Source organism: Kitasatospora sp. NPDC048540 (assembly GCF_040651175.1).
Lineage (GTDB): Bacteria > Actinomycetota > Actinomycetes > Streptomycetales > Streptomycetaceae > Kitasatospora.
On the sequence record NZ_JBEZIR010000021.1, the window covers coordinates 1 to 57671 of the forward strand.

General features: G+C 68.6%; 42 protein-coding genes and 1 pseudogene (1 of these 43 running past the window's edge). 25 read left to right on the forward strand and 18 right to left on the reverse strand.

Annotation, left to right across the window (positions count from 1 at the left end; genetic code table 11):
• From AB0D08_RS11290 to AB0D08_RS11305, 4 genes are all read right to left on the reverse strand, one after another.
• The coding region (locus tag AB0D08_RS11290; RefSeq protein WP_359887839.1) for a VTT domain-containing protein at nucleotides 1-404 on the reverse strand (404 nt) is incomplete at its 3' end.
• A gap of 623 nt (nucleotides 405-1027) precedes the next feature.
• Nucleotides 1028-3763, reverse strand: a complete 2736-nt coding sequence (locus AB0D08_RS11295; RefSeq protein ID WP_359887841.1) for a response regulator — start codon at nucleotides 3761-3763, stop codon at nucleotides 1028-1030.
• Nucleotides 3760-4938, reverse strand: a complete 1179-nt coding sequence (locus AB0D08_RS11300; protein ID WP_033820615.1) for an FIST N-terminal domain-containing protein — start codon at nucleotides 4936-4938, stop codon at nucleotides 3760-3762. Before AB0D08_RS11300 ends, AB0D08_RS11295 begins: the two co-directional genes overlap by 4 nt.
• A gap of 422 nt (nucleotides 4939-5360) precedes the next feature.
• Nucleotides 5361-5693 carry a hypothetical protein gene (locus AB0D08_RS11305; RefSeq protein WP_033820616.1) on the reverse strand — a complete coding sequence of 111 codons (333 nt, stop codon included), beginning with the start codon at nucleotides 5691-5693 and terminating at the stop codon, nucleotides 5361-5363.
• A gap of 683 nt (nucleotides 5694-6376) precedes the next feature.
• On the opposite strand from AB0D08_RS11305, the gene AB0D08_RS11310 reads away from it, so the two are divergent.
• The 9 genes from AB0D08_RS11310 (at nucleotide 6377) to AB0D08_RS11350 (ending at nucleotide 18906) form a co-directional block, all read left to right on the forward strand.
• On the forward strand, nucleotides 6377-6892 hold the full coding sequence (locus tag AB0D08_RS11310) for an SRPBCC family protein (RefSeq protein WP_033820617.1): 516 nt from the start codon (nucleotides 6377-6379) through the stop codon (nucleotides 6890-6892).
• Between the two features lie 186 nt (nucleotides 6893-7078).
• The gene (locus AB0D08_RS11315) at nucleotides 7079-8443 is read left to right on the forward strand and encodes a DUF2079 domain-containing protein (RefSeq protein ID WP_051812488.1); all 1365 of its coding nucleotides are present in this window, start codon (nucleotides 7079-7081) and stop codon (nucleotides 8441-8443) included.
• 147 nt (nucleotides 8444-8590) lie between these two features.
• Nucleotides 8591-11590: a hypothetical protein gene (locus tag AB0D08_RS11320; protein WP_359887846.1), complete on the forward strand. Its 3000-nt coding sequence runs from the start codon at nucleotides 8591-8593 to the stop codon at nucleotides 11588-11590.
• Between the two features lie 313 nt (nucleotides 11591-11903).
• Nucleotides 11904-13100, forward strand: a complete 1197-nt coding sequence (locus AB0D08_RS11325) for a fibronectin type III domain-containing protein (RefSeq protein ID WP_033820619.1) — start codon at nucleotides 11904-11906, stop codon at nucleotides 13098-13100.
• 44 nt (nucleotides 13101-13144) lie between these two features.
• A complete protein-coding gene (locus AB0D08_RS11330) occupies nucleotides 13145-13876 on the forward strand; it encodes a YoaK family protein (protein ID WP_033820620.1) in 732 nt (243 codons plus the stop codon).
• 372 nt (nucleotides 13877-14248) lie between these two features.
• Nucleotides 14249-15298: a DUF3048 domain-containing protein gene (locus tag AB0D08_RS11335; RefSeq protein WP_359887849.1), complete on the forward strand. Its 1050-nt coding sequence runs from the start codon at nucleotides 14249-14251 to the stop codon at nucleotides 15296-15298.
• Nucleotides 15299-15611: 313 nt separating this feature from the next.
• Nucleotides 15612-16922: a N,N-dimethylformamidase beta subunit family domain-containing protein gene (locus AB0D08_RS11340; RefSeq protein WP_359887851.1), complete on the forward strand. Its 1311-nt coding sequence runs from the start codon at nucleotides 15612-15614 to the stop codon at nucleotides 16920-16922.
• A gap of 396 nt (nucleotides 16923-17318) precedes the next feature.
• Nucleotides 17319-18308 carry a peptidoglycan DD-metalloendopeptidase family protein gene (locus tag AB0D08_RS11345; RefSeq protein WP_359887854.1) on the forward strand — a complete coding sequence of 330 codons (990 nt, stop codon included), beginning with the start codon at nucleotides 17319-17321 and terminating at the stop codon, nucleotides 18306-18308.
• 217 nt (nucleotides 18309-18525) lie between these two features.
• Nucleotides 18526-18906 (forward strand): hypothetical protein, encoded by a 381-nt coding sequence (locus AB0D08_RS11350; RefSeq protein WP_149037939.1) that lies wholly within the window; start codon nucleotides 18526-18528, stop codon nucleotides 18904-18906.
• 64 nt (nucleotides 18907-18970) lie between these two features.
• On the opposite strand, the gene AB0D08_RS11355 is transcribed toward AB0D08_RS11350, so the two are convergent.
• The gene (locus tag AB0D08_RS11355) at nucleotides 18971-19612 is read right to left on the reverse strand and encodes a class F sortase (protein WP_359887856.1); all 642 of its coding nucleotides are present in this window, start codon (nucleotides 19610-19612) and stop codon (nucleotides 18971-18973) included.
• A gap of 118 nt (nucleotides 19613-19730) precedes the next feature.
• On the reverse strand, nucleotides 19731-20417 hold the full coding sequence (locus AB0D08_RS11360) for a hypothetical protein (RefSeq protein ID WP_359887937.1): 687 nt from the start codon (nucleotides 20415-20417) through the stop codon (nucleotides 19731-19733).
• A gap of 433 nt (nucleotides 20418-20850) precedes the next feature.
• Here AB0D08_RS11360 and AB0D08_RS11365 point away from each other — a divergent pair, with 433 nt between their 5' ends.
• The 3 genes from AB0D08_RS11365 to AB0D08_RS11375 all read left to right on the forward strand — a co-directional run bounded on the left by AB0D08_RS11365 (nucleotide 20851) and on the right by AB0D08_RS11375 (nucleotide 25809).
• The gene (locus AB0D08_RS11365) at nucleotides 20851-22263 is read left to right on the forward strand and encodes a sugar porter family MFS transporter (protein ID WP_359887858.1); all 1413 of its coding nucleotides are present in this window, start codon (nucleotides 20851-20853) and stop codon (nucleotides 22261-22263) included.
• A 171-nt stretch (nucleotides 22264-22434) separates the two neighbouring features.
• Nucleotides 22435-22824: a hypothetical protein gene (locus tag AB0D08_RS11370; RefSeq protein WP_359887860.1), complete on the forward strand. Its 390-nt coding sequence runs from the start codon at nucleotides 22435-22437 to the stop codon at nucleotides 22822-22824.
• Between the two features lie 186 nt (nucleotides 22825-23010).
• Complete coding sequence (locus AB0D08_RS11375) at nucleotides 23011-25809, forward strand: AAA family ATPase (protein ID WP_359887863.1); 2799 nt, start codon at nucleotides 23011-23013, stop codon at nucleotides 25807-25809.
• 17 nt (nucleotides 25810-25826) lie between these two features.
• Here AB0D08_RS11375 and AB0D08_RS11380 read toward each other — a convergent pair whose 3' ends face one another.
• From AB0D08_RS11380 to AB0D08_RS11405, 6 genes are all read right to left on the reverse strand, one after another.
• Nucleotides 25827-28613, reverse strand: a complete 2787-nt coding sequence (locus tag AB0D08_RS11380; RefSeq protein ID WP_359887866.1) for an AAA family ATPase — start codon at nucleotides 28611-28613, stop codon at nucleotides 25827-25829.
• Nucleotides 28614-28794: 181 nt separating this feature from the next.
• Nucleotides 28795-29106: a phosphopantetheine-binding protein gene (locus AB0D08_RS11385; protein ID WP_033821477.1), complete on the reverse strand. Its 312-nt coding sequence runs from the start codon at nucleotides 29104-29106 to the stop codon at nucleotides 28795-28797.
• 48 nt (nucleotides 29107-29154) lie between these two features.
• Nucleotides 29155-29367 (reverse strand): hypothetical protein, encoded by a 213-nt coding sequence (locus AB0D08_RS11390; RefSeq protein WP_033821476.1) that lies wholly within the window; start codon nucleotides 29365-29367, stop codon nucleotides 29155-29157.
• 114 nt (nucleotides 29368-29481) lie between these two features.
• Nucleotides 29482-30540: a peptidoglycan DD-metalloendopeptidase family protein gene (locus tag AB0D08_RS11395; protein ID WP_359887870.1), complete on the reverse strand. Its 1059-nt coding sequence runs from the start codon at nucleotides 30538-30540 to the stop codon at nucleotides 29482-29484.
• A 717-nt stretch (nucleotides 30541-31257) separates the two neighbouring features.
• Nucleotides 31258-31458, reverse strand: a complete 201-nt coding sequence (locus AB0D08_RS11400) for an EF-hand domain-containing protein (protein WP_033821475.1) — start codon at nucleotides 31456-31458, stop codon at nucleotides 31258-31260.
• A 128-nt stretch (nucleotides 31459-31586) separates the two neighbouring features.
• On the reverse strand, nucleotides 31587-32501 hold the full coding sequence (locus AB0D08_RS11405) for a lysoplasmalogenase family protein (protein ID WP_199520366.1): 915 nt from the start codon (nucleotides 32499-32501) through the stop codon (nucleotides 31587-31589).
• 37 nt (nucleotides 32502-32538) lie between these two features.
• Here AB0D08_RS11405 and AB0D08_RS11410 point away from each other — a divergent pair, with 37 nt between their 5' ends.
• Nucleotides 32539-33168, forward strand: a complete 630-nt coding sequence (locus tag AB0D08_RS11410) for a hypothetical protein (protein WP_033821474.1) — start codon at nucleotides 32539-32541, stop codon at nucleotides 33166-33168.
• A gap of 33 nt (nucleotides 33169-33201) precedes the next feature.
• On the opposite strand, the gene AB0D08_RS11415 is transcribed toward AB0D08_RS11410, so the two are convergent.
• Nucleotides 33202-34416 carry an AMP-binding protein gene (locus tag AB0D08_RS11415; RefSeq protein ID WP_359887874.1) on the reverse strand — a complete coding sequence of 405 codons (1215 nt, stop codon included), beginning with the start codon at nucleotides 34414-34416 and terminating at the stop codon, nucleotides 33202-33204.
• Nucleotides 34417-34983: 567 nt separating this feature from the next.
• Between AB0D08_RS11415 and AB0D08_RS11420 the strand changes: the two genes are divergently transcribed.
• The gene (locus AB0D08_RS11420) at nucleotides 34984-36129 is read left to right on the forward strand and encodes a glycoside hydrolase family 16 protein (RefSeq protein WP_359887877.1); all 1146 of its coding nucleotides are present in this window, start codon (nucleotides 34984-34986) and stop codon (nucleotides 36127-36129) included.
• 164 nt (nucleotides 36130-36293) lie between these two features.
• Here the strand turns inward: AB0D08_RS11420 and AB0D08_RS11425 are convergent, their stop codons facing one another.
• Nucleotides 36294-37541, reverse strand: a complete 1248-nt coding sequence (locus AB0D08_RS11425) for a lytic transglycosylase domain-containing protein (RefSeq protein ID WP_359887880.1) — start codon at nucleotides 37539-37541, stop codon at nucleotides 36294-36296.
• Nucleotides 37542-38111: 570 nt separating this feature from the next.
• Here AB0D08_RS11425 and AB0D08_RS11430 point away from each other — a divergent pair.
• The 3 genes from AB0D08_RS11430 to AB0D08_RS11440 all read left to right on the forward strand — a co-directional run bounded on the left by AB0D08_RS11430 (nucleotide 38112) and on the right by AB0D08_RS11440 (nucleotide 41979).
• The gene (locus AB0D08_RS11430; protein ID WP_233289101.1) at nucleotides 38112-40343 is read left to right on the forward strand and encodes a M4 family metallopeptidase; all 2232 of its coding nucleotides are present in this window, start codon (nucleotides 38112-38114) and stop codon (nucleotides 40341-40343) included.
• Nucleotides 40344-40559: 216 nt separating this feature from the next.
• The gene (locus AB0D08_RS11435; RefSeq protein WP_033821471.1) at nucleotides 40560-40994 is read left to right on the forward strand and encodes a CBS domain-containing protein; all 435 of its coding nucleotides are present in this window, start codon (nucleotides 40560-40562) and stop codon (nucleotides 40992-40994) included.
• A gap of 553 nt (nucleotides 40995-41547) precedes the next feature.
• Nucleotides 41548-41979 (forward strand): hypothetical protein, encoded by a 432-nt coding sequence (locus tag AB0D08_RS11440; protein WP_149038262.1) that lies wholly within the window; start codon nucleotides 41548-41550, stop codon nucleotides 41977-41979.
• Nucleotides 41980-42010: 31 nt separating this feature from the next.
• Here the strand turns inward: AB0D08_RS11440 and AB0D08_RS11445 are convergent, their stop codons facing one another.
• Complete coding sequence (locus AB0D08_RS11445) at nucleotides 42011-42232, reverse strand: hypothetical protein (RefSeq protein WP_033821469.1); 222 nt, start codon at nucleotides 42230-42232, stop codon at nucleotides 42011-42013.
• 374 nt (nucleotides 42233-42606) lie between these two features.
• Here AB0D08_RS11445 and AB0D08_RS11450 point away from each other — a divergent pair, with 374 nt between their 5' ends.
• From AB0D08_RS11450 to AB0D08_RS11460, 3 genes are all read left to right on the forward strand, one after another.
• Nucleotides 42607-43857, forward strand: a complete 1251-nt coding sequence (locus tag AB0D08_RS11450) for a mandelate racemase/muconate lactonizing enzyme family protein (RefSeq protein ID WP_359887884.1) — start codon at nucleotides 42607-42609, stop codon at nucleotides 43855-43857.
• Between the two features lie 279 nt (nucleotides 43858-44136).
• A complete protein-coding gene (locus AB0D08_RS11455; RefSeq protein ID WP_359887887.1) occupies nucleotides 44137-44931 on the forward strand; it encodes a DUF4239 domain-containing protein in 795 nt (264 codons plus the stop codon).
• A gap of 208 nt (nucleotides 44932-45139) precedes the next feature.
• Nucleotides 45140-46516, forward strand: a complete 1377-nt coding sequence (locus AB0D08_RS11460; protein ID WP_063794307.1) for a DUF3533 domain-containing protein — start codon at nucleotides 45140-45142, stop codon at nucleotides 46514-46516.
• A 71-nt stretch (nucleotides 46517-46587) separates the two neighbouring features.
• Here AB0D08_RS11460 and AB0D08_RS11465 read toward each other — a convergent pair whose 3' ends face one another.
• Nucleotides 46588-47433 carry an SDR family oxidoreductase gene (locus AB0D08_RS11465; RefSeq protein WP_359887890.1) on the reverse strand — a complete coding sequence of 282 codons (846 nt, stop codon included), beginning with the start codon at nucleotides 47431-47433 and terminating at the stop codon, nucleotides 46588-46590.
• A 610-nt stretch (nucleotides 47434-48043) separates the two neighbouring features.
• On the opposite strand from AB0D08_RS11465, the pseudogene AB0D08_RS11470 reads away from it, so the two are divergent.
• Nucleotides 48044-48322, forward strand: a pseudogene (locus AB0D08_RS11470) (transposase); the annotation flags it as partial.
• 17 nt (nucleotides 48323-48339) lie between these two features.
• Nucleotides 48340-49212, forward strand: coding sequence for an IS3 family transposase (locus tag AB0D08_RS11475; protein WP_359887893.1), 873 nt, complete (start codon nucleotides 48340-48342; stop codon nucleotides 49210-49212).
• A gap of 367 nt (nucleotides 49213-49579) precedes the next feature.
• Here the strand turns inward: AB0D08_RS11475 and AB0D08_RS11480 are convergent, their stop codons facing one another.
• Nucleotides 49580-50932 carry a hypothetical protein gene (locus AB0D08_RS11480; RefSeq protein WP_359887896.1) on the reverse strand — a complete coding sequence of 451 codons (1353 nt, stop codon included), beginning with the start codon at nucleotides 50930-50932 and terminating at the stop codon, nucleotides 49580-49582.
• A gap of 710 nt (nucleotides 50933-51642) precedes the next feature.
• Nucleotides 51643-53346 (reverse strand): aminotransferase class I/II-fold pyridoxal phosphate-dependent enzyme, encoded by a 1704-nt coding sequence (locus AB0D08_RS11485; RefSeq protein ID WP_051812008.1) that lies wholly within the window; start codon nucleotides 53344-53346, stop codon nucleotides 51643-51645.
• 915 nt (nucleotides 53347-54261) lie between these two features.
• Between AB0D08_RS11485 and AB0D08_RS11490 the strand changes: the two genes are divergently transcribed.
• The 3 genes from AB0D08_RS11490 to AB0D08_RS11500 form a co-directional block, all read left to right on the forward strand.
• Nucleotides 54262-54975, forward strand: coding sequence for a DsbA family oxidoreductase (locus tag AB0D08_RS11490; RefSeq protein ID WP_359887899.1), 714 nt, complete (start codon nucleotides 54262-54264; stop codon nucleotides 54973-54975).
• 448 nt (nucleotides 54976-55423) lie between these two features.
• On the forward strand, nucleotides 55424-55747 hold the full coding sequence (locus AB0D08_RS11495) for a hypothetical protein (protein ID WP_149038021.1): 324 nt from the start codon (nucleotides 55424-55426) through the stop codon (nucleotides 55745-55747).
• A gap of 17 nt (nucleotides 55748-55764) precedes the next feature.
• A protein-coding gene (locus AB0D08_RS11500; protein WP_359887902.1) for a hypothetical protein crosses the window boundary here: on the forward strand, nucleotides 55765-57671 show its 5' portion. The gene runs 22 nt beyond the window's last position; the window shows 1907 of its 1929 coding nt (coding positions 1-1907); the start codon lies at nucleotides 55765-55767; the stop codon falls past the right edge of the window.

A 57671-nucleotide genomic window follows, 5' to 3' on the forward strand; every position in this document is an offset into this window, starting at 1 on the left:
CGCACCAGTGGTACGAACCGGCCGAAGACGATCGCCTTGCGGTAGCCGTAGCGGCGCAGCAGTGACTCGCCGCGGGCCGCCGCCGATCTCAGGCGGGCGCTGCGGGTGCGGGCGAGCGCCGTCCGGCCGCCGTGCCGTCCGATCAGGAAGCCGACCTGGGCCCCGGCCACCGCCCCGACGGCGGCGCAGAGCATCACCTGCCAGAGCGACAGGCGCGGCCCGTGGTCGGCGCCGGCGGCGCAGAGCACCCCGGCGGGCAGCAGCAGGGTGTCGCCGGGCAGGAAGAAGCCCACCACCAGCAGGCCCGACTCGGCGAAGGTCACCACCAGCACGGCCAGCGCGCCGAATGCGGCGAGCAGGGAGGACCCGCTGGTCGGGTCGACGGCCGCCAGTAGCCCGGTCATCGGGGCCCCGGTGCGGCCGCGCGGCGAGGCGGGGACGGGGGGTTCGACCGGGGTCGCGGTGCGTGGTTCGGTTGGCTTTCGGGCGTCGTGCCGTGGGACTGCGGCGGGGGGCTATTCGTCGAGATCTTCGGGAATGTCAGGGGCATCGTCTCTGTGGTGTTCATCCATCGTGATTTCCGGTGTATCGGCTGTTGATGTGGGTGGATGCAGGAGTTGTCGCACAGCCTTCAGGGTCACACTGCCACTGCCCGGGAACACCACACGGCAGCGCAGCACACCGGGCGCTCATCCCTGCCCCTGCCTACGGTCCGGGTTCTGCTGAGGCATGTCCGGCGGCGCGGATGAGACGGTGGTGAACGTTCCGGGAGGCCGGGGTGACCAGCGCGCGCCTCTCCGTGGCGCCGCGATTCGACGTGGCCGTCCCCAGGAACACCGCCATCGCCGCACCGTCGGATCAACGAACCAGCTGGATCCGCAGTGAGATGGAATGTGATGTCCGATCCCGTTGTCTGCCTGGAAGCTTCTGCCCGTTCGGGTCGGGGTTCGGATCTGCGGTGCACGATGACCGGGCAGAGATCGAGTCGGAGACAGACGAGGAGTTCGCCCGCACCGAGGCCTCCGCCTTACGAAGGGCAACTGTCCGATGCGGTGCGGCCGGACAGTGGCCGGCACTCTCGCAGGGCGGAGGCCAGTTGGGCGACACGGATGGGTTTGGTGATGTAGTCGTCCATTCCGGCCTCCATGCAGAGTCTCCGGTCGCCCTCCATGGCGTTGGCGGTCATGGCGATGATCCGGGGACGTGGTGTGCCCGTGTGGGCGGCCACGATTCGCCGTGTCGCCTCCAGGCCGTCGAGGTTGGGCATCTGCACGTCCATGAGGATGACGTCGTACGGCTGTCGGTCGACGGCGGCGATGGCTTCCAGGCCGTCCGCTGCCGTGTCCGCGCGGTAGCCGAGCTTCTCGAGCAGTAGCAGTCCGAGCTTCTGGTTGACCTGGTTGTCCTCCACCAGCAGCACCTTCAGTGGCGGCCCGTCGAGCGGCACGATCTGGGCCTGCGGTCTGACGGGAAGATCCGAGACCGCCGTGCCGTGGATGGCGACCATCAGCGCGTCGAACAGCTGGGAGGCCTTGACCGGTTTGGCCATGACGGTCGCCCCGTGGAGTTCCGGGCTCAGCCGCAGTGTCGTGGAGTAGAGGATCAGCGCAAGGCCCGTGGTGTGAAGCTCGCGGATCTGCGCTTCCTCGCCGGTTCCGTCGGCGTCCGCGGCCGGGGTGTCGATGATCGCCACATCGAATGTCTCGCCCCGGTGCAGCCGTTCCAAGGCTTCACCGGGCGACTCGGCATCGATGATGTCGACGCCCCACGTCGTGAGTAGATGTCTCAGGATTCGTCTGCTCGCGTCATGGTGGCCGATGAGCAGGGCGTGCTTGTCCAGCAGCGGCGGTTGGACGCCGGCGAGCCGCCTCGTGTCGTTCGACGGCTCCGCGGCGCGGAGCGGGACGTGGAAGCTGAAGGTCGTACCTTCGCCGGGGACCCCGCTGCTCTCCACCCGGATGTCGCCACCCATCAGCGTGACCAGGCGTTTGCTGATCGCGAGTCCCAGGCCCGTTCCGCCGTATTTCCGGGTGGTGGAGGAGTCCACCTGGGAGAAGGACCTGAACAGACGGTCCATGCGGGCCGCCGGGATGCCGATGCCGGTGTCGCGCACCGCGAACTGGAGGAGGTGGCTGGCCGGGACGCCCTGGCCGTGGTGCCGCCGCGGGACACGGGTGACGGTCAGTAGGACCTCGCCCGCTTCGGTGAACTTCACCGAGTTCGACAGCAGGTTGAGCAGGACCTGGCGCACCCTCGTCACGTCGCCGACGATCTCCGGGGGGATGTCCTCGTCGATGAGGTAGGCGAGGTCGATCTGCTTCTCGCCGGCCTTCATGGCGACCAGGTCGAGCGCGCTCTCCACGCATTCGCGCAGGTTGAAGGGCGCGAGTTCGAGATCGAGCTTGCCGGATTCGATCTTGGTGTAGTCGAGGATGTCGTTGATGATCGTCAGCAGTGCCTCCGCACTGCCGCGGATGATCTCGGCGAACTCGCGTTGGTCCGTCGTGAGGTCCGTATTGAGGATCAGTCCCGTCATGCCGATGACTCCGTTCATCGGCGTGCGGATCTCGTGACTCATGGACGCCAGGAAGGCGCTCTTCGCCTCGTTGGCCGCCACCGCCTGTTCGCGCGCGGTCCGCAGTTCGCGGGTCCGCTCGGCGACCTCCTGCTCCAGTGTTCTGCTGTAGTCGGCCAGCAGCCGCTCGGCCTGCTTGCGCTCGGTGATGTCGCGGATGACCCCGTGGTAGGTCAGCGGCCCGCCGTCGCTCGCCGGTTCCGCGGTGGACGTCAGCAGGCAGTCCATCGTCACGCCGCCCGTGGTGGTCAGCCTGGCCTCGAAGTCCCTGACCGAGCCGTCCCGGGCCAGCTTCTCCTGGAACCGTCTGCGGTCCTCGGGATCGACGTAGCGCTCTCTGATGTCCGCGCCCGCCAGCTCCTCCCGGGTGTAGCCGAAGAGGTCGAGCATCGCCTGGTTGGCGTCCAGCAGCTCGCCTTCGGGGGTGCTGACGAAGTGCGCGTCGCGCGAGCTCTCGAAGAGCCGTCGGTACTTCCGTTCGTTCGCGCTCACCACCTGGTAGGACTGGACGTTGTTGATCGCGGAGGTCGCCTGGCTGGCCATGTTGGCCAGCCCCACGACGATGTCGGCGTCGGCGGTGATCCGGGTGTAGTACCGCGCGTCCTCACCGGCGTTGCCCACCGCGAGCATCCCGCTCGGGGACCGGGACTCCCCGCCCAGGGGGACGAGGGCGTACTCGCACATGTCGAGCATGCGTCCGAACTCGAGTTGGGGCTCCTCCGTGGAGGATGCCGGGCAGATCACCTGCTCGTCGTGGGACAGCACCGGTTCGAGGACCGGTGTCGCCACGGGGAGCCGCAGTCCGTGGATCTGCTGCTCGCCCGATGCCTCGTAGTAGCCGGCCGCCACCCGCACCACGAGTTCCGTCCCCTCGGACGTGCGGCGGAAGATGACGCACCTGCTGAAACCGAGCTCGTAGAGTGAGAAGTGCGCCACGAGGTCGAGGATGTCGCCGGTGTCGCTCGCGGCGTTGAGCCTCTTGCCCAGTTCGTAGAGCTGGCGGTAGAGACGGATCTGGTCGTCGAGGCGCTCCTGCGAGGTCCTCAGCCGCACCTCCGTGCGCAGCAGGTGTTTCACCTGCGCCCGCAGCTGCCGGTTCTCCTCCTCCAGGTCGGGCCGGGTGCCGAGGGTCTGTCCGGCCGAGGGCGAGGAACGGGATGCCCCGGCTGCCGCAGAGTCCTCGCTCACGAGCAGACCAGAGCGGCGAGGACGCAGGTGAAGTGGTGGAACCGGTTCTGCCCCGCGGTCGGGCAGAGTTCGCCGAAGGTGTAGAACCCGATCTTGGGGACGCTGGGGAGCTGGCTGTGCAGCCGCTTCAGGATCTGCCGGGTCTGACTCTCCGGTAGATAGTGCCGTCCCCGCCCGGCGCATTCGAACTGCATGATCAGATCAGGGGTGGCCGAGCCGAGCTCCGCATTGATGTATGCCGCGATCTGGTCGGCGTTCGAGGTCAGCAGGTCGATGTCCCTGCGCATCAGCCTGACGCGCGTCCCCTCGGGTGCCCGGACCGGGAGGTTGACCGTCCCCGCCTCCTTGTTCTGCGACAGGGCCACGTAGGGGACGTAGCCGTCGACGCCGTCCGCCACGGGGAAGCCGAACGGAAGGCTCACCACGACGGTCTGCCAGTCCGCGAGTTCGTCCGTGCCCACGTACTCCCCGTACACCTCGATCGCGGGCCTGCCGTCGATCTCCTTGACGGTCCGGCCCTCGGTGCTGGTCAACGTGAAGTCCAGGCCGACCGGCACGCACCCGTGGCCCAGTGCGGGCACGACCCGGGCGTCCCCCGACAGCATCGCCCAGCTGGCCGCGTCCTCGACCACCTCGCCGTCCAGGTACTGGAAGCTCCGCTCGTACAGGTTGTTGTCGCCGGCCGTGCCGCCGAGGATCGGGATCCGGTCGATGCCGTCCAGTTGCTCCTTGAGCCCGTCCAGCAGTTCGTCGACGGTCGAGGTCATGCCGTCGGGGAACAGGAAGAGCGCGCGGTCGTCGGGGCGCAGCGGGCCGATCTGGCGGCCCAGGGCGTGCCCGACGTCGCCCGAGCCCGTCTTGAGGCCGGGGGCGAGGCCGTGGCGGAAGGAGATGGAATCGGACTGCGCGAGCATCACCGCGACGCAGAAGTTCGATTCGTCGGGTTGGTCGCCGACGAGGATTCCCTCGGCGGAGCATCCTGCGAGCGGGGCGCGGTCGGCGGCCTCCCAGACCGCCTTGACGATCGCGCTCTGGTCGTATCCGACCGAGGCGAACAGGAAGACGAAGTCCGGTCTGTCGATGGAGCCGTTTCTCAGTGCCTGGCCGACGGCGTCCCGTGCCGCGGCGGCGGCGTCGCGGAGGTGGCTTGCACCGGTCCCGAATGTGGTGGTCACGGTCGGCCTCCCGGCATGGAGGCGACTGCCGTCGGTGGGGTGTTCCGCGGGTTCGGGCCGTGCGTGCCCGCGTCGGCGAGGGCGGTGGCCGGCTGCTGGTCCGCTTCCTGGGTTCGGCGGGCGCGCCGCCGATCGGCATTGCTGATTTTCATTTTCAGATAGCCTAAGCGCAGGGAACGTGGTGATCAATCCAAGAGGAGCCTATGAGGGGCTCGCCGTGGGGGGCAGGTGGGCTCGGCACGGGAAGAGGGAAGAAAGGTCTGCCCTTCAGGTCCGTTGCCTTGCGGCGGTCGGGTGGGCCCCGAGCACACTGGGAGCCGCCTGCAGCCGCCCGCCCACCGGATCCGGAGGATGGTCCTCGGCACCACCTCCCGCCGACAACGACACCGCACCACCGGCCGCGGCGGAGCCGCAGGTCGAGCTCACGCGCGCCGTGGCGCGTCGGCCCCGAGAGGTCTTCCGATCACGTTGCGGAGCTGAACGGCGTGCCCGCGGGCGACGTGCTCCAGTGCGAACAGGTGAACCTCCCCGTCGGTGCCGGCGGACCACAGCCTGGTCCGCAGGTCGAGGACCGCCCACAGCTCCCGGCCCCGGTCGTCGGGTGGCAGCCGGAGCGGGATGAACCGCTCGGCTGGGTCGTCCGGGTCGACGTGGTCCCAGTCGGTGGTGCGGGATTCGCGGCGGGCCCGGTTCTGCGGATCGGCCTCGCTCGGTTCTGCGGCCGCCGACGGGGTGGCGGCGTACTCGGTGGGCATGGCTGTCTCCTGCGGTCTGCGCGTGGACGGATCGTTCGCCGAGGCGGTGCGGGTACATCGTCGACCCACGACCGGGACATCTGAACAGCCATAAAGGAATCTTCAGGGACTCTTCAAGGACCCAGCAGGCAGCCGTGGAGCGCGGGCCCGGTACCCACGACACGGCAGGGGGCTTGACGTCGGCCGTCGCGTCGGCGCCCAGGACATCGTGCCGGTACCGCGCCCCTGCGGGGGCCAGGCGGGCCCGTACCGAGCCGACCGGCGCCCCGGACCCCGGACGGCCGCCCACTCAGAGGGGGGCGCTGTGGGGCGGCCGCCGGGTCGGTGGCCTGCTGCCACCCGCTCCGCCCGCCATCCCCAGCACGGCGGAGCCCGGCCTCCATGACAGCATGTCGACGCCGCACGGGATTTGCCCGCCCGGCACGCCTGTCGTCCGTGGATCCCACCCCGACGGGCCGCGCTCTCGGGCAGTCGGCTCCCCTCCGCCCCCTCACTGGTTCCACTCCCGGCCCTCTCCCCGAAGCCCCACCCGGTGAGGTCGCACCAGGGTCGGCAGGGCTGTCTGAAGGGTTGCCCGGACGTTCTCTGCCCGCCGGTCCCGCCGGCTCTACGGTCGATCCCATGGACTCCGAGCGGCCGCGCCGCTGCCGCTCGGACGATGCGATCGAACGGATCGAGACCGCATGCCCGCCATCACCGCACAAGTCTTCGTCCAGGCACCGTTGCAGAACGTCTTCGCTTTCCTGGCCAACGCCCGGAACCTGCCGCTGTGGAGCAGCGCGGTGATCGAGGTCGACGGGGCCGACGTGGTGCCGGCGTACGGGGCCGTCTACCGCTACCGGTTTCCCGGCCGGCATCACGACAGTCGGCTGCTGTGCAGCGCCGCGAGCCGTCCGTACGAGGTGGCCTTCCGGGGCGGACGGATGTGGACTCCGCTGGGGTGGCAGATTCCCGAGCTCGTTTTCCATCTCTGTGACGAGGCCGACGGCGTGAGGGTGGAGATCGAGGTCGTCTCCCGGCTCGGCGGTGCGATGCTGCTGTTCTGGCCGCACCTTGCGGTGGCCTGGCGCCGTGACCTCCGCAGGGATGCGTGCCGGCTGGCCGCCGTGCTGGCGGGCCAGGACCCGGAGGGTGAGAACGGTGCCGTCGAGGTCGTCACGCATGTCCGCAGGCCGGGAGAGCGGCGCCGGGTCCGCTAGCGGCGGTTGCCGCTCGGCCCGCTTCGCGGCCCGCATGGGCACCCGACATGCGCTCGACCGGACCACCGTGGCAACTGTCGCCCGTACCGCGGGCGGTGCCCCTTGTACACGTCCGAGAAGACCGCGATGCTCTCACGCACCCCAGCTCTCCGACGCCTCCCCCAGCGTCTCGTTCCGGCCGGGGCCGTGCCGCACCTTCTCCTCGGGCTGCTGTTCTTCGTCGTCTACGCCGTGATCGGCGTCATCCGCCACGTGCGCTACGCCTCGATGTCCTGGGACTTGGCGATCTTCGTCCAGGAGGTACGGCAGTACGCGTCACTCCACGCACCGGTCGTCAGTGTCAAGGGCCCCGGTTACAACATCCTGGGCGACCACTTCAGCCCGGTCCTGGCCTTGCTCGCCCCGGCATACCGGGTCTTCCCGACCCCCGTGACGCTTCTGGTGGCCCAGGCGGCGCTGTTCGCGAGCTCGATCCCGATCGTCTCGAGCACGGCGGCCGCTTTCGTGTCCCGTTCGAAGAGCCTTGCGGTGGGTGTCGCGTACGGCCTCTCCTGGGGGCTGCAGCGGGGCGTGGACTTCGACTTCCACGAAATATGCTTCGCGGTGCCGCTGTCGGCCCTCGCGCTGCGCAACATCATCCTGCGGAGGTGGTACCGGGCTGCGGCCTGGGCGGCGGCGCTGGTGCTGGTCAAAGAGGACATGGGGATGACGGTCGTCGCGATCGCCCTCGTACTCATCCTGCTGCGGCAGTATGCGCTCGGGGCGGTCCTGGCCGCTTTCGGCACGGGCATGCTGATCCTGACCGTGAAGGTGGTGATCCCTCATTTCAACCCGAACGGGCACTATGACTACGCGTCGAAGCTCCGGGGTGGTTCGTCGACCGGTGCGCCGCTGGACCTGGTGCACGGCTTCCTCTTCACCGAGATCAAACTCCAGACGCTGGGGTACCTGCTGCTGATCACCGCCTTCCTGGCGTTGCGGTCACCGCTCGTCCTGGTCGCGGTGCCGACGTTGCTGTGGCGCTTCGCCTCGTCCGACAGTGCCTACTGGGGCATGGACTGGCACTACAACGCGGTGCTGATGCCGGTCCTCTTCCTCGCCCTGATCGATGCCGTCCGCCGGTGCGAGGCGTACCCGACACCGGTCTGGCTGCGTGCGTATGCCACCCAGGCCGTCGTCCCGGCGGTCACGGCCATCTCGCTGGTTCTCTGTCCGGCCATGGGGCTTCCGGTCGCCGGGCTGTTCATGCCGTCGACCTACGCCAGGAACGCCGGGCGGCTGACGGCGCTGCGGACCGCGGTCGCAACCGTCCCGGACGGGGCCACGGTCGAGGCCAACGTCCCGCTGCTGGCTCATCTCGCTCCACGCACCACTCCGTTCTGGATCGGTACGGCGGTCGGCGCGCCTCGGTACGTGGCGCTGGACCTGTCGACCGGGTGGTCGGATCCCCCGGAGAGTGCGGCCGGCTACGGCGAGTCGCTCCATCCGGGCGTCCGGTACGCGGTCGTCTTCGACGAGCAGCACGTCCAGGTCGCGAAGCGCGTCGATTGACCCGGCCGGGTGCCCGCTGCGCGGGTGCGGTGTGCCACGGCTCGGATGTCCTGCCCGAAAGGCTTCCCCTTCCGGGCTGGTGGACGGTCTCGGGGAACGACGACTGTTGGTGGGCGGTCTTGAGAACTGTTCACGGGAGAAGTGGTCATGCCGGCTCCAACTTGGGTCACTCCGGGGACCGACCTCGACTTCGTCCGGGACAAGCGGCCACGGGACCTTCGCGACCTCCTGAAGAAGGGGAAGCCCTGGACCACCCTTTTCGTCACGTGGTACGCGTCGTACGTCCAGGGGGACCGAACTGCGCTCCAACGCTGGGCGGACGTGGTCAAGGCCCACCAGGCCGGGGGCGGGCGTACCGGCGGAATCCCTTCTCAGCTCCGGACGGACTTCGACCTCCTGATCTCACTGCAGTTCTTCGGCGCATGTGCGGATGTGCGGGCGTGGCTCGAGGAACAGCGGGATGTGGCGCGGCGGACGGCGCCGCGCGGAGCTTCGTCGAAGCAGATCCGCGAGATCCGGAAGGCGAACGAGGCCAGGTCGATCGCGGAGGCGAAGTCCGCGGACTGGGAGGGCGACGCTTCAGGGGCCGTCTCCGAGGCGACCCTGGCCGCGCTGGAATCGTTGATCGCTGCCAACACCCGCGCGGTGACGCCGAAGGTGGCGGCCCTCCTCGAAAGCTATGAGAAGGGCTACTGGGAGGGCCGCGAGGAGCTGCTGAGCCGGCTCAAGGCCGCCTACACGCCCACGATGAGTGCCCAGTCGCGACTGCGGGACGCCTGCTTCGAGATGCGCCGGGCGCTGAGCCCGGCCGGCCGCGTGCCGGACGAGAAGAAGAGTGAGCGGCGTCAGGAGGTGCTGGCCCAGTGGACCGCCTACACGGAGGCGTACGAGAGGTTCGGGGAGCAGTTGCTCGCATCGAACAAAGCACTCGTACGGTGGGCCGTGAAAGACACGGCCGAGAAGATCGAGAAGAACTTCGCCGCCCGGCATCCGGGCGTGGCCGCCGCACAGTTCTCGATCAACCTGACGGTCACCGCTCTGAGCGCCGTGATCCAGAACCTCGGCCTGGTCGCCGGGGCCGCGACCTTGAACCCTGTGGTCGCCGCTTCGGCCACCGCCCTGGCGACCGGGCTCACCGCCGTTCACGATGGTGTCCAGCGCCTGACGACGTCGAAGATCGCGCGGGCCGACGCCGAGAACCTGGACACCGTGCTGGAGCACGTCGGTATGGAGTACCGCCACCCGGCCGGCGGCGAGGTCCGGGCCAAGGTGGCGGAGGAGGCCGATTACCTCTCCAACGTCGTAGGACAGACGATCGCCCCGGCCCTGGAGTGGGCGGCTGCCAACGCGAACAGCCCGGCCGGCACGGCCGCGCAGCTGGTGCCGGTCGCAGGTCTGTTGTGGCGGGTGGGAGGGCTCGCGGTGATGCTCGACGGGCTCGTGAACCCGAAGGTCCTCGCGAAGACCCGGGACCGGGAGGCCCTGCACAAGCTGGTCACCGATGCGATCAGCAATCTGAAGGGACCGACACTGCCGACGGAGATGCGGGTGCTCCGGGTGGATCCCGCCAGCGGTGTGGCCGATGTGGTTGTGGACGGAACTCCGGGGATCCTGAAGAACGGCCGGTTCCATCCGGAGAGCCGTCTGGAGGCCCTGGCGGAGGCCGTTCGGAGCTGGCGGAAAGCGAGGAGGGGGGATGTCTTCGTCAGTTTCTCCGCCACGGATGGGACGATCACGGACCTGCGGAGACTGACGCTCCTTGTGGGCCACGATCTCGCCACGTTCGAGACGGTACAGGACGGCCTCACGATAATGAGCGAGGATGATCATGCATTCTGGTGTTCTGCCCGCGCCTCCGGGCTGGGTCTCAGCAGAAGCGTCGGCCGTGATCTCTGGAACGTTGAATTCAAGCTCAGCCATGAAGGCCGCGCCAGCAGCAAGAACGTGCGGAAGACCTTCTCCCGCCTGCTCCTCTACTCGCGGGACAGCTCCAAGGCGGAGATCTACACCGAGCACAAGGAGTCTGCCGGGATCCTCCTCGACATCATGAAACGAGATCCCGGGTTCGACTGCCTGCTGGCCTACCAGGAAATCTTCGAACTGCCGGACGGAAGATTCACCGTGGATTCCGGCGGGGTTGTTTCGGCACCGGACGGCGAGCCACTGATAAGCGTGGCAGATCTGGAGGAGAGGGGCAGGGAGGCGCTGGGGTTCAGGCAGTATTTCAACGACCTCCTGGAGCGGATGGAGGAGGGAGAAATAGTCGACATCGACAATCTGAACCTCCCCCCTCGCCTGCCGGAGGCATACGCTAGGAAGCTCGCCCTCTGGCGGAGAGTCTTCGATCACTTTTACGCCGCTCAGGCCTCCGCCAGCAGCGACACAGGCACTTTCGAGGCGATTCAGCACGGGCTCGCCGAGCTCGTATTCTCATCGGAGTGGCAGCATAAGTATTACAAGATATGCGAAATCCATGGACTGTCCGATGGATATCTCCGGATCAACTCGCTTGTCGCCGACGCCCTCTCGGTACTGACCTCCCTGAATCGGAATGAGATCCCCTCCGCGGATCGACTGGCCCGACTCTGCCGGTTCAGTCCGGACGAATGGGACTGGCTGAACGCGGCGAAGAACATTCCGGGCCTTCCGGACTTTCCAGATTTTTCGAAGGTCCGGTCCAGCCTCCTCGGAGCCCGAATCGACCTCCTCGAAGATGCGGTCGAAAAGTTGCAATCCGGCGAGATTGTTAAAATTCCGGATTTTCCGGACGGGATACCGCCCGAGTATGCACAAATAGTCGACTACTGGAAGCAGGTGATCGGAAGGGTCCGGCACGCCGAGGAGGCGCTGGAGTCGGAACGGGGCCGGTGGGCTCTCTACGAGTCCGCACAGGGCAGCCTTGCGGCATACGGCGACGATTTCCTGAAACTGATCATGTCGAAGCAGCAGTTGATGGACGCAATGGCCGAGGTGGCGACCATTTTCGACAATCTCGGATCCGCCGCATCTGCCCGGCAGGACAACAAGGACATTCCGGACTCCCTGGCCGACGAACTGACCCAGCTCACCGCAGAGGATTGGGCGGAGGCGTGCACGGCGGACGACCGGTTCACGGCGGTTCGACGAGTTCTGCTCCCTCCTGGCTGACGCGCCTTTTCCCACGGCCACCACCCGAGAAGCAAGGTTCTCTGCCCGTCGGCCGAGACGAACGTGCAGGGCACCGGTGCGGGGCCGGGTCACGCTGAGAGTCCGGTGTTCGGCCGCTGGGCCGGGCAACTCACTCGGCTCGGAAACGGTGGTTCACATGGACCCGGCAACGTCATCGTCCGGATCGGGCTTCTTCTCCGAGGGCAGCGGGCAGCAGTGCCGCACCGCTCCGGGAAGGCCGCCCGGGAAAGACCAGGGCCGTGGACGGCCGGCTCTCAGGCCGACGGCGATCGCCGGCCTACTCGCACTGCCGGTGGCCCTGCTGTCCGCCGCTGCCGCTCCCGCCGCCCACGCGGCCGATCAACCGGCCCAGGGCGGCGCCCCCGTCTATGTCTCGGACCCCAATGGCAGCCGGATCGTGAAGGTCGGCCCGGACGGGACCGTCACCTCCGTTCCGGTGACCGCGAACTGCCCGGCCGGAACCCCGCCGGAGCGGGCCAAGGTGGATCCCAGCAAGATCGCGGTGGACGCCGCCGGAAACCTCTACGTCGCCAACTACTACGCCTACACCGTCATGAAGATCACCCCGAGCGGGTCCAGCAGCATCATCGCGGGAGACCGGGACTGCGACCCGGCCACGCCGCCCGCCGACTCGCTGCAGTCCCCCAACGGTGTCGCCGTGGACGCCACCGGCACGGTCTACGTCGTCGACACGAACGGCAGCGCGCTCTGGAAGATCGACACCGGCGGAACCGTGAGCAAGATCGCCAGTGTGGCTGCCCAAGCCGGCGCCGTCCTCGACGGACAGGGCAACCTCTACACCATCGCTTCGAACGCGCTGGTGAAGGTCTCACTCGCCAACGGCACGTCACAGGTCATCACTCAGTTCGCCCCGAATCCGAACGATCCCCTCGACCGGCCTGTCGATCTCGCGATGGGCCCGGACGGAAGCTTCTACGCGCCCTTCTACCACGACAATCGCGTGGTCAGGTTCAAGGACGGGCAGCAGAGCACCATCACGACCGGGACCAATCCGATCTCCGTCGCCGTGGACGATGCCGGAAGTCTCTACGTGGGCCGCGAGGGAGGAACCGTGATGAAAGCGCCCGCCGGCTGCACGACCGTCGCCTGCGAGGTGGACATCAACTCCAAGGTCGGCAACCCCGGAGGAATCGCCCTACCACCTTCCCCCCACGCACCCACGGACGTCCGCACCAATCCAGGACCCACCCGGGCCGTCGTCACCTTCACTCCCAGCAACTCCCCCTCCGTCACCGGCTACACCGTGACCGCGACTCCCACCAGGGGAACCGGAACCGCTGTAACGGCTCAGGGGACAGGCTCCCCCATCACCGTCACCGGGCTGAAGCTCGGGACCACCTACGACTTCACCGTCACGGCCACGAACGGCGCAGGTGTCACCAGCCCTCCCGCGAAGGCCACCAAGGTGTCGAACGGGATCTGGGACGCCATCATCGCGCTCCTGAAGAAGTTCGGCCTGCTCCGGTAGCGGCCCGGCACGGGGCCGGCCGGGCAAGAGGACGAGGGTGATCGGTGGCATCGGTCTGGGAAGAGATACGGGAGACGGTGGCCCCCCGGCCCGGCAGCCGGCACGGCCCGCTCCCTCCGCTGCTCCTCGCGCTGACCGTGGTCGGCGGCCTGGTCGACGCGGTGAGCTTCCTGGGTCTCGGACACGTCTTCGTGGCCAACGTGACCGGAAGCGTGGTGGTCGTCGGCTTCGCGGCGGCCGGCGCCAAGGGCTTCTCCGTCAGCTCCTCGCTCGTATCCCTCACCGCCTTCCTCGTGGGCGCGGCTCTGGGCGGGCGGATCGGACGGAGACTGCCGCACCGCGGCCGGGTCCTGCTCGCCGCCCTCTCGGTGCAGACTGCCCTGTTCGGCTCCGCCTCGGCCGTGTCGGCCTGGATCGGCACGGCTCACCATCCGGCCGGGCGGTACACGATCCTTGCGCTTCTCGCCCTCGCCATGGGGTTGCAGAACGCCGCCGTGCGGCTGCTCGCCGTACCGGACCTGACCACGACGGCCATCACCATGACCCTCGTCGGCCTCGCCGCGGACGGCCCGCTGGGCGCAGGAGGCCCGATGCGGGCGGGCCCCCGCCTGCTCTCCGCCACCGCCCTGCTGTCCGGCGCCTTCGCGGGTGGTTTCCTCGTCCTGCGCCACGGTGTCACCACCGGCATGACGGTGATGTCCGTGGTGGCCGCCCTCACGGTCGTCGCGGTGGCGGCCGCCGCCAGGCACCCGGGTGTCTGGGCAGATCGGCCGTGACGCCGAACGGGCCCCGGCTCCGTTGTTCTCCGGTCCCTGCGCACTCCATCTGACGGATCATCACATCCTGCCGCTCCGCGACCGCACCACATCAACGGTCCTTCGGCCGTACACGCGTGGCGAGCGACTCCCCGACCGAACGTGCGCCGCCCCGTCCCGGGCCGTCGGCCCGCCTCCATACCGGGGGCAAGGCGCCAGGGCCGGGAGCGTGCCCAACCGGGCACTCTCCCGGCCCCCGAGGCGAGCGACAGTCCGAAGAGGGGCTGCAACCGCCCCGCAGCCGGCGGAACGCGCAGGAGAGCGCGCGTGCGACGAGAGGGTGCCCCTCGGCGCCGGCGGCCCATGGCGAATGTGGAGGTCCGGTTCCGGATGATGAACGTAGTACGAGCCGCCCAGGAGCGCTGGCGGTCCAGTTCACGACGGGTGAAGGCCGGGGTCATCGCCGCGGCCGTGGCTGTCGCCGGCACCGCGATCGCCGTCCCGCTCGCCCAGGCCGGCGGCTCCAAGGCCGTCCGGCCGGTCGCCGCCTCCGGCCCCAGCCCCAACGCCGGTCCCGCCACGCCGACGGCTCCTCCCGCCACGGACTCGGGGCTCTCACCTCTGACCGGCCTCCCCGGAGGAGGCGGGCACCTGCTTGCAGTGAAGATAGACAACGTGGGGCAGGCGCAGTACCAGCAGGCCGGTCTGAACTCCGCCGACGTCGTCTACGCGATTCAGGTCGAGGGTGGCCTGAGCCGGTACCTCGCGGTCTTCGACAGTGAGCACGCACCGGCGAGCGTGGGGCCGGTGCGCAGCGCCCGGCAGTCGGACATCCCCCTGCTGGCGGCGTACGGCAAGGTGGGGCTGGCCTACAGCGGTGCGATCTCCGGGCTGCGTCCCGATCTGGCGCAGGCGAACCTCCAGAGCATCACGCCGAGCAGCGGCCTGTTCAGCCGGGGCGGATCGTCACCGACCTTCATCCGGCCGGCGAGCGTCTTCTCGGCGTACCCGGACCTGGCGCAGGCCAAGAACGTCGGCTTCACCTTCGGCGATGCTCCCGGCGGGGGCGTCCCTGCGGCCACGGCATCGGCCCGCATGCCGGCCGCGTCGTTCACGTTCACGGCTTCCGGTGCCTCCTGGCTGGTGTCGGTGGACGGCCACCCCGCGAACACGACCGACCAGGGACGCGCCACGACCTCGAACGTGATCGTGCAGCACGTCCCGGTCGTGCCGGGGAAGTACACCGACCACAACGCGGGCAGGCCCGACAACGAGGTGTTCTCGCAGACCACCGGCGAGGGCAGCGCCGACTTCTACCGCGACGGCCAGGTCTGGCACGGCAAGTGGTCCAAGTCCGACGACTCCGCCCCCACGCAGTACACGGTCGGCGGTGCTCCGATGCCGCTCAAGACGGGTCGTACCTGGATCGTGCTGGCTCCCTGAGCCACCGTCGCGGCATCGACACACCGGCGGGCCGGGCGCGGTCCCGGGGCCCGTCCTGGAGATCGTTAGGATGAAGCGCGTGACGGGTGGCGGTTGCTCACGGCGTTGGTTTCTCGGCCTGGGAGTCGGGGCGGCCGTCGCGCTGAGCGATTGCAGTGGGCCCGCGGCGGGGCCCGGCGGGCCGTCCTCGTCGCAGGCCGGGACGCAGACGGGCCCGAGCCCTACCGCGACTGAGAATGCGAAGGCCGGGGCGGCGGATTGGCGGATCACCGGTGCGGGGCCGGAGCGGGCCATCGAGGGCTTCGCGGACCGGGTGAGCGTTCTGCCCGGCGAGACGTTCGGGCTGTACGTCTCGACGACCGCCCCCGGGTTCCGGATCACCGCCTACCGGATGGGCTGGTACGGGGGCTCCAGGGCCCGGGCGGTCTGGCAGTCCCCGTGGTTACCCGGCGCGAAGCAGACTCCTGCCACGGTGGAGGCGGGTACCCGGATGGTCCGGACCGACTGGACCCGCTCCACGCTCGTGGACAGCACCGGCTGGCCGGAGGGCAGCTACCTGCTGCGGCTGGACGCGGACGGCGGGGCCGGTCAGCGGTACGTCCCGATGACCGTCCGCTCCCGGTCCGTCCGTGGCCGGACCGTCGTCGTCAACGCCGTCGCCACCTGGCAGGCGTACAACCTCTGGGGCGGCTACAACCTCTACCAGGGGCCGTCCGGCGGGTTGTCGACCCGGTCCCTTCAGGTCGGCTTCGACCGTCCCTACCGGTACGACGACGGGGCCGGGCTGTTCCTGGTGTACGAGGCCCCCGTGATCGCCCTCGCCGAGCAGCTGGGCATCCCGCTGGCCTACACCACCGGAGTCGACCTGGCCGCCGACCCGGTGCTGCTCGACGGGGCGAGTGCCGTGCTGTCCCTCGGCCATGACGAGTACTGGTCTCCGGAACAGCGGAAACACGCCGCTGCCGCGCGGGATGCGGGGACGAATCTGGCGTTCCTGGGGGCCAACTGTTCCTTTCGTCGTGTCCGTTTCGAATCGTCCGGGCTCGGGCCGGACCGGATCGTGGTGTGCTACAAGGGGTCCTGGCAGCGGGATCCGGGGTACCGGGCGGGCCGTGGGCCCGCGACCACCGATTTCCGTGCGCCGCCCGGCGCCGATCCGGAGAGTTCGCTGCTCGGTGTGCTCTACGACGGTTACCCGGTGGACGCCCCGTACGTCGTGACCAACCCGGGCCACTGGCTGTACGAGGGCACCGGGGTCGGGGCCGGTGACGGTTTCCCGCACCTGGTCGGGGTCGAGTACGACCGGGTGAACACCGCATACCCCACGCCCCGGCCGCTGGAGATCCTGTCGCACTCGCCGGTGGTCTGCGCCGGCCGCAGCAGTTTCGCCGACAGTTCCTACTACTCGACGAGCAGTGGTGCCGGGGTGTTCGCCACCGGGACGATGCGGTGGGTGGAGTCGTTGGACGCCGGCGGGCAGGGCGGCGACCACGGTATGGACGCGAGGACCGGGGCTTTCACCCGCAGGGTGACCGAGAATCTGCTGCGGGCTTTCGCCGCAGGCCCGTGCGGCCGTGGCCGTCCTGCCGCGGACAACGTCGGGGCCGTCTACGGCCGGAGCTGACCCGGGGTCTCCGTGTTCAGGTGCCCTTGTGGGAAACCTCGCCGTGCCCGAGGGTGCCGGGCGGGTTCTCCCCGGGGGACTTGCTGGTGGCCCCAAGGGGATCGACGACCAGGGTCCGATCCCTCCGAATTTCATCAATCTTGCTATTGGTAAACACATTTGACGAACAGTCATCTCTGTTCTCGGTGCGGATGGGGGATGATCCCGCCGGACTAGCATCGGGATTCTGTCCTGGTCGCTGCTACGTCCCGACGTAGCGGCCCCCCACCTAGGAGGATCCCGATGGCACCGCCACTGCACAGCGCATGGCTCAAACTGCAAGGCGCGTGCTTGGCCCGCCGCCATGTCACGAACCTTGTCCTCATCACGGGAGTCGCGGCGGGCACCGTGGCCGTCATGCTGTCTCCCATCGGCCAGCGGACCACCTCCGACCACCCGACGACCGTCTCCGCCGGTCAGGTCGCCTCACAGAGCGCCAGGAGCACCCCCAGCGCGAGCGCCACCTCCCCCGCCGGCATCCCTCCGGCCGCTACCACGGCTCCCCCGGCCGCCCCGGCGCCCTCGTCGACCTCGGCGTCCGCTTCCAAGAAGGCGAAGGCGTCGCCCTCCCCCACGCGTAAGGCGAAGCCGTCCTCCTCGGCCCCCTCGTCCAAGGCGCCGACGTCCTCACCCCCGGTGCAGGAGGCCGCCCCCAGCACGTCTCCCGCGCAGGAGCCCGACCCGACCACGGCCCCGGCGCAGGAGCCCGACCCGACCACGGCCCCGGCGCAGGAGCCCGATCCCACCACGGCCCCCGCCCAGGAGCACGACCCGACGCAGACACCCGAATCGAAGGTCTCCGCAACGGCACCCCCGCCGAAGACCGGTTCCACCCCGGCGACCTCCGCTCGCAGCCGCGTTCAGAGCGCCCCGGCTTCGGACACCGGCTCCGACTCCTCGTCCACCGCTTCGACGGCCACTGCGGACCCGCAGAGCGGCGAGTGGACGGCGCCGGTGCGCGGGGCCAGGGTCAGCAACCCGTTCGGCGTCCCCAACGCGAGCTACGCCGCCGGGTACCACACCGGAACCGACTGGGCCGTCCCCACCGGGACACCGCTGTACGCGATCACCAATGCCACCGTCGTGTCGGCGGCGAACGACGGTGCCTACGGCAACGAGATCGTGCTGAAGCTCCCTGACGGCAAGTACGCCCAGTACGCCCACCTGTCGAAGCTCCTCGTCACCGCGGGACAGAGCGTCACGACGGGCCAGCAGATAGGCCTCTCCGGCAGCACCGGCAACGCCACCGGTCCCCACCTGCACTTCGAGATACGGACGACGAACACCTACGGCGCCGTCATCGACCCCGTCGCCTACCTGGCGTCCCACGGAGTCACCGTCAGCTGACAGTACGGAAGTTGGTGCCGGCCGACCGGGCCCGATCCGTCAGCCGGCCGCCGCCGGGCCACCGAGCGCACAGGTGGACGGCGGCGTTCTCCACCGGCCCGGACACCACTGCGCGCAGCCGCCCCGAGGACGTCCGAGACACGTGCCGTGTCCGCGCGCTGCGGCACCGGCTCGAGTGGCACCATGGTTGTGCCTCACCGGGTGAGGGGAGCGGATGATGGCCGAGGACACCTTCTTCCACAGTGGCGGCATCTACCGGCACTACCGAGACGGCGAGCCCTCCGACAAGGGTGTCTTCGTCGTGTACTGCGTCGGTCACGCTCCGACCGGGTTCGGGGACCCGTCCGAGGCTGCGGGCGTCGCTTTCGGCTGGCGGAGGTCGGTCGGGCTCGACGGCCCGGACCGCCCGCTCGGCTCCTATTCGACCGCCGACTTCACCGGCTGGTACGAGATCCTCGACAGCGACCTCATCCGGCTTCTTCCGGAGAGTCCCATCCCCACGGAGCCGGCCCCGCAGCAGAAGCCTCGGCGGCCTCTCGGGCAGCCGCCGGCCGGCGCTCATCCGATGATGCACCGGAACCGGTGGCGGCGGCGCTGATCACCGGGGTTGCCGCACGTGACCCGGGAGGTGTCGGGCGTCGGGTTCCGGCGGGGCGCGGTGCTCAGGACGTCAGGTCGGCGTAGACCACCAGGCTCTCGGAGTAGCCGCGGTCGGATTGCGTGCCGGCACAGGTGACGAGGCGCAGCGCCGGTCCGGCGGTGTCGCCGTAGACCTCGGAGGTGGGGAACTGTTCTCTGGGGTACAGCTCGATCCGGCGGACGGTGAACGATGCGGACCTGCCGTCCGCCTTGTCGACGATGATCTGGTCCCCGGGTTTCAGCTCGCCCAGCCGGTGGAAGACGCCGTTGCCGTAGGCGCCGACCGTGGTGTGGCCGACGATCACGGCGGGGCCGACGGTGCCCGGGACGGGCGAGCCGTCGTACCAACCGGCGGGGTCGTCGTCCTCCACGGGCGGGACTTGCAAGGTGCCGTTCTGTTCGAGCCCCAGGCTTATGACGGCGGCCTGGACGCCGATGGAGGGGATCGCGATTCGTGTCGGTGCGGAGGGGTTGTCACTGGTCATGGCCGGTGGGTCGGTGTCCGGCGGCGGGCTCGGCGGTGCGGACGGGGTGGTCGTCTGCGGGGTCTCGGACGACGGTGTGGGCGTGGCGGCGGGCGTGGCAGTGGTCGGCGGTCTCGCGGGGTGGACGCGGTCCGCCGTCACCGCCAGGCCGCCGCCGAGCAGGGCCGAGAGGGTCAGCACGGTGGCGACGAGGCCGGCGCCGGGGCGTCGGGGTGTTCCGCCGGCCCGTACCACCGGATTCCGCGGGCCGGATCGGCCGGTCCTCGTCGGCTCGTTCATGGCTGGTCTTCGTCTGCTCTCAGCGGCGGCCGGTGCGTCGGCGACGGATGCCGAGCAGCGCTGCGGCGGCTGTGCCCGTGCCCAGGCCCAGGATGAGGACCAGGAGGCCGTTGTCCCGGGACGGGGGCGTGGGGCTGATCTCCCCGGTGTCCGGGGCGCCTTTGGGGACGACGGGCACCTGGTGGTGCACCGGTGCGGCGGTGGTGGGCTCCGGGGTCGGGAAGGACAGGGATGCCGGGCCGGCCGGGCTCGTGCCGGTGCCGGTGCCGGTGCCGGTGCCGGCGCCGGCGCCTTGGACCTGTACGGTCGCCAGGATCGTCACTGTGCCGCTGTCCGTGGTGCAGGAGACCTCGACCGGGTAGGACTTCGGTTCTGCGGAGTTCTGGATGCGGGCGGTGGCGGTGAAGGCCTGGGGGTCTGCGTCCTCGAACGCCGCGGTGCCGTCCGCGAACGCCCCCGATGTGATCGCGGTGACGGCGGTGGTGTCCTGGGGGCAGGTGCCGTCGATGCTGATCTTCTGGCCGCCGGAGGCGACCGAGGGGTCGAGGAACACCTGTCCGGTGCCGTCCGACGGGCTGTCAAGGATACTGCCGCTCAGGGAGGACGAGCCGGACGGTCGGGCACGGTCGGCCGCGTGGGCGGTGGCCGGAAGGACGAGCTCCGCCCCGAGCAGGAGCACGGCTACGGCGGTCGTCGTCGGCTTCATGTGGTTCTCCTGGCACGTCGGTCGTGTCCGGGCCTCGGGCGTGCGAGGCCGCCACGATGGACGGAACCGGTGCCCGGAGCGTCGCGGATGCGGGGCGGGTCACGCGTGTCCTTCCTGGAGAGGTCCCTGTCCCATTAGATGCACGAGGCCGCCCGGCCGGGCAGAGCCGGGCAGGCTGCCGTGCGGGCACGGCAGCCGATCCGAGGAGCGGGTACCGGTCCCTCCGGTCTGCCCTTCCGGCATCGCGAACGGGCTGTGGCCGGGGCCGTGGGAGGGGCTTCACTGATGGGGCCGGAGAGCGGGTGCGGCCCGGATCCTCCGGTTCGGGTACCACGCGGTTCGGACACCACGTGTGGTCGGCCGGGAGTGGTCCCGAGGAACGGGCCACCTATCCAGCGGTCCGGCGACGGGCCCTTCGTCCCAGGAGCGCCCTTTGTCCAGTTCCCCTTCCCCGCCACAGGCCGACCGGGGCGTTCTGCGCCGGGTCGTGTTCATCTCGGCGGCCGCAGCGATGGGCGGTTTCCTCTTCGGGTACGACAGCGCGGTGATCAACGGTGCCGTGACCGGCATCCAGAAGCACTTCGACGTCGGCAACAGCGAGACGGCCTTCGTGGTGGCGATCGCGCTTCTGGGCTCGGCGGCGGGTGCGGTGGCGGCCGGGCAGCTGGCCGACCGTTTCGGGCGGGTCCGCACCATGGTGCTGGCCGCCACGCTGTTCGCGATCAGCGGGATCGGCTCGATGTTCCCGCCCAGCATCGGTGTTCTCGGTCTGTGGCGGGTGGTCGGCGGCATCGCCATCGGAATCGCCTCGGTGATCGCGCCGACCTACATCGCCGAAGTCGCTCCCACGGTCTACCGCGGACGTCTGGCCTCCCTGCAACAGTTGGCCATCGTGCTGGGCATCACCGTCTCGCAGCTCGTCAACTGGGCGCTCAACCAGGGGGCGGGCGGCGAGTCCACCGATGAGCTCGGCGGCATCCAGGCATGGCAGTGGATGCTCGGGGTGGAGGCGGTCCCCGCCCTGATCTACGGGGCCATGGCGCTCACCATTCCGGAGTCGCCGCGGTTCCTGATCGCCGCTCGGCGGGAGAAGCAGGCCCGCAGGGTCCTGGAGGAGATCGAGGGTCCGTCCGTCGACCTGGACGCCCGGGTCTCGGAGATCCGCGCCGTCCTCGACACCTCGCACAAGCCGCGGCTGAAGGATCTGCTCGGTGGCCGGTTCGGCCTCCTGCCCATCGTCTGGATCGGCATCGGCGCCTCGGTGTTCCAGCAGTTCGTCGGCATCAACGTGATCTTCTACTACTCGTCGTTCCTCTGGCAGTCGGTGGGCATCGACGAGTCCAACTCGCTGCTGATCAGCCTCTCCACCTCCACCATCAACGTCATCGGAACGGTGGTCGCGATCGTCCTGGTCGACCGGATCGGTCGCAAGCCGCTCGCGCTGGCCGGCTCGGCGGGCATGGCCTTCGCCCTCGGTCTGGCCGCCTGGGCGTTCTCCTTCCGGCAGGGCACCGGCGACAGTGCGACCCTCGACAACGCCCATGCCGTCGTCGCCCTGGTCGCGGCCCATCTGTTCGTGCTGTGCTTCGCCTTCTCCTGGGGTGTGGTGGTGTGGGTCCTGCTCGGGGAGATGTTCCCCAACCGGATCCGGGCCCTGGCCCTGTCGGTCGCCGCCTCGGCGCAGTGGATCGCCAACTGGGCGATCACCGTGACCTTCCCGGACCTCTCCGACTGGAACCTCTCCGCCACGTACGTCATCTACGCGGCCTTCGCCCTTCTCTCCATCCCCTTCGTCGCCTTCTGCATCAAGGAGACCAAGGGTCGTGCCCTCGAAGACATGGGGTGAGGGAGGTCGGGCATGGCGCGAGGGGGTGCTGTCGATGCCGAACCCGGACTGCTGGAACCCGGCCGCGGCGAAGTACGCCCTGGGTTACTCCGACCTGTCCGGTGACGCCTGGCAGTTCCTCACGGATGAGGCGGGGGATCCGAGCTGCTGACGGCTGTCGTCGCGGCGGCCATGACGGCCTTCTGGGTGTCGCTGCCGAGGGAGTACAGGGGAGTCATCGTGTCGCCGGGCGGAAATTACGACGATGACAGACTGACGACGAACGGCCTCCTGGGCGGCAGCTATGAAAACATGTCGACGTTCGTCAGGAAGGAGGGGATGGGAGCGGCCGACGATTTCATCAGAACCGTCCGCTCACGACACGGGGACATGCTGCGGGACCTGCTGAAGCAGGAGACGAAGAAGGCCAAGGTACTGGCCGGAGGTGGCATCCCGCGGAGAGAGGCGACTCAGAGGATTCAGCACTTCGAAGGCGCGGCAAATATATTCGCCGAATGTTTCAGGAACTCCAGGAGACTATGGAGGAGATCCACCGAGAGCGCCGTTGGCCGTCTCGGATGACACACCCTGGTGAGGATCTCCCCCGCGAATCGCGGGCCGTCCCGGTCGTGCGGGCGGCCGTTCGGGACCTGTCGGCCCGTGAACTCCCCCGGCCCGGCCCCGCCCTGCCGACACGTTCCGTGACCGGCTCCGACGTGTCGTTCCTCAGTGGTTTCATGTGGCGCGAATGCGGCGTTGAATGGATCCGTGAGCAAGAAGGACCCCGCCATGGGCCCGGATCCCGGTGGGCACGAGAGATTCGTCGGTCGTACCGGTGAACTGGCGACCTTCGGCACTCTGGCCGCAGCCGTCCGAGGTGGACAACCTTGGCTGGTGGTGGTCGAAGGCGAGGCCGGGATCGGGAAGACCTGGCTGATCCGAAGGGCCCTGTCCGACCTCCGGGGCTTCGCCGTGTGGTGGGCGCGCTGCGACCCGCTGGAGCGGGACTGGCCGTACGGTGTCGTGGAACAGTGGCTGCGCGGGATCGAGCCCGACTCGCTGGCGTCCTTCGCCGCGCTGAGCGGTCGGCTCGCCCCCCACACCTCTCCCGTCCAAGCCGGTGGCGAGCTCCTGGAACTGCTTGCCACGGCACAGGGCAGAGGGCCGGTGGCGCTGGTTCTGGACGACGCCCAGTGGGCCGACGAAGTGTCGCTGAGAGTAATCGGCTTCATCGTGCGACGGCTGTGGCGGGACCAGGTGATGGTCGTCCTCGCCGCCCGTACCCCTCCCTTGATCGAGGCAGTCGACACCTCGAGTGAGCATCCGGCCGACCCGCACGAAGCATCGTGGCGCTGCCTGGTCACCGGCGCACAACACACCCGGGCGCTACGGCTGAAGGGGCTCGACAGCCGGGGGGTGGCCCAGCTGCTGGCGGCCTCCGCCGGCCGGAAGGCACCCGTCGGCGCGGCGGAGCGGCTGCTCGAACACACCGGGGGCCACCCGCTGCACCTGCACGCGATCATCGCGGCGGCCACGCCGGAACAGCTGGCCGGCGAGGAGGAGCACCTGCCGGTACCCGACTCACTGGCCGACGCCGTACGGACCGCCCTGGCACAGCTGAAAGAACCGTCGAGGATGCTGGTGGAGGCTCTCGCGGTCCTTGACACCTGCGTCCCGCTGGCGCGGGCGGCCCGCCTCGCCCGGATCGACGACCCTGCGGGAGCCCTGGGCCAGGCGTTGGAATCCGGACTGGTCCACTGGAACCCGGACGATCCCACGACGCCGGTGGGGATCCGTCACTCCCTCCAGCGCGAGGCCGTTTACCAGGCCATGGACCCCTGCCGCAGGCGGACCATGCACAACGCGGCCGCGGCGCTGGTGGACACCGACACGGCATGGGTGCACAGGGTGGCGGCAGCCGACGGGACGGACGCACGGCTGGCGGCCGAGCTCGAATCCGAGGCCGGCCGCCAGCTGGAAGCCGAACAGAGCGACCGGGCCGCCACCCTGCTGCTCTGGGCCGCGGATCTGTCCACCAGCCGTACCGAATACGAGCGCCGGCTCCTCCTGGCGGCCATGCGCCTGCACTCCCTCCCCTACCACTCGGGCACCCGCCGGTTCACTCTTCAGGAAGCGGTGGAGCGGTGCGCTCCGTCCCCGCTGCGCTCCTGCGTCCTCGGCCGTGCAGCCACCGCCCACGGGGACTTCGCCCCAGGTGAACGTCACTATCTCGACGCCATCGCCACGGCCCGCGCCACCGGCGACCGGCGGACCGAATCGCGGGCCCGGATCTGGCTCGCCTCGCTCTACAGCTGGCAGGCCGAACGTCCCTCCGCCAGTCTCGCCCTCGTCGGCGACGTTCTCGACCACCGGCTGCTCGATCCGCCGGCCCGGGCCGAGGCCCGCTTCACGCTGATCTTCGCCACCGGCCTCCACCACGGACCGCGCACGGCGCTCGCGATGTCCAAGGACATCCTCGCCCTGCCCGACGACCCCGCCAGGGTCACCCGGGAGGACCACACGGCCCTCGCCGTGCGTGCCATGCTCCGCCTCGCCGTCGGCGAGCGGGCCGCAGCCCAGCGGGACGCCGAGATGGTGCTCGCCCCCACCCGCGTCGAGACCGGCCTCGCCACCCTCACCGCCCGCTCGACGCTCGCCCTGTGCCACTACCAGGCCGGCCGCTGGCAGCAGAGCGCCGAGGTGGCCGGCCACGCCCTCGCCCAGGCCGACCTGGAAGGGCTGCTCTCCGGCCTCCCGGAGGCACACGCCTGGGCGGCGATGGCCGCCGCCGGGCAGGGCCGGCCGGTGGCCGCCCGCAGTCACCTCGATTCCTGCCGGTACTGGAGCGAGCGGATCTCCCCCGCGATGTACGCGGCCCTGCCCGCCGTCGCGGGTGCCGTCCTGGCCCAGGCCCACGCCGACCATCCTCGGATGATGGACCACCTCGACTCCCTGACCCGTCTCCCCGACACGGGCTGGCACCGCCTGAACCGGCAGTTCGAGCTCCCGCTGTACCTCGAGGCCCTCACTGCCACGGGCCGCCTCGCCGAGGCCGAACACACCTTGGACGAACTCCGCGCCCTCAGCGGCAGCGCCCCCGCCCTGGGCCTGATCGCCGATTGGGGGACCGGGCGCCTCGCCCAGGCCCACGGCCGGCTCGACACCGCCATCGCCGTCTACCGTCGTGCCCTCACCCGGCCGGTCACCATCGACGAACAGCCCTTCTACCGGGCCCGCATCGAAAGCGACCTCGGGCACCTCGTCCTGGAGGAGGGCGACCTGCAGACCGCCGCCCCGCTGCTCTGCAACGCCCACCTGCACTTCACCGCGCTCGGCGCCGCCCCGTACGCCCACCGGGTCACAGCGGCACTTGCCGCCTGCGGACTGCGTCCGGCCCCCGGGCTCACCCGCCCCTCCGGCGCACCTCCGGATGCCGTCTCCGACAGCCCGATGTCCGACGCGCACGGCTTCTACGTCATCGGCCTCGATCTTCTGAGCGCGTGGGCGCTGAGCGTCGACCACGCCCACCTGAGCGGCGTCGACGCCGCTCCGCCTCCGTCGTCCTAGCCCGAATCGGCCGCCGGTCACCGACCGGAAGGCAGTTTGAGGCCGCGCAGTTCCCGGCGGGACTTGAGGCCGAGTTTGGTGTAGACGTGGCCCAGGTGGTACTCGACGGTCTTGGCACTGACGTAGAGCTCCTTGGCGATCTCCTGGTTGGTGAGACCCTGGGCGGCAAGGTGGGTGACCGCGCGTTCACGTTCGGTCAGCCGGGTGAGGACACCGAGCGGGCTGCGCACCGCGTCAGACGTGCCGATGCCGGCCATCTCCTGTTCTGCCCGCTGGGAGAACGGTGCGGCTCCCAACGCGTCGTAGCGGCCGCGAGCGGCCTGCAGATGGTCGGCGGCGGCTTGCGTCCTGCCCCTGGCCACGAGCACCCGGCCGCAGGCATGCTCGACGAAAGCCCGGTGAAGGGGCATGTCGTCCGCCGCCGCCGGAAGGCCGATGCCCTCGCGGTACCAACGCTCCGCCGCCTCGGGGTCCCGGTGGCCCTCGGCCAGCAGCCCCTCCAGCCACCGGATGCCCACCTGCAGACTGGGCACGTCGAGCGCCCGGATCTGCGCCAGGGTGCCGGAAGCCCGGTCCAGCTCGCCGACCCCGATCTGCGCCTGCGCGAACAGCGGCAGCCAGATCAACCGCCACGAGAACATACTGCCGGTCTGCGGACCCTCGTGAACCGGCTGCAGCGCCCGGAACATCCCGTCCAGGTCGTCCCGTGCCTGGGCGACCACCGCCGCGGCCATGGCCGGGTAGATCGAGTCGGAGAACACGGCGCTGCTGCGCGCCGCTTCCCTGGATGCCTCGCAGTGCTCCTCGGCCGCATCCCAACGCCCCTGTCCCGCAGCCACCATGGCGGCGACCGCCTGTCCCGGCGCCCGCCCGGACAACGGCCCGTTGGTGGCCGCCAGGCCGAGCGCACGCTCGGCGCTGACCAGTGCCTCCTCCCACCGGCCCGACCAGTACTGGTGCGAGGCCAGCATGAAGTAGTCCGTCGCCCGCACGTCCACGACCTGCCCGTCCCGCTGGCGTCTGGTCAGCGTCACCAGGTCCTGGGTGGCCCGGTGCAGGTAACCCATCGCTCCGCAGGCGATGCTCCTGGCACGGAGCAGCACGCTGTCCGGCACCGGCACCATCTCCGCGTCCTGCGACAGGCCGGGGTGGCGGGCCTCGAAGCCCTGTAGCGTCGGCCGCGGCCCGTCGATCCACTCCGAGGCGAGTACCCAGAGATATTCGGCGTAGCCGACGAACTGCGGGTCCGGTGGGCCCAGCTCCAGCGCCCTCCGCAGAGCCGGCAGGGCCTCCGCTCCCCTGCTCTGCCACACGAGGACCCCTCCGAGCCACAGCAGGGACAGGGCGGCGGTCTCGGTGTCCCCACCCGCATCGGCCTGAGCCACCGCCTGGGTCAGCAGATCCTTGGCCACGCTGAAGCTTCCCCGCCCGAAGGCGAGTCGGCCCAGCACCCCGCTGCGCGCGGCGGAGGGCGTGCACTGGCTGACCGCTTCTTCCAGGGCGAATCCCCGCGCGTAGTCGCTGACCTGGAGCAGCTGGGTGACGGCCGCCAGGAGGCGTTGTTCCTGGACCGGCCGGCTTTCGGACAGGTCTGCCGCCCAGAGCAGGAAGGTTGCGGCCCGGGCGCCTTGTCCGGCGGCGGCCTGCCGTTCGGCCTCGGTCTGCAGTTCGTCCGCCAGCGCCGCGTCGGAACGGTCGGTGGCCGCGACCCGGTGCGCCCAGGACGCGTTGACGTCGACCAACCGGGCGGCGGAGGCGTGGAGATGACGCCGCCGAGGAGGGGTGATCGTTTCGTAGACGGCGTCGCGCTGCAGATTGTGGCGCAGCTGCAGGAGGGTGGTGGCGGCCTCCGGCCACCATTCGACCAGGCCGGAGGCGAGGGCTGCCCCCAGGGCAGTGGCCGCGTCGGCGATCCCTGCGACTTCGGCGGCCACGGCGAGGGGGACCTGTGTGTCGAGGACGGCGAGGGCCTCGACGAGGCCCCGGGAGCTCTCGTCGAGGCCGGCAAGGATCTGACGCACGGTGGCCGCGAGCGATTCGGGAACCGGCAGGGTGCTCTGCGGGTCGGTCAGGTCGTCCGCCGGTACCTGGGTGAGCAGCGAGCGCACGTACAGGGGGTGGCCGCCGGTGTGGGCGCGCAGCCGCTCCGCCGCCCGGGTGGTCAGGCCCTCGGAGCCGGTGGCGCGGGCCAGCGCGAAGACCTCGGCCCGGTCCAGTCCGCGCAGGGTCACCGTGGTCGCGTGCTCGACTCCCGCGATCAGTCGCTCGGATGCCGTCTTCTCGCCGGCCCGGGCCCGGTCCGGCAGTGTCCCGCGGGAGCCGGTGCGGCTGGTGGCCACGAGCAGGACGCGTTCGCTCCACCACCGCCGTACGAGGAAGCGCAGCGTTCCCATGGACGCCTCGTCGATCCACTGGATGTCGTCGACGACCAGGACGACCGGCCGGCGTTCCTCGAGCGTGCCGAGCAGCCGGAGCAGTTGTGCTCCGACCTCGACCGGAGGGGCTCCTTCCGGGATGCGTGACAGCAGGGGGTAGTCCTGGAGGTCCGCCCGTGGGATTCGGCGCAGGAGCTGCTCCACCGCGCCGAACCGGTAGTCCTGCTCGGCCGGGTCGCAGACGGCCCACCACGGTGAGAAGTCGTCCAGGGCGGCCACGGTCTTGCGCACCAGGGCGGTCTTCCCGATTCCCGCCTCCCCCTGGACGACGACCAGCCAGGGCACGCCGTCGGCGGCCTTGGCGGCGCACCCGGCCACCACCGCGAGCTCCGCGGCACGCCCTACGAACTCGGTGTAGGCCGAATCCACCCTGGTGCCCCGCTCTCGTCTCCGGCTCCGGTACCTGCCTGGACAGCATCTGCATCCAATCCCAGTGGCACCGGCAGATGCCAGCAGAACACGCCCTCCCGCCGGTCGCGGTCTCATCTGCCGGTGTCCCGGTGCAGGGGTGCAGGGGTGCAGGGGGCCGGGGTGGTTCGTCAGGGTGGTGTCACGGATGCGGCGGGGATCCGCCGTTCCCGTGCCTGGGTGGCGCTGCGGGGGCCGTCGGATGCTGCTTGGTCCGGATGATTTCGACCGCGTTGCCCAGCGTTGTGAGCGAGCGGGTCTCATCGTCGGTGAGGGTGATGGCGAACCGGTTCTCGATACCTACGGCGAATTCGACCTGCGAGAGCGAGTCGAGATCCAGGGGAATGGATCTGCCGGCTGCGGTGCCGCTGGCCACCGTGAGGCCCAGGTAGTCCCGGATGATGTCGACGAGAACGGCGATGATGAACTTGTCGGGGCCGGGAGCGTACGACACGTTCCGATTCCTTCGCTGCGAATCGCTGGAGCGTTCCCGACGGATCATTCAGTCGCTGAGGTCGAGGGTGAGGTATCGGACCGGCCGGTCTGCGACCTCTCCGCCGATCTGCAGGTCCTTCGCGAGTATGGTGATCCTCCCGAGTTGAAGGAGGTCGGCGAGGACGTTCCTGTCCAGCTGCATCTGCGCTACGAAGTTCTCACCGTCCTCTTGCAGGTGAATCCCGATCTTCGCCCTCTGTTGGGCACCGTGGACGGGCATGGTTGCGGCTCCTGTCTTGAGCGGGTACGGACCGGTTCACCTCATACTCGCCGCCGGTCCCTGGGGCGGAGGTGCCGGAACGGACAGGCTTTCGCGCACCAGCGGCGGGATGGGTCAGAAATTGTCCGCGCCGTGGGACCGGAGGTAGGCGACGGGGTTGATCACCGCACCGTAGGAGTTCGCGGTGCGGATCTCGAAGTGCAGGTGGGGGCCGGTCGAGTTCCCGGTGTTGCCGGACCTGCCGATCTGCTCGCCGGCCTGCACCGTCTCGCCGGCCGTGACCGAGAGCCTGGACAGGTGGGCGTACTGGGCGAACTTACCGTCCTTCAGCCTGAGGACGATCTGCTGACCGTAGGCCCCGGCGTTGCCGGCGGACACGACGGTCGCGTCCGAGACGGCGAGGACGGCGGTTCCCACCGGCACTCCGAAGTCGGTACCGGTGTGGTAGCCGGCTGCATAGCCCGCGTCGGGCTTTCCGAACGGGTTGGTCACCCTGGCGCCGGGGACGGGGCTGGACCAGCCTTGACGCTTGGCGGAATCCGTCGGGGAGCTCGGCGCGGCGGCCTCGGGTGCGGCCTCGGGTTCGGTCGTGGATCCGGTGGTGGGTTCGGTGGTTCGTCCGGGCCTGGCGTGGGGTGCCGCCTTCGCCTCGTCACTGCCCTGCCTCGGGTGCGAGGGGGATTCCCGGCCGTCGGTCCGGGGGGTGTCGGCGGCGGCCGTGGAAGGCGCGGCGGGCTGCTCCTTCTGTGCGGGTCGCGAGGTCTCGGCGGGTTGGCTGTGCCGCGGCTGCGGTGCGGCCGTCTGTCCCGTGCCCGGTTCGGTGCGCGGGGAGAGGTTCGGCGCTATCGCGGCGTGCCGCTGCTCGGGGTGGCGGGAGGTCTGCCGGTAGGGCTTGGGCTCGGCGGTCTGGATCTGCCCGACGCTGGCGATCCGCTCACCGGGGCGGGTGAACGCCGAACTTCCGGGTGTGGTGGGGTGCACGGTCTGCGACTCCGGTCCGTGGACGGTCAGCATGAGGACGAGTGCGGTCGTCAGCGCGCCGACCCAGAGCGCACCACGGCGGTTCGTCCTCCACAGCGTCGACGGCGGGGCGCTCGTCAGGTCTGCGAGCATTCTCCGGCCGCGGCCGGCGGCATGGACGAGCCAGAGGGTGAGGACGGTGATCGGATGCATGGACAACACTCCAGATGCGCTTCCCGGACGCAAGCGGTGGCCTTCTCACAAGGACCGGGGCGCGGCCTTGATGGAAGCGGTACGTTCGGGGCCGACAGCTTCGGACCGTACGCACGGCCTGTGCGGCGCATCAAACAGCCTCGGAGCCCTCGTCAGGACCGCGGCGGACGAAAGGGCAGCGCCGATCCGCGGTGCCCGCCCACCCGTCGAGATGTCGTCGGAGCCCACGACGGGCGGGGCTCGGTACCCGCACGGGGATCAGTGGTCCGCCGCCGCGGACTCGGTACGGGCCGGGGTCGTGAACCGGTGGACGGCCGGGAAGGGAAGGCCCACTCTGCGCGGTGGGGAAGCCGGGGCCCGCGTTGCCGGTTGCGTGCTCTGCCCGAGCGGCTGCCCGATCTCCCGCGCCTGGTGGCCCCGCGGTTCCACCCTGCGCGTCGCGTCGCATCCCGTCGCGGCCCCGTCCGGTCGGTCGGCCGAGGACGACGGTGGCGTCGTCATGGCGATTGCGGAAGGCGCAGTTCGGCGGGCCGGGGTGGGCGGGCAGGTGAAGTTGCGGTGGCCCAGGACCTCGATGATGTGACGTCGCGTTACTCGGTCATGCGGTACGCACAGCGCGACTCGCCGCCACCGTGGGACGGCTCGGCCCGCGGTGGCCGACGACGAGGGCGGCCACCGCGCATGCGCCGTGGCCGCCCTCGTACGATCGGGACTCGTTCAGCGTGTGATCGCGTCGTACTCCTCGAAGCTGATCTTGTCGTCCCCGTTCTTGTCGGCGAGCTTCACGAAGGCATTCGCGTTGGCTTCGGAGATTTGCCCGCTGGGGGTCTGGAGGGCCTCCCTGAATTCCTTCGCGGTGATAAAACCGTCATGGTTGGTGTCGATGGCATCGAAATCGGCGCGCTTCTTGTCAGTCACAGGATCTCCCTCGGGGCAGCAAGTATTCCAGTACTAACCGAACTCGCAGCCGCCTGCCACCTGTGGAGACACCACGCCGGACCGGCCGCCACGGCGTCCCCGGTGCCGACAGCGCCGTCCTACGTGCCTTATGACGCATCCCCTGCTGGATCCCGGTCGGCCAGGGGCCGGGCCCCCTGCGAGAGGATGCCCTCCACGATCAGCCACTGGGCGATGTTGTAGGAGGAGAGGACGAACGTCTGGGCGGCGGCCTTCAGCCGTTCGTCGGTGAGCAGGCTCCGGCGGATCAGGATCGCCGTGTCGGAGAGCGCGAAGAGCACGGCACCACCTGCCAGCCAGGTTCGGCGGTCGGACGTCGGCCGGACGAAACCCGAGGCGGACGGTCCGAGGCGGGCCGGGCGCGGGTCCTGCGCGAGGGCGACTGTGGCGGCCAGCGTTCCGGCGTACACGCAGAGGGTGACCGGGACGCCGGGGCCCGTGCGCCCGCGCCGGATCGCCATGAGCCCCGTTGCCGCTGCCCACGCCGCCGCCGGCACCGCGGCGGTGCGGCGGGTGAACCGGTTGCCTCGACGCCACAGCAACCCGGAGTAGAGGAGCTGCATGGCACCGAATGCGGCCGCTCCGCGGATGATCTGGCCGTCGTCGTCCGACCGTGACATGTAGTAGTCACCCACACCGGCCGCGGCCAGGCCGGCGGCGAGCAGCGGCAGTTCGCCGGGGCGCAGCTCTCCTCGGCGGCGGAACGCCTTGAGCGCGAGGAGTGGCACCGCAACGGGCTTGGTCGCGAGCTGCAACGGCCGGTTGCCCGTCCTCGCCGCCCAGATTTCGCCGAAGGCGGCGGCTTGGAACAGGACTTCCTCCACCAGGCGTCGTCTGCCCACCCACATCTGTGCGGTCGCCTTCCTCTTCCGGTCGCTGCATTCCCACGGAGTACCGGGGGCGCGGACCGGGCCGCGCAGCATCGTCACACAACGGAAGACGTTGCGGTAGAGGCCGATCATGACCGCGTCAGGGCTATGGACGGTGGTGATCGCGTGCACCATACTCCGTGCTACCAATGAGTAGGAAAGCGGAGGACGCATGACCGAGCACGCCCGCCGAGCCTTTGAGCAGCTCCGCGAGACGGGCCACTTCCAGTGGTACGTCATTCCGATCCTGCTGGTCGTGCTGTACGTCTACGCGACGGAGGTCGAGCGCAGGAACTGGAACGTGCTCTTCGCGGGCCTCGCCCTGTGGGGTGCGGACTGGTTCAACGAGATCTGGAACAGCCTGGTGTTCCACGCCACGGGTCGCGCACCGATGTGGGGCGCCACGGGGCCGACGGCCTATCAGATCCTCATCGGGCTGAACATGGAGATCTGCCTGATGTTCGCGATCATGGGTGTGGTGGCAGCGAAGCTGCTGCCCGCCGATCGCCGCCTGCGGATAGCCGGGATTCCGAACCGCTACGTGTTCGCCGCGGTCAACTCCGCCCTGGCGGTGGGCGTCGAGGTCATGCTCAACAAGGCCGGTGTCCTGACCTGGGACTGGTCGTGGTGGCAGGCGGGCAGCCCGCTGCCGATCTGGCTGGCCGGCTACATGCCGCTGTTCCTCGCGTGTTTCTGGGTGTACGACATCCGCACCGTGCGGATGAAGGCGCTCGCGGTGGGCTGCCTCTTCGGGCTGGACGCCGTCGCCCTCGCGGTGTTCGGTTTCCTGGGGTGGCTGTGAAGCACGCGCACGGGCCGGGTGCCGGGTAGGCCGCTACTCCCGTGTCTCCATCCGGAGAACCTTGTGGACACCGTCTTCACCCACCACGTCACCGTCCGCCAAGGAACGGCTCGGGAGTCTTTTCAGCAACGCCCTGTCCACCTGCCCGGCCGGCCCGCAGGGCAGGGAGTCGAGCACGATCAGCTGGCGGGGCGCCCGGTACCACGCCGAGTCCGCCATCACGTGCCGCCGCAACTCCGACAGCGACGGCACCCGGGCGCCGTCGTCCGGTACGACGATCGCCACGATGCGCTCCGCCCCTACGTCGTCGGGGAATCCGACGACCGCGCAGTCGCGAACGTGCTCGTGGCGGCGCAGGGAGCTCTCCACGTCCGCGGCAGACACCTCGACTCCACCGCTGGAGATCACGTCGTCCGCCCGGCGGACCACCTTCAGGGTCCCGTCGGCCTCCCAGCCGCCGATGTCCGCCGCCCGGAAGTAGCCGCTGCGGAATCGTGACGCGGTCCTCACGGGATCCAGCCGGTAGCGCGAGGCGACCCCGGCCCCGCCGATCTCGATCCGGCCGCCGGCTCCCAGCCGGATCCGCACGTGGTCGAGCGGCACGCCGTCCACGACGCACCCGCCGCACGTCTCGGTCATCCCGTAGCTCAGCCTGAGCTGAGCCCCGGCGTCACGGGCCCGGTGCACCAGGTGCCCGGGCGTCCGGCTCGTCCCGACGAGTATGCCGTCCAGAGCGGACAGATCAGCCCCGGCCTCCAGCAGGCGTTCCAGCTGGGTCGGGACGAGCGCGGTGAAGTGCCGGACACCGGGATCCATCCGGTCCACGGCGCGCAGGAATTCACGCGGGTCGAACGGCCCCGGATCCATCACGACCGGGGGGATCCCCGCCACCCACGAGCGGACCATCGCCTGCATCCCGCCGATGTGCGAACACGGCAGGGCGACCAGCCACTGGCCCGGCCCGCCGAGCCGTTCGTGCATTCCCGCGGCGGCACGGCGCAGGGCCTCCGCGGACAGCTCGACCCCCTTGGGGTCCCCGGGCGGCCCCGAGGTCATCATGATGAGCGCGGTGTCCTCCGCGGCGCCCCTCTCCGGTGCCATTCTCCTGAGGTCGCCACCCGTGCCCGGGCCGCCCGGGACCACCAGCAGGGCCTCGGCCGATCCGTTCAGTGCGGCCTCGACCAGCCGTCCCATCCGCCGGGGGGCCCGGTGTGCAAGCTCGGGCGGCACGGTTCTCACTCGTCGCATGGGAGGTCACACCCTCAGAAACGCCACGTGAGGTCCCTTCAGCCGGGCTCCGATGTGCAGGGGAGAGCGTCGCCCCGGCAGGTTCTGGCCTTCGTCGTCGGAGCGCGGGCACGCCGGTGCACCAAGTCTGCTACCGCTCTTGGGACCTGCCGTGCCCACGCGAGCAGCGGTGCGGGCAGGAGATCGGTCCGGCCGGGCACTCCTTCCCGTCGTCCTCCGCCGGCGGAACGGGACTGAACGACCGTCACCGTCACCGTCGTCGGCCGACGCCGGCCCTGCGCAGCCGCCGGAGCGTGCCGGTTCCCGCCCCTCCGGTACAAACCTCCTGCACGGCCGGGCAGTATCGCCGCAGTCCTCCGAACAGCGAACCCCGTTGCACCTACGCTGACTTGCCCCAGAGCCTCCGGGTCAACCTCACGCGATCCGAGAGCAACCTGCGAGCAGTCTTCCGGAGGTATCCCTGTGCGTAAGATCCGTCATGCAGCCATCGCCACCGCGGCGATCGGTGGTGTCCTACTCGTCTCCACATCCGTCTCGTGGGCGGCCCAGACCCCACCGCCTGTCAGCGTGGACAAGCTCACGTTCACCCCACAGCCCGTCGTCCCGGACAGCCCCGCGAGTGCGAAGCTCACCGTTCACTCCAACAGCAAAACCTGCGTCAAAGCCAAGGCGTTGACGGTGGCTGTTCGCGACGCTTCGGGAAAGAATGTCGATTTCCCCGGCGCGGTCAACAACGTCTCGATCTGTTCGTACGGATACACACTCACCACTGGTCAGCGCACTTTCGGCGCCGGTGCGTACACGGTCTTCGGGTCGTACCAGGACAGCACGGGGTGGCATCCCCTGCCCAGCCAGACCCTCACCGTCGCGAAGGCCCCGGAGCCGACGCAGACACCCACCCAGACGCCGTCGCAGACACCCACCCAGACACCCACCCAGACGCCGTCGCCGTCGCAGACGCCCCCGCCCCCGTCCCCGCCCCCGACCGACGGGAACCCCACGGGCATTCCGGGCACCTGGCACCAGGTCTTCAACGACGACTTCACCGGCACCACGCTGGACAACTCGAAGTGGCGGGCGGGCTGGTTCGGGGATGGCGTCACGGCACCGGTGAACGCCAGCAGCGAATCGCAGTGCTACGACGCCAAGAACTCAACGGTCTCGGACGGAAGCCTGCACCTGACGGCCGTTCCGGTCGAAAGCACCTGCACGTCCAAAAACACCGTCCTGAAGCAGAAAAACACCTCGGGGCTGGTGTCGACCAATCCGCATGACGGGCGGGCCTCGGGCGGCTTCGAATTCACCTACGGAGCGATGGAGGCCAGGATATACCTGCCCGGCTCGGGCTCGAGGATCGCGAACTGGCCGGCCTTCTGGACCGACGGCCAGGACTGGCCGAACACCGGCGAGCTGGACGTGATGGAGGGCCTCGGCGACGGCCAGGCCTGCTACCACTTCCACTACTCCACGTCGGGCGCTCCCGGCGGCTGTGCGACCGGGGACTTCACCGGCTGGCACACCTTCGGCGCCGACTGGAGCCCGGGCTCGGTCACGTACTACTACGACGGTGTGAAGGTCGGCCAGATCACCAACGGCATCACCTCGTCGCCCATGTACGTGATCCTGAACAACGCCGTGTACAGCGGGAGTGGCGCCGTCACGTCCTTGCCGGCGGACATGCAGGTCGACTATGTCCGGGTCTGGCAGCACTAGCGACCGACGGAAGGCACATCACCGGGCCTGACCGGCGGACCGGCATCGTCGAGGATCCGGTCGGAGGCGCCGCAGCGGAGACGAGTACTCCACTGCGGCGCCTCTTCGGCGGTGGTGGACGCGGTACCGCCCCATCGGGAGGAGGCCGTGCCGGGGGCCGGTGCTCAGGGGGTGGGCGACTCCGCCGTCCCGGACGGGCTCTCGGTGCCGGGCGTCCCGGTGTCCTCGCTGCCCGCCGTGGTGGAGTCGGTCGTCTCCGGTGTGCCGGTGGCCGGCTCGGGCGTGGCCTCCTGCGAGGGGGCGGGGGCTTCCTGCTCCGCGGTGGCTGCGGAGGATTCGGCCGCGGCGGTGGGGGTCTCGGTCGTGGGCGTGGTCGTGGGTGTGTCCGTGGGTGTGTCCGATGTGCTGGGCGATGCGGAGCTCTCCGCGGCCGCCGGGGAGGTCGGGCTCTCGGACGGGACGGCCGACTCCGCCGTGGCGACGGGTGCGGTGGCGGCGGGTTCGGCCGTGGGGGGCTGGGCCGTGCCTGCGGGGGCGTCGGCCGTCGTCGTGACGGCTCCTCCGGAGGTGTACTGGCGGATCCAGCTCAGGACGACCGTGAGGTAGGCGTCGGAGTGGTTGTAGGCGAGGATGGCCTTGTTGAGCCCCTCGGGGGTGCTCAGGTCGCCGCCTGCGGCGCAGAGGTAACGGGCCGCGGCCAGTGCCGCGTCGTAGATGTTCTGCGGGTCGGGTACGGCGCCGGGGCGTTCGGTCTGTCCCCAGCGCTCCCACGAGGAGGGGATGAACTGCATCGGCCCCACCGCCCGGTCCCACGTCGTGTCGCCGTCCAGCGTGCCTTCGTCGGTGTCGCCTATCGCGGCGGTCCCGGACGACCCGTTCAGCACGGGGCCGAGGATGGCGGGGGCCGCCGTACCGTCGCTGGTCAGCCTGCCCCCTGACGCGTGGTTGGACTCGACCTTCCCGATCCCGGCCGTCATCTGCCAGGTGAGATGGCAGCTGGGCAGGCTCGATGCCATGGCACTCTCGGCGAGGTGGTAGGCGGCGAGGACGGTGACGGGGATCGAGCTGCCGCCCGGGTTGATCTGCTGTCGTGCGGATCCCTGCTGCGCGCCCGTGCCTGCGCCCGTGCCTGCCGCGGACGGTGACTCGCTGTCCGGTGTGGCCATGAAGGGTGCGGGGCCGCCGCCGTCGACGCCGGTGTCCGGCTCGCTGGATCCGGCGGACCCGGCGGACGGTTTTGCGGCGCTGTCGTCGGAGAGGGCCAGCATGGGCCAGACCGGGAGGGTCGCGAGGGTCAGGACGGCCAGCAGGGCCGGTGCCCTGCGCCGGGTCTTCGTCAGCGGTTTCCCGAGGCGCAGCCGGGCGGCGTGTCGGGCCCGGATCCCGGCGGGCCCGTGATGAGGGATGATCACGGGCCCGCGGACGGGCCAGGACGGCATCGTGTGCCGGGTGCGCACCCTGGGGGCCGCGACACGCGGTGATGGTTTCGGCGAGTCGGTGCCCATCGGTCTCCCATGATCGGGATGCTCGGACCGAGCCGGGGCACGCGAGTGTCCGACCACGGCCGTAGGGACGCGGAGTCGGCCGGTGGTCGGCTCCGCCTGACGAGTCTGGCCGCAGGGCGTTCGTCTCCGCAGGGGCGATCGGGCGGCCTTTCGGTCCGCCTCGGGTGCACCTTCAGTGATCCGTCGTGGGTGGCCGGCGACCGCGGCGAGCTTCTCGTTTGCCTCATCAGTCCTCCCCCATAACCTCCGGTTCTCCAGTTTCACGACCTAATGACATGTCTTTGACAAAGTGCGACCCTTTCGGGACGCGTGACTCCGTCATTCGGTTCCCCGGCCCCACATGGCCTCCTGGCGGTCCGCCACGCGCTCATGCGCCTTCCGCTCGATCCGGTCGGCATCCGTCCGGCCGGCTCCCCAGCCCGAACCGGGCCGCCAGAAGGAGTTCCGTTGAGACGTCAATCCCCCACGATCGTCGGCGTGAGTGCCTGGCTCGTCGGCGCCGCCCTGCTCGCCGTCAGCCTCCCCACCGCCGCCCACGCCGCCGCCGGCTCGGCCCCGGCGCCGAACGTGCGGCCCGCAGCCGGCGCCCTGGCCGCCGACCTCGGCCCGGAGCAGCAGTCCGCGCTGCTCACCTCGGCGGCGGCATCCGCCCAGCGGACGGCCGAGGCCCTGCAACTGGGCCCACAGGAGAAGCTCCTGCCGCGCTCGGTGCTCAAGGACGCCGACGGCACCCTGCACACCCGGTACGAACGCACCTTCGCCGGCCTGCCGGTGCTCGGCGGCGACCTGGTGGTGCACCAGGCCGGCAACGGTTCCCTCAAGGGCGTCACCAAGGCCACCGAGGGTTCGGTGGCGGTCCCGTCCACCACTCCGGCGCGGAGCGCCGCCTCCGCGCAGGAGCTGGCCCTCGGCCGGGCCGGCGCCGAGGGTTCCACCGCGACCAAGGCCGACTCGACGCGGACGGTGGTGTGGGCCGCGACCGGCACCCCGGTCCTCGCCTGGGAGACCGTGGTCGGCGGTCTCCAGGACGACGGCACGCCGAGCGAGCTGCACGTGATCACCGACGCCACCAGCGGCGCCAAGCTGTACGAGTACCAGGCCGTGGAAACCGGCCTCGGCACCGGCCAGTACAACGGCCCGGTGACCATCGGCACCACCGCCTCCGGCACCGCCTGGACGATGACGGACGGCGGGCGCGGCGGGCACAAGACCTACGACCTCAACGGCGGCACCTCCGGCACGGGCACCCTGTACACCGACCCGGACGACGTCTGGGGCGACGGGCTTCAGAGCAACCGCCAGACTGCCGGCGTCGACGCCGCGTTCGGAGCCCAGGCGACCTGGGACTTCTACAAGGACGTGTTCGGCCGCACCGGCATCCGCAACGACGGGGTGGGCGCCTACTCGCGGGTCCACTACGGCAACGCCTACGTCAACGCCTTCTGGAGCGACTCCTGCTTCTGCATGACCTACGGCGACGGCTCGGGCAACGCCAACCCGCTGACGGCGCTGGACGTCGCCGCACACGAGATGACCCACGGTGTCACGGCCGCCACCGCCAGGCTGGTCTACAGCGGTGAGTCCGGCGGTCTGAACGAGGCGACCTCCGACATCATGGCCGCCGCCGTGGAGTTCAACGCCGGCACCGCCACCGACCCCGGTGACTACCTGGTCGGCGAGAAGATCAACATCTACGGGGACGGCAAGCCCCTGCGCTACATGGACAAGCCCTCCAAGGACGGCAAGTCGAAGGACTCCTGGTACTCGGGCATCAGCTCGATCGACGTCCACTACTCCTCGGGCCCGGCCAACCACTGGTTCTACCTGGCCTCCGAGGGCAGCGGCGCCAAGGTCGTCAACGGCGTCGCGTACGACAGCCCCACCTCCGACGGCCTGCCGGTCACCGGGATCGGCCGCGACGCGGCGCAGCGGATCTGGTACCGGGCGCTGTCGACGTACATGACCTCCACCACCAACTACGCGGCCGCCCGCACGGCGACCCTGCAGGCTGCGGCGGACCTGTACGGGCTGAACAGCGTCACCTACGTCAACGTCGCCAACGCCTGGGCCGGCATCAACGTCGGTCCCCGGATGGCGCTGGGTGTCTCGGTGACCAGCCCCGGCACGCAGACCAGCGCCCTGGACTCCGCCGTCAACCTGCAGATCGCGGCCGGCAGCACCAACCCGGGGGCGCTGTCCTACTCCGCCACGGGCCTGCCCGAGGGGCTGTCGATCGACCCGTCCACCGGTCTGGTGACCGGTACCCCCGCCGCCCTGGGCACCAGCGCGGTGACGGTGACGGTGGCCGATGAGACCGGTGCGAGTTCCACGGCGAGCTTCACCTGGAACGTGGTGGCCTTCATCACCACCTTCGAGAACGCCACCGCCGTGTCGATCCCGGACCACGGCGACGCGGTGTACTCGGACATCCCCGTCAGCCGGATCGAGGGGAACGCGCCGACCGCTCTCAAGGTGGACGTGGACATCCGGCACACGTACCGCGGTGACCTGGCCATCGACCTGGTGGCCCCGGACGGCACCGCCTACCGGCTGAAGGACGTCAGCGTCGGGGACTCCGAGGACGACGTGATCGCCACGTACACGGTGGACGCCTCGAAGGTGGTCGCCGCCGGCACCTGGAGGCTGAAGGTCCAGGACCTCTACTCCATCGACACCGGCTACATCAACAGCTGGAAGCTGACGTTCTGACGCACGGCGAGCACCACCGGCGGTAGATCCGCCACCTGTGCGGGGAGGGCCCTCGAACCGGCGCGAGGGCCCTCCCTTCCGTCGTATCCCGAGGGAGATTCGCGGATCCGGCACCCCGGGGAGGCGCTCCCCGCGCGAGGGGGACGGGCCGCATCTACGGTGTGAGCACAGTTGCACTCCGTGCCTTCACCGGCGCGCCCGAGAAAGAGGAACACTGTGATTACAGCACGTGACATCATGTCCAACGGCGCCCAGTGCATCAACGCCGACCAGACCCTGATGGACGCTTCGCGGATGATGCGCGAGATGGGCGTCGGCGCCCTGCCGATCTGCGGGCCCGACAAGAAGCTCAAGGGCATGATCACGGACCGTGACATCGTCACCCGGTGTATCGCCGAGGGCAAGGATCCGTCGATGATGAAGGCCATGGAGCTGGCGGGTCACCTGCACTGTGTGAGGGCGGACGACTCCATGGACGAGGTGCTGAAGAAGATGGAGCAGCACCAGATCCGGCGGATGCCGGTGATCGACAACGACCGGCTGGTCGGCATGATCAGCGAGGCCGACCTGGCGATGGGCCACCGCGAGGGCGGACGGCTGACCGATCAGCAGATCATCGAGTTCATGGACAGCGTCTACGCCAAGCGTTGACCGGTACCGTTCGCGCCGGTCCGGCCGCCCTGGCCGGACCGGCGCCGTACGTCGTCGTGCGAGCGCCCCTCCGCCCGGGCAGGCCGGGCAGGCCGGGCAGGCCGGTGCACCAGGGCATCGAAACCCGCACGAAGGGGTGCTCGGCCGGTACCGGTGGACACCCCGTCACCGCGGTGACACTGGGGAGATCCGTCCTGCATGTGCAGACGTTCTCCATCTTTCCGGCGGGAGAGAAGATGAACTGGCGATCTTCGATCGACACCATCATGAGATGGTCCAGCCCCGGGGGCTCGCCGTGGGCCTCGTTGAAACGGCGCTTCAACGCGAAGAAATCCGATATGCAGGGGCGTATCTCCAGGCATCTGCCACGGAATACGCTGCCAAGGTGATCTCCGAAGGATGAGACCCCGCAGGGGGCATGACGCCGCCCCGCCGCCCACCGGCGCCGCCAGCGCTGCAGGGGAGGCCGCCCGACGCTATGATGATCAGGCTTCATCATGAATCGATCGGCGCAGCGACTCACCGATTCACCGTGGACGGCCTGAGGAGTCACATGCCAGGGCTGATTGCGAAATCCGGGGACCTGCTCGTCCCCATGTTCGCTCCGGTCATATTCCTGCCACCGACACTGCCTATCATCGGCACCTCGGCCATTCTCGTCAACGGACTTCCGGCATGCCTTCTCGAGGATCTCGAGTTGTCGGTGGCAGAGCCGGTCGAATATACCGAGCCGCCACTTTTCCTCACCCCCGGCATGGGAATATTCGAGCTCATCCCCACCCCCGCGAATTTCACCGAGCGCACCCTCACCATGCTGGGGCCGCTCGCAATCATCGAAGCCCCCATCCCGGCTCTCTTCACGGTGGTCGTTCCGGCCTTCAACCCGGCGACCATCCCGGCCCCCACACCGGATCTGGTCATCGAGAAGCCGGGAGAGTTCGAGATCGTCCCGGCGCCGCCGGCGCCTGCCGTCCTCGCGGGGTGAGCCGAGGTCCGGCTGCGCCGGCGGCGGACGGTCAGTACCCCAGAAGCTTGAGAATCCACGCCGGAAGAGCGCTCGCCGGCACGGTCCCGGTATTCCCCTTCACCTGGCCGTTGGTACAGGTCTGATTGCCGGCGGGGCCGCCGTTGAAGGAATTACCGCACACGTTCACCGTGGTTGCGGCGCTGGCGGCGGTGACCGTACCCGTCATCAGCAGAAGAGCGGTAGCGCCCACCATTGCGATCTTCTTCTTCATCGCACACCTCGTTTCTCCGTCGGTACCAACCCAGTCTGGCGACCGGTGGAACGGCGCCGGATCCCGATCGACTACACCCCCGGGCAGTCAGGCCTGACCGAAGGACTGCTCGGGACGCTCCGGCACGCCGGCCACCCCCGGCATGAGGCGGTACCCTCACGCAGCCCGGATCGGACCGCCCCGCGACGGGCGGCCCGACGTCAACCGGCGGGCCGCGGAAGTCAACGAGTCGGCCTGTGCGAGCAATGCCGCGGCGGCGGGCCGCTTCTACCGTCGGTACCGCCGGCGGCACCCGCCGGCCGCGAGCGCGGACCCGTCATGTCCCGGCCGTGTGCCCGGCCCGGGCATCTCAGGAAGAAAGGTATGGGAAGCGTGTGACCGTCCTGTCCCGTATCGAGCTCTACCACGTGTCGGTCCCCCTCCCGGTGCCGTTCCGGCCTGCCTGGATCCCCGGCTATCCCCAGACCCACAACCGGTTCGACCTCATCCGCCTGGTCACGGACGACGGTGTCGAAGGGTGGTCGGCCGGGCCCGCGATGGGACGCGAACGCGCGGGTCTGGGCGACCTCGTCGGCCCCTACCTGCTGGGCCTCGATCCGACCGACATCGCCGTGGTGCAGCAGCGGCTGCGCGAGATGGCGTACCTCGGCCTGCGCAACGCCTGGCTGGAGCCGGCCTTCTGGGACGTGAAGGCCAGACTCGAAGGCCTCCCGCTGCACCGCCTGCTCGGTGCCGAGAGCGGCGACATCGGTCTGTACGCCTCCACCGGGGAGCTGCGCGCGCCCGCGCAGCGGGTCGAAGAGATCCGCCGCAGGGCGGATGAAGGTTTCACCGCCGTCAAACTGCGCGTGCATGCGCCCACCCTGGCCGAGGACATCGCCCAAGTCGAAGCGGTCGTCGACGAATTCGGCGACCGGCTGCGCATCGGAGTGGACGCCAACCAGGGCTGGCGGGTGACCGCGATCGCCGACGCCCCGCTGTGGGACCTGGATCGTGCCCGGCGGTTCGCCGACGCCTGCGCCGACCTCGGGGTCGCCTGGCTGGAGGAGCCGCTGCCGATGGACGACTACGACGCCCTGTCCGAACTCACCGCGGGGGCGCGCCTTCCGATCGCCGGGGGTGAGCTGCACACGGGCGGCTGGCCGGAACTCCGTATGATGATCCACCGTCGGTGCTACGACGTGTTCCAGCCCGACGCGATGTTCACCGGCGGAATCGCCCAGACCCTCAAGGTCGCCGAGGAGTGCCGCAACCACGGCGTCGCCTACACCCCTCACACCTGGACCAACGGCTTCGGCTTCGCCGTCAACCTCCAGCTGATGGCCGCCGTCGGCGACAGAGAAGGTCTGCTGGAGTACCCCCTCGACCCGCCGGCCTGGACGCCCCGGCTCCGCGACGCCCTGCTGACGGAACCGTTCACCCACCACCGGGGCAAGCTCACCCTGCCCGATCTCCCCGGACTGGGCTTCACCGTCGACCGGGCGGCGCTGCGCCGGTGGGGGCGGCGCACCTGCACCGTCACGGCGGGACGGCTGGCGCTGCGCACGCTGCGCGACAAGGGCCTGCGCGCCACCGCCGAACTCGCCCGCAACCGCCGCGGTTCCGCCCGCGAAGCACGGACGTGACCGTTCTCCGGCGACACGACCGTGGGTACGGGTTCCCGCAGACGGCCCCGTACGCTCCGTACTCCCGCGTCCAGGGGAACCTCTCTGCCATACGGTCACCTGATCTCCCTGGCTTCGGCCGGTCTGCGACGCCGGCCGAAGCCAGGGTTCGCCGACGGCCGGAGCCGAACCTGCCGTGCGGCCCGATCGGGCCGCCGATCGCGTCACGACGGGGTGTCTGCGGGGTGGTCATCGCTCCGGGCGGCCGATCACCGGATTCTCGGCGCCTAGGCTCGGGCAATGGAAGTCTGGCTGCTCAACCACCTGCCGACCTTCGCGCTCACCGCTGCGGTGGTCGGAGGGATCATCATCTTCGCGATGCTCGGCGATCTGCTCTGCCGCCACTGGTTCCCGAGCACCACCGAAGGAACCCACAACGACATGGTCGGCGTGGTGCTCTCCCTGTTCGGCGCGATATACGGAGTGATCCTCGCCTTCGTGATCGTCAACCTCTGGACCCAGCTGCAGTCGGCCGAGACCATCGTCGCCACCGAGGCGACCGCCACCGCACAGATCGTCCGCGACGCGAACGCGTTCCCGCCCGAGGTGCGGGACAAGGTCGACGCCGCCGTGGGCGACTACGTGCACGCCGTGGTCGAGCGTCAGTGGCCGCTGATGCGCGAGGGGCGCAGCGACTACGGGCGGACCGCGCCAGAGGTGGCGGCCCTCTACCAGGCACTCCAGTCGTACACACCGACCGATGTCCCCCAGCAGACCTTCCAGCAGCACGCCATCACCAGCCTCGACCAGGTGGTGGCGCAGCGCAGGGCCCGCATCACCCAGAGCGGCCAACAGCTCCCGACCCTGCTCCAAGTCCTGGTCTTCGGCGGTGCGTTGGTGATCCTTCCGCTGACGTTCCTGTACGGCCGCGAGGACCGGCGGATCGAGATCATCTTCGTCGGCGCGGTCTCCTCCCTCATCGGCTTCAGCCTGCTGCTGGTGCTGGTCCTCGACCGCCCGTTCTCCGGCGACCTCAGCGTCAGCCCGCAACCGTTCATGGACGGCGTGCTGGCCCAGTTCTGGCTGAAGCCGTAGGCCGGAACCTGCCAGGACCATCGGGTCCCGTCGTGGGCGGAACGGTCGTCACCGGGTGGGGAAGCGGCAGGCACAGGCGTCGTTCCGCTGCCCGATCGGGCGGTCAAGTAGGGCCGCACCCACACCCGAAGAGCCATCGGGCGTCACGGCACGGCGTGCGAACTTGGGCGTTCACCTTCACCGCCGCGACGACGCAGGAGACCTCTCGATGAAACCACTCGTACCCTCCTACGGGGTGACTGCCCGGCAGGTGCTGGGCAACCCACGCGTGTGGATCCTTCCCACCGTCCTGGTCGGCGTGGTGTCCTTCCTGCTGTCGATGCTCTACATGGGCGGGATCCTGAACCCGCGTACCGACCTCGACCGGCTCCCGGTGGCACTGGTGAACCTCGACCGGGGCGGCGCGGTCAACGGCCACCAGGAGAACCTCGGGGCGCAGATCACCGCGGGGATCGCCGCCACCGCCGCCACCGACCACCGCACCGACTGGCAGGTGCTGTCCGCGGAGGAGGCCCGCGACCGGATGGCCTCCGACAAGGTCTACGGCACCATCGAGGTCCCGGAGAACTTCACCACGGCAATCGCCGGGCTGGCCACCACGGGCCAGCAGTCTCCTCCCCGCCCCGTGATGCGGGTCCTGACGAACCCCGGCGCCGGAAGCCTGGCATCCTCCTTCGCCAGCACCGCCGCTCAGCAGGCCAGCCACCAGGCCTCGCAGCAGCTCGGCCAGAAACTGACCGAGGCCGTGCACGCCGCAGGTGTTCCGACCAGCAGCGCGGCGGCGCTGATGCTGGCGGACCCGGTGACGGTGACCGTCGACGTCGGGCACCCGATCGGATCCCACAGCGGACTGGGGCTCAGCGCGTTCTACTACGCCCTGCTGCTGGTGATGTCCGGCTTCCTCGGCGCCAACATCATCGGCAACGGTGTCGACGCCGCTCTCGGGTATGCGGACAACGAGGTGGGGCCGTGGCACACCCGGCGCCGCGCGGTACCCATCACCCGGACCCGCACTTTCGTGGTGAAGAGCACGATGAGCCTCGCCCTGGCCGCCCTCACCTCGGGCCTGATCATGGTGGCCACGATCGGTCTGCTCGGCATGGACGCCGACCACCTGCCGCTGCTGTTCCTCTTCTCGTTCTGCGCCAGCGCCGCCGTCGGACTCGGAGTGCAGGCGATCAACGCCGCCTTCGGCGGGCTCGGTCAGTTGATCAGCATGTTCGTCTTCATCGTGCTGGCACTGCCCTCTTCCGGCGCCACCATCCCGCTGCAGGCCCTGCCGACCTTCTACCGCTTCCTCGCCCACTTTGAGCCGATGCGCCAACTCAGCGACGGCGTCCGGGCGATCCTCTACTTCGACGCCAGGGCCGACGCGGGCCTGACCCGGGCCTGGACCATGATCGGCATAGGTACGGTGCTGGCCCTGATCCTCGGTTTCGGCATGACCGCCTACTACGACCGCAAGGGCCTGCGCCGCCTGGTGCCGGAGTGGCAGCAGCCCGGTGCCGACGCCGCCGGTGAGAGCAGCCGGGAGGGGAAGAGCGAAAGGAACGAAGAGGGCGGAGAAGCCGCCGTCTCCGGGTGAGCGATGACCGCACCCCCATGACTGTCGAGGGCCCCGGCCCGGCGCGATCCGCCGGACCGGGGCCTCCGTCTTCACGCACCCGGGCCCGGTAGCGGCTTGGCCTTCGCGATCACGCGATCGGCATAGCCGTTGGCGAGGCGGGGGGCGAGGCGGGCGAGAAAAGCAACCGTCCGGTTGGCGGCTCCCGGCACGATCACCCGCCGGCCGGCTTCGATGCCCCGGATGGTCTCCAGGGCCACCGAGTGGGCATCGGCCGGCCTGACGGTACCGGCGAGGGCCGCCAGCTCGTGGGGCTTGTACAGGTTCTCCATCGCCAGCTGCGGTGTGTCGACGTCGGCCGGATAGACACCGCTGACCTGTATGCCGTGGGGGCGCAGTTCCATCCGGAGGGCTTCGCACAGACCGCGCACCGCGAACTTGCTCGGCGCGTAGGCGGTGTAGCCGAACAGCCCGTACAGGCCGGCGGCGGAGGAGATACAGGTGATCGTCCCGGTCCTCCGGGCGATCATGGGTGGCAGCACGGCCCGGATCGCGTTCAGCGTCCCGAAGTAGTTGACCTCCATGTTCTCCCGGAAGAAGCCCTCCGTCAGCTCCATGAAGTACCCGGGGCGTACGGTGCCCGCCGAGGTGATCAGATGCTCCACGTCGCCGTGGGCCTCGGTGAGCGCGGCGACGGCCGCCGCGAGCTCCGGCCCGTCGGCGACGTCCGCCGAACGGACCGCGATCGGCGACAGGCCCGGCCCTTTCGACTCCTCCGCGAGCCGCTCGAGTCTGACGCGGTCCCGCGCGACGACCGACACTCTGGCACCGCGCCGCCGCAGCTCCCTGGCGAGCGCCAGGCCGATGCCGCTGGAGCCTCCGGTGATCAGTACGTGCCGGCCGTGCCAGATGGACTTCGACCGGGGAGTGGGCCGCATCGTTCACACCGTCCGCAGGGGGTTGGGAGCCGAATGGATTCAGTCCCGGCGATTCTGCCGAGCGCCGGGCGATCGCGGAAGACGGCAGCCCTGTCCCATTCGCAGGGCTCAAAGCACATGACCACCGCTTCATCCACTCCTACCTGCGGCCACACCAGATCACCGCCCGCATCACCCGCCGGAACATCGAGTTCTCCACTCGCGTCGGCATAGACTGCTGGGTGATCGAGCGGGCGGTGTCCTGGTTGGGCGGCTTCCGCCAGTACCATCGCCACTAAGAACGCATGGCCGCACACTTCAGAGCCCTCAGCTAATAGCTCCAGTGAGCCTCACAGCCCACGAAACGGCTGAGCTAAGCTGCGCACTGAGGGCCCAGTCGCGCCACGATATACATCGCACCGCGTGGTCGAAAGCCAAAACCGACCGGTCTGGGTGCCCTCTTTCAGCCGGTACGGCGAGACGGTGACCACTCCGCGGCGGCTTGACAAGCTGCGTCTGATGCCTGGAACAGCCTGCACCTGGAGGCGGTGGACTGGGCTTGATTCGCTTTGACGGACACCCCTGATCAGGGGCTTCGGCCCTGGTAAGGATGATGTCCATCATGGAGAGCATGGGGAAGAAGAAGCCACGCCCTCGGCGCTCGTTCACGCCGGAGTTCAAGGCCGAGATCGTCGAGCTGTGCCGGCGAGGTGACCGCTCGGTCGGCCAGGTGGCCAAAGACTTCGACCTGACCGAGACCGCGGTGCGCGACTGGGTGAAACAGGCCGAGGTCGACGCGGGCGAGCGCGACGGCCTGACCAGCGACGAGCGCGAGGAGCTGGCCCGCCTGCGGCGGGAGAACCGCCGGCTGCGCGAGGACGTGGACATCCTCAAGCGGGCCACGGCTTTCTTCGCGACCGAGACCCGGTGACGGTGCACCCGTTCATCGAGGCGGAGAAGCAGGCAGGCCACAACGTCAAGCGAGTGTGTGAACTGCTCCAGGTCTCCCGTACCGCCTTCTACGCCCGCCGCACCGCCGCCCCCGGCCCCCGTGCGGTCCGCGACGCACAACTGACCGAGAAGATCACCGAGGTCCACGCCGCCTCTCATGGCAGCTACGGGGCCCCGCGCGTCCACGCCACCCTGCAACGCGACGGCGAGCGGTGCGGGCGCCGCCGGGTCGCCCGGCTGATGCGCCTGACCGGCCTGGAAGGCCGGCACCGCAGACGTCGCCACCGCACCACGATCCCCGACCCACAGGCCGCCACCCGGCCGGACCTGGTCCTGCGCGACTTCCAGCCCCACCCGGCAGCCCTCGACACGCGCTGGTGCGGCGACATCACCTACATCCCCACCGACGAGGGCTGGCTCTACCTGGCCACCGTTATCGACATCGCCTCGCGCCGCGTCGTCGGCTGGGTCACCGCCGACCACCTGCGCACCGAACTGGTCGCCGACGCCCTGCGGGCCGCCTGCCACACCCGCCGCCCCAGCGGGCCGGTGGTGTTTCACTCGGATCGCGGCTGCCAGTACACCAGCCGTGAATTCGCCGATCTGGCAGGTGAGTTCGGCGTTCGACTCTCGGTCGGTCGGACCGGCCAGTGCTGGGACAACGCACTCGCCGAGTCCTTCTTCGCCACCCTCAAGCGGGAGCTGCTCGGCGACCGCCCCTGGCCCAGCCGGGCCGCAGCACGGACCGCGATCTTTGAGTGGGCCGAAGGCTGGTACAACATACGCAGGCTGCACAACAGTCTTGGCTACCGCAGTCCCGCCGAGTACGAGACCCTCCTGGCGGCCTGACCACCACACCAACGGTGTCCGTCAAAGCGGAGCAAGCTCAGACAGCCCCGCCCATGCGCAGCCTTCGACTGCCTCCACGCCCGACTCGGACGCTCCGGATCCCCCCAAGCGGCCTTTGGCGCGTACGCCACTGCGGAGAAGACGCTGGCGTCCACCCACACCGTCGCCCCGGCACGCCGGAAGGAGGACACCTGCAGCGCCCTATGCGGGTGAATTCCGACGACGCCCGCTGCGACATGCGGCCCACCAGTCTGACCCGAAGCGATTTGGCCACGGAACGAATCATCAGGATCTCGGATACCCACTCGAACCCCTCACGGCAGCACGCATACGATCGATCTAGATCTGCCCACCGAATCAAAGATCGTCAGGTTGCATCCGGCCTGGGAATCTTTTTTGTAAGATCTTTGAACCGAATCACCTTAGAAATATCGTTTGCCGGCACGAACCATCCCTCCAATCCGATGCACTGAGAGGGGAATTGGGGAGAAATCTCCACCTCGTATAGGTATTCCGGCTCAGAAATGAAGAAGGCTGTTACTTGATCGCCAATCACCGGCCCAATATTGATGTCACTGCGGTCTTCGACCATTGTCTGATACCAGGCCATATAGCCATCTTCATTATCTATATTAATTACATACAGGCCGGCGAGCGTGCCATCCTCCCCGGCCAATTCCGTAATATGTCCCGTATGGGACAACAGTGGCACATTGGATACGTTCACCAGTTGGTAGCTAGTCCAAGCATCTTCATCAGCAATCTTGACTAGAGCCTTTGACCAGTCTACCGAATATTGAACGACAATCGCGGTTGTGACAGCCGCCTTTTTCAGGATACTGCAGTCAACAATAACCCAACTTCCATCATGAAGCAGCAGGCTGCAATTTTCACTGTGCACTTCCGGCTCAACGGTCGGAACTATAGTCAATTGGTAGTACTCGGGATTCCCCTGATGGACCTGAACGCATAGTATTTGGTTATTGAGAGTGGCCACAGGGAGGGAGGACTGCCAGGAATTCCAATCGGTATCCGAAACAAGCCTCAAGTCATCGTTGTCGATTTTTACGATAATTCCTTCATTGTTCGGAAATGAACTAAGGAAGCAGCCATCCGATGGCTCCATTATGGCATCACTCAGAGTTACAAAATATTGCTCAACGTCGATTCCTTCGCCCAGCTTGGGAACTCGATAATATCCACTTTCACACGAAAGCCACCAGACCCCTTCGTGCTCATATACCTCGGCTCGAGGAAGTCTCGCTTTCCATACCTTGAGCATGAGATCCGGTCGCGCAATCACCGAGCCAGCTCGAGCGATCTGCAGCTTTGTTCTGTTTCGTATCAGGACAATATCCCCTTGATAGGCAAGGGCGCGAGCCTCTGCCGTCCACCCCGCCTTTGTCTCTGCGGGACGAACAAGGCTCTCTGCTACGCAATATGGCCCCTCAAAGTCCAGAACCAAGACAGAGTCTTCATTGTCATCATTGACCTGGATCTTCACTGTCAGCTTATCCGCTTTGGCCAATTTCTCATTGGCGACTTTTCGGTGCTGACTGCTATTGTCGTCATACGGCGCCGGATTGTTCGCCTGATTTTGAATTGCCTGCTGGTTATTGTAGGCAGTGAGCACCTGATTGTAGTTTGTCAGATTTACTTGATATGCCCGGTAATTATTGTAGGCAGTCAAGAGGGTCTGATATTGACCATCAAGGTCCATGAGCTGGTTTCTGATTGCGAGCCTATACTTGTTATACCAGTGGTCTGCGTCGGCCATGTTTGCGCTTGGACAGTTTCCGCGCCGCGATCCATTCCTCCTAACCTTGACCCAACTCGGTGTAAGCCCGGTACTTTCACTCTGAGGACTACCGTGCCAATCACCGCCTTGGTCGCCCCACTCGATTGACAAGTGATACTCGACTGCCGCCTGAGACGTGTACATGGTCATGGAATTTCCTGTTCCATAATTTTTATGGAAATGCCAGGTAATTCCGTTAGCGGTGAACTGTTGCGGTGGCCAAGACGCGGGAGGTACCAACGGCGGAGGTGGCCCCGGATGCTGGAGCGCTTGGGCTTGAGGTGGCTGACCGTACATTTTTCTTCTCCTAATGAAGGCGACCGATCCAAGCGTTCCTGCGGCCGCTGTCAGGGTGAGGGGATCCAATACTATCCCCAGCCCTTCCGGCAAAAAGGTCCGAACGGGCAGGCCCTGGTAGTCTTTGATTGCCCGATCGATCTCCTGCCCAGCCCAGATTCAACAAGGCGCTGTAATCGTTTTATCAACGAACTTCTGCAATTTTGGCTTCTGCCAGGTCGACCCCGGGGCGCCGGAAATGACCTTTCTCATCCCGGGATTCAATCGGCGTGCGCATTCTCTAATTGACCGGATATTGTGTGATTTAGACAATCTGCCGCCCCGATAAGGCGACGCTAGTCCGCCTGGCCGGCCCCGCCGTCGCCGTTCCCGCCTCCGGGCACGCGCGCGAGGTGGGAGCGGGCCTCGGCCACCGCCCGTTCGATGGTCCAGGCCGCCTTGTGGGCGTCCTTCGGCCGGTGGGCCGCCTGGACCTGGAGCCGGAAGCAGGCCGATCCGACCGGCGCCACCGGGAACTCGACCAGGAAGGCCAGCACGCCTTGCTGGAAGAGCAGGCGGTTGGTGACCCGGGCCAGCCTTTCGCTGCCGATGAGCAGCGGGACGATCGGTGAGGGGCTTCCCATGCATGTCAGGCCGCGTATGGACAGGCCTTCGCGCAGGGCGCGGTATGTGCTGTCCAGGCTGAGTCGGCGTTGGTGGCCTTCGGGTGATCGGATGACCCTGGTCGCCTCCAGGGCGACGGCGGCCTGGACCGGGGACATCGCGGTGGAGAAGAGGTGTGTGCCGCCGAACATCTTGACGTACTGCTTCACGGCCGGTGATGCGGAGGCCACGAAGCCCCCTTGGGAGGCGAAGGTCTTGGAGAAGGACCCCGTCACCAGGTCCACCCGGCCGAGCATGTCCTGGATGCCGAGAACGCCGGTGCCGCCGGGGCCGATGGCGCCCAGGTCGTGGGCGACGTCCACCAGCAGGGTGGCGTCGAACATCCGGCAGACGTCCTGGAGGCCTTCCAGGTCGGGCGAGTTGGCGTCGGCGGAGAACAGTGCATCGGTGGCGACGAGGATGCCGTTCCGGGTGTCGACGGATCTGATGGAGCGAAGGCGTGCGGCAACGGCCGGCAGGCTCAGGTGCTCGAACCGGTGGACGTTGCGGGTGGCGGCCCGTGCGCCTTGTTGGAGGGACGCGTGTGCGAGCCGGTCGATCACCACGTGGTCCTCCTGGCGTACCAGGCTCACGACGGCGCCGTAGCCCGCGGCCCAGCCGGTGGGGAAGAGGGTGATGTGCTCGTTCCTCAGCAGTTCGCCGAGCGCGTGCTCGAGTCCGCGGGAGAGTGGTGTGTTGCCCGCGGCCATGGGGGATCCGGGGCTGTGCGGCCCGTATTCGCTCAGGGCCTGCGCGGCGGCCTCGCGGATCGCGGGGTGGGAGCTGAGCGAGAGGTAGTCCTGGGAGCTCAGGTTGATGCCGTGGGCCACCTGTCCGGATTCGTCCGCCATCATCGCGGTCCTCCCCGGAGCCTTGTCCGTCGTCCTGGTGTACTGCCAGAAGCCGGTGCGGCGGCTGGCCCGTACCCACTCGTAGAATTCGTGGCTGCGCTGCAGGAGGTCGCGGCCGGCGGGGCGGTAGAAGTCGTGAGCGAGCCTGTCGAGTGCGTGGTCCTCATCGGCGCTCCGGCAGGCCTGGTCGGTCTCCGTTCCGGCCTCCCGGATCTCGGAGAGGGTGGTCCGTAACCGTTCGACGCCTTCGAGCAGGAGGTCGTGCAGCGCCTTGAGCTCCTTGTCGGCGGTCACGTCGGCTGCTCCGAGGCGGGTGAGACTGTCCCAGGGGATGTGGGTGGTGGCGGCACGCACGGATTCGGAGATCTCCCTGGCCGCCACCCCGATCCGCGCGGAGCACTCCAACAGCATGAGGCAGGCCGCCGGGTCGTGGCGGAGGATCATCTGGGGGGCGCGACCGCCCATGGTCCGCGCGGCCTCGTCGATCGCGGCGAGGATCGTGCCCGCCAGTTCGTCGTCCTCACGTGGCAGGAAGATTTCGTTCACCGTTGACTTCCTCTCGGACTGTCGCGACGCGGTCCGGCGGTTGGTCCCCCGGGGTCGCGGAGCTGTCATCGCGATGGTGCTGTGCCAGCCGTCGATGCCGTTGATCGACAAGGTCGGGTACACAGAGTAGGAAGCCCCGTACCGGCCGCACCGGAACCTTTAGGAGTCCGTAAGGCAGGGCTCATGTTCCGCATCGGTGGGCAGCTCGGTAGGCAGCCCCTGCCGGGGTCGGCGGGCAGTTCGGGGGCGGATCGGTCGTCTGCGGTTGCAAGGATCTCGGCGGTTGTCCCTCGTTCTTCTCGACCGAGAGGTCGGCCGGGCCGTCTCCGGCGGCTTGTCCTGGCAGTCGGACGCCGCGCGTCGGCGAGTTGCTGTTCCAGCAGGGCGGCGGTACCCGGCGGGACCTCGTACGGCGGTTGCGGTTCGGGGGCGGTCGTGCCTGCCGATCCATATACTTGACAACCTAAACAATCGATATTTACCATCATCGAGATACTTGATGATCTCGGCATCGATCGAGGTCACCGGTGCACTGGTCACCGGTGCACTGCTGCCATCACAGGAGCGACGCGATGAAGGCCCTCACCAGCCGCGCCTCCGGTCGAGACGGCCGACGTCCGCCACGGCGCGACGGTGCAGGTCCGCACCACCGCTGACGGCATCGGATCCCCGACCGGTCAAGATCGGCGCTCACTCGGCGAGCGCCTCTCCAGACGGCCCGACCGGGGACGGTCACCGCTCCCACCGGACTCGCCGAGGCCGGCGGGACGGCGATCGTGGCCTTCTGCAGCCTTCCACCCCTCGTCGGGCCACGGACGTCTCCCGGCGGCCGGCCCCCGGGGCCGTAGCCATGGCAAGAGCGTCATCGGTGCCCTCCGATCAACCACCTGTCGCCGTAGAAAGAGAGAAGTCATCATGCGTGTCGAAATCTGGAGTGACATAGCCTGCCCCTGGTGCTACATCGGAAAGGCGCGGTTCGAGCAGGGGCTCGCCGGGTTCGAGCACCGGGACGCCGTCGAGGTGGTCCACAGGTCCTTCGAACTCGACCCGCACCGGGAGCACGGGAAGGTCGAGCCGGTCATCCCGCTCATCGCCGCGAAATACGGCGCCACCGTGACGCAGGTCGCCCGCTCCGAGGAACGCATCGCCGAGCACGCCCGGGCGGAGGGCCTGGACTACCGGGCCGGCGGCCGGGATCACGGCAGCACGTTCGACATGCACCGGCTCCTGCACCTGGCGAAGGAACACGGCGCGCAGAGCCGGCTGCTCGAGCTGCTGTACCGGGCGAACTTCGCCGACGAGCAGTCCGCTTTCGGAGATGAACGGCTGCTCGAGCTGGCCGTACAGGCCGGCCTTGAGCGGGAGGAGGCGCAGCGGGTACTCGCCGACCGGACCGCCTACGCCGATGCGGTGCGCGAGGACGAGGCGGCCGCGGGGGCGTTGGGTGCGACCGGTGTCCCGTTCTTCGTCGTCGACGGCGCGGTCGGGGTGTCGGGTGCCCAGCCGCCGGAGGTCTTCCGGGCCGCGCTCGACGAGGCCTGGGGCAAGAAGGCCCGGCTGACGGTGGTCGGTCCGGGCGGCGATGCGGGGGACGGGTCTTGCGGTCCGGACGGGTGCCTCATCGTTTAGCCGCAGTACCCGGGGCCCGGCTTCACGGTCATGTGGCTTCCTGGCCCACCGGTTCGGGGAATGCGGGCGACCGTGCGGACCGCGAACCCCGGTTGACATCTGTATGAGCATTAACGGCTTCTGGTGCCCTTGCAGATGTGAAGCCGGGGTATTCCGGGGACCAGCCGCCGGGCCTCTCCGCCCTGGCCCTCGAGCCGCCGGAGGAGGGCCGCCCGGGTGGAATAAGCGCCGCGACGATCAAGAACCTCTGGGTCGGCATCGGTGGTCATCCTCAGCGGGCGGGAGGAAGCGCCATGTGCCCTTCCGGCCGCCCCGGCGCACCTTGGAAGTTTCAGTGGCGGACCTAGCATGTAGACGAATCCTCGGCTCGAGGTTCGGTTGATGCCGCAATCACGCGCCGCCGCAGATCAAAGTTCCGAGGCCGCATTGAATCCCAGAGGTCATCGCCATGGATATAGCGAAGTATGTCAAAAAATTCGATACGGCCGTAAAGGATAATGACTATCCACTCGCGATCCACTGGCTGAAGGAGATAGCCGGCGACAATGATCTTATGGCCCAGATACAAAGCCAGCCGGAGCTCGCAAGAATATTCTCCTGGAATGTGGCCATGCGATACGCGAGCAAGGAAGATTTCAAGACCGCGAATAAATGGCTCACATGGGGTGGATGGACCAAGGAAACCGTGAGTGAGCAGCCGCCGGAAAATCAAGGCGGCACGCACATGACCAGCGATGAAATTGCCCTTCTCTTCCCGGCCGCGGAAAAGTGAGAGGAAGGGGCGGTTAAATGGAGTCAGCCGAATGGATCAAGATACGCGAGACGCTCGCGCAATGGAGATGGCTCGGTGACGATCCTGCCAGCATCGCGGACAGAAAGCGAATCGGGGAACTTCCCGGCAATTTTAAAGATGTAGTCAGAAAATACACGGACCACACCTTCCTGATTCGATACTACTGCGCCTTTTTGAATAGTCGGGGAAATCCTGAATACGCTGCGATCGCGAGGGGGCTCACCCCGGACCGGATCAACGGATTCCATGCGACCAAGGGATGGCGTCAACCAGAGGTCAAAGCCTCCTATTCCCTCTTCCGGAGGGAAGTCAGTCGCCTACGATCTTCCTTCGATAGACACCCGGAGCAGATCAAGCAGCTGACAGATGCATATTTCAAGAATGTCACCAAAGGCCACGGGAGTGGCAAGCACGGCGTAGTGGTGAGTGAGCGGCTGGCAATAGCAGACAAATTCAAGCCGATCCTGCCCGGGCTCCTGGCCATCACGGACCTGATGGATCAGATGGCAAATACAAACGCCTTGCAGGGAAGCGACTATATTCGCGAGAAAAACGACTTCATCAATCCCTATGGCATGATCGAAAAACAGTTCGACGAACTGGCTCGGCGCACCGGGGATCTGCGCAGGGCGGCAAATGATCCCGCCGCCACGGAGGACGACGTCGCTGCCGCCATATCCGCTCACGATCTAGCGCTGAAGGGCCTGCAAGGCGCCGTCGGAAAAATATCCTCCGATTATCGCGAATCATTGATCGACCTGGCCAGGACCGTACATGCGGACAATCTGAGCGACACCAATCCTGGGCTCGCAGACAAGCTGACCCTCATTGCGTCGATCAACAGTACCATCCAGACCGCACTCGGTCCCCTTACGGCACTATTCCCTCCCTTGGCCATCATATTCGGGATCATGAGCGCCGGGACTGCTGGGCACAAGTATTACGCTACAAAGCAGGATGCTCGCAGACAGGTGGGCCGCGGGAACATCGATAAGATCTCCGAGTACGCGGCCCGGGAGACCGAGGGGAAGCTATCGGGCCGACTGGGTGCTGCGAGCACGGCACTGACGGTCGGGGACTATGCCCGAACGGGGGCATCTGGTTTTCTCACTCTCATGACGGCCATGGGCAGCCATACGCCCGGGCTGGGCCATGCTGCACATGTCGCCGGTCATCTCGCCAACGCGTACGGTCCTGCAGGCACGGGGCTCGATCAGGTGGATGAGCTCGCCGAGACCGCTCTGGACAGCGTTGCGGGCGAGACGGCACGGGCGACGACACGTCGCACCGTGCAACGCGACTTCCGGATGTTCCTTTCCAACATGACCGAGCATATTTCGGCCGCGCACGGGGCCGACGGCCATCAGTCCGGTGTCGAAGTCCTCCTGTCGCAGTACCCCCAGGAGGAGTTCTACTTTGATGCAGTTTTTGGCGATATTGAGTTGATCTGCACCGTCACGAAGGACGCGCTTCGCACGGGGAAGCGGGGAGATTCCGAGGCGAATACAGCCCTGGTGACCGCCTGGTGTACGGTCAAGATTTGGCCCACCAAGGGTCCTCGGGCCAAGGATCCGACCGATATCACCTACCTCCTCGGCTGGGACAACAGACGTGAGCTGACGTTCATGATCTCCGCCGAGGGGCTCGCCGTGAGCCTGGTCCACCCTCTCACCACGGCGCTCTTCGTCCCGGAGATCAACGACGGGATCCCGGGGTTCATATTCTTGGACCGCGATGTCGAAAGCCAGCCCCTGTCCGATGTGCACCCCTATTTTCGATTTATCAAGGAGGTCCGCCACGGGGATGGGACACTGCAGACCTACACGACCGATTACCATCTCTATGAAACCGAAGGAACGCATCCGATGGACATGGAGAGCATCGAGAGATGGGTGGAATACTT

Bases quoted from the DNA above. Each gene is read 5' to 3' on its own strand.
- AB0D08_RS11395 (WP_359887870.1), bottom strand. From the start codon at position 30,540: ATGCATCCGATCACCGTCCTCACCCTCTGGCTCGTCCATGCCGCCGGC.
- AB0D08_RS11495 (WP_149038021.1), top strand. From the start codon at position 55,424: ATGGATATAGCGAAGTATGTCAAAAAATTCGATACGGCCGTAAAGGAT.
- AB0D08_RS11445 (WP_033821469.1), bottom strand. From the start codon at position 42,232: ATGAAGAAGAAGATCGCAATGGTGGGCGCTACCGCTCTTCTGCTGATG.
- AB0D08_RS11460 (WP_063794307.1), top strand. From the start codon at position 45,140: ATGAAACCACTCGTACCCTCCTACGGGGTGACTGCCCGGCAGGTGCTG.
- AB0D08_RS11415 (WP_359887874.1), bottom strand. From the start codon at position 34,416: ATGCGACGAGTGAGAACCGTGCCGCCCGAGCTTGCACACCGGGCCCCC.
- AB0D08_RS11465 (WP_359887890.1), bottom strand. From the start codon at position 47,433: ATGCGGCCCACTCCCCGGTCGAAGTCCATCTGGCACGGCCGGCACGTA.
- AB0D08_RS11305 (WP_033820616.1), bottom strand. From the start codon at position 5,693: ATGCCCACCGAGTACGCCGCCACCCCGTCGGCGGCCGCAGAACCGAGC.
- AB0D08_RS11350 (WP_149037939.1), top strand. From the start codon at position 18,526: ATGGCCGAGGACACCTTCTTCCACAGTGGCGGCATCTACCGGCACTAC.
- AB0D08_RS11405 (WP_199520366.1), bottom strand. From the start codon at position 32,501: ATGGTGCACGCGATCACCACCGTCCATAGCCCTGACGCGGTCATGATC.
- AB0D08_RS11320 (WP_359887846.1), top strand. From the start codon at position 8,591: ATGCCGGCTCCAACTTGGGTCACTCCGGGGACCGACCTCGACTTCGTC.
- AB0D08_RS11410 (WP_033821474.1), top strand. From the start codon at position 32,539: ATGACCGAGCACGCCCGCCGAGCCTTTGAGCAGCTCCGCGAGACGGGC.
- AB0D08_RS11480 (WP_359887896.1), bottom strand. From the start codon at position 50,932: ATGGACCTTGATGGTCAATATCAGACCCTCTTGACTGCCTACAATAAT.
- AB0D08_RS11345 (WP_359887854.1), top strand. From the start codon at position 17,319: ATGCTGTCTCCCATCGGCCAGCGGACCACCTCCGACCACCCGACGACC.
- AB0D08_RS11310 (WP_033820617.1), top strand. From the start codon at position 6,377: ATGCCCGCCATCACCGCACAAGTCTTCGTCCAGGCACCGTTGCAGAAC.
- AB0D08_RS11490 (WP_359887899.1), top strand. From the start codon at position 54,262: ATGCGTGTCGAAATCTGGAGTGACATAGCCTGCCCCTGGTGCTACATC.
- AB0D08_RS11370 (WP_359887860.1), top strand. From the start codon at position 22,435: ATGACGGCCTTCTGGGTGTCGCTGCCGAGGGAGTACAGGGGAGTCATC.
- AB0D08_RS11335 (WP_359887849.1), top strand. From the start codon at position 14,249: ATGAACGTAGTACGAGCCGCCCAGGAGCGCTGGCGGTCCAGTTCACGA.
- AB0D08_RS11360 (WP_359887937.1), bottom strand. From the start codon at position 20,417: ATGAAGCCGACGACGACCGCCGTAGCCGTGCTCCTGCTCGGGGCGGAG.
- AB0D08_RS11455 (WP_359887887.1), top strand. From the start codon at position 44,137: ATGGAAGTCTGGCTGCTCAACCACCTGCCGACCTTCGCGCTCACCGCT.
- AB0D08_RS11390 (WP_033821476.1), bottom strand. From the start codon at position 29,367: ATGCCCGTCCACGGTGCCCAACAGAGGGCGAAGATCGGGATTCACCTG.
- AB0D08_RS11440 (WP_149038262.1), top strand. From the start codon at position 41,548: ATGCCAGGGCTGATTGCGAAATCCGGGGACCTGCTCGTCCCCATGTTC.